The sequence below is a fragment of the Streptomyces sp. NPDC037288 genome, assembly GCF_055603265.1.
Genome location: NZ_JBVJVY010000002.1, coordinates 341785 through 385682 on the forward strand (window position 1 = coordinate 341785; position 43898 = coordinate 385682).

The following is a 43898-nucleotide window of genomic DNA, read 5'->3' on the forward strand; positions in this document are numbered from 1 at the left end:
CGGCTCCGTCGACACCAGCACCGGCTCGTGCCCGGCATCCGAGGCCGCCTTCCACGGCTCGGTCAGCTCCACCTGCTCGACGCCTTCGGGCGCCACCAGAAACGCGATACGCATGATGCTCAGTTCCCTTTCAGTCTCCTCAGCGCCGCCCGGTGGGCGCGGGCACGCCGCCTGCCCGCCCGGGCCGCCCGTCGGCAGCGCCACAGCTCCTCGCCGTACGGCAGCAGCACGCAAGCGCCGACCGCCACGCCGATACCCGCCAGATAGCCGGGCGACAGCGGGCGCCGGCGCGGCATGAGACGCCAGGCGTCCGGGTCCCCGCGCCCGCCCCGCAGCAGCGACCGCACCTGGTCGGCATGCAGGCACATCAGCGAGGCCAGCGCACCGAACGGCAGCGACTCCAGGAAGCTGTGGAGGTGCTGCTCGACCGGCCTGACCTCCCGGTCGCTGTCGACGGCCGTGCGCACGTCCCACAGCGCGGTCGCCTCGTGTACCGCCGCCGCCCCCAACTGCACGCTCAGCAGCAGCGGGTTGACCCGATAGCGCAACGTCAGCGCGATCGGCAGACCCACCTGCGCCATCATCAGCGCGTGGATCACCGACTCCTTGGTACCCGCGGTCTCCTCGATCCGGGTGCGCCGGTGCATCGCCCAGTCGGCGAGCCCCGGCACGAACCAGCCGGGCAGCAGCCCGTACAGCAGGAACCGGGTGGTCGCCACCTCGACGTCGACGCCGGCCCCGCTCGCGATCTCGGCCGCCTGGCCCCGGCTCATCCGCGGCCCACCAGCGCCTCGGCCAGTTGCTGTACGTTGCCGTAACGGGCCGAGTGCGGCAGGGCGGCCACCGCGTCGGCCAGCGCGCCCGGCGCGTTACGCCGGCGCAGCATCCGCGCCAGGTCCCGCGCGGTCGCCGGGAAGCAACTGCGGCTCAGGGTCCGGGCCAGCTCCGTCCGCATCCGCTCCAGCGACGCCGGCGAACCCAGTCCACCCACAGGTCCGCTCCACACCTCCGGATCGTCGTCCGCGGCCGGCTCCGGATCGTGCCACTCCTCCACCCGTGTCGGATGCCCGGACCTCAGCAGGCCCTTCAGCTCGTGCTTCATCTCGTCGTCCCGGTGCACGCTCAGCCGGTCACTGCCTCGCTGCATGTCTCCCTCCAGGGGGTCGAACGTCCGCACCGCGTACCCGGTGCCGTACCGCCGACACGGGATCCGCTCCCTACGTGTCGGACGAGGCCGAAAGAATTCAGTGGCCGAGCCGGTGACCTGGGAACCGAACTCCTTCTGCGCATCCGCGATGGCTGATCCGCGCACCGGACAGTTCCGTGCGCACACGCGTACCCGCACAGGCCCCCGCGTAACAGCCCACGGTCGACCAGCGCGGTGCCCAGGGAAGGCCACACCGCCGGGGAATCCCGCGTCGACCGCTCGGATGCCCGCAGCTTCGGGGGCCTCGACAGACTCGGCGACCACGTGCTGTGCGAGGTGCCCGGCGAGGGCGGCATAGGGCAGGCGTACCGGCCGTCCACGGCATCGACCACGACGGCGGCGGCCGGTACGACGACGCCCTCGGAACCAGCGAGGACGACTCCTGAAGTGCCCCGAACGCTGAATCCCCGGCCTCCCCGTGGCTACTGCCTGCCCCGGCCCGGCAGGAACTCCTGCACCTTCGCCTTGAACCCCTGCCGGACCATCGAGCCGCGGTCGGCATCGCCCTTCAGGATCGACGCGGCCGTCGCCTCCATCTGCTCCCAGGTGGCATGCGGCGGGATCGGCGGCACGGCCGGGTCCGTGAGGAACTCGACCACCGCGGGCCCGTCGGCCTCCAGAGCCGCCCGCCAGGCCGCCTCCACCCCTTCCGGCTTCTCCACCCGGATGCCGGTCAGACCCAGCGAACGGGCGAACGCCGCGTACTGCACGTCCGGGATCTCCTGCGACGGCAGGAACGACGGGGCGCCCTCCATGGCCCGCATCTCCCAGGTCACCTGGTTCAGGTCCCGGTTGTTCCACACCCCCACCACCAGCCGCGGATCCGACCAGCGGTCCCGGTACTTCGCCGCCGTAATCATCTCCGCCAGGCCGTTCATCTGCATCGCACCATCACCGACCAGCGCGAACACCGGACGGTCCGGATGCGCGAACTTCGCACCGATCGCATACGGCACCCCCGGCCCCATCGTCGCCAGCGTCCCGGACAGCGAACCGCGCATCCCCGGCCGCATCGTGATGTGCCGCGCGTACCAGTTGGCGACCGAACCCGAGTCCGAGGTCAGGATCGCGTTGTCCGGCAGCAGCGGATCCAGCGCCCGCGCCACGTACTCCGGATTGATCGGGTCCGCCGACAGGTGGGCCCGCCGGTCCATCGTCTCGTGCCAGCGCTTCACGTTCGCACACACCGTGTCGTGCCACTCGCGCCCGCCCCGGTCGCTCTCCAGCAACGGGATCAGCCGCCGCAGCGTCGCCTTCGCGTCACCGACGAGATTCACCTCGTACGGGAAACGCATACCGATCATGTGCGGATCGATGTCGATCTGCACCCCGCGCGCCTTGCCGAAATCCGGCATGAACTGCGTGTACGGGAACGACGACCCGATCGTCAGCAGCGTGTCGCAGTCCCGCATCAGCTCGTACGACGGCCGGCTGCCCAGCAGCCCGATCGGCCCGGTGACGTACGGCAGCTCGTCACTGAGCACGTCCTTGCCGAGCAGCGCCTTCGCGACCCCCGCGCCAAGCAGCTCGGCGATCTCCTGCACCTCCGCGACCGCACCCGCCGCACCCTGCCCGACCAGGACGGCGACCTTGTCGCCCGCGTTCAGCACACCGGCCGCGCGGCGCAGCGCCTCGTCCGTCGGGGTCGCCGTGTAGTCGCTCATGCCCAGACTGGAGGGCACCATCTTGAACTCGTGCGTCGGCGGCGAGTAGTCCAGCTCCTGCACGTCGGCCGGGATGATCAGAGCCGTCGGGCAGCGCCGCGCGTACGCGGTGCGGATCGCCCGGTCCAGCACGTTCGGCAGCTGCTCGGGCACCGTCACCGTCTCCACGAAGTCCGAGGCGACGTCCTTGTACAGCGTGTGCAGGTCGACTTCCTGCTGGTAGGAACCGCCCATCGCGGTCCGGTTGGTCTGGCCGACGATCGCCAGCACCGGCACATGGTCCAGCTTGGCGTCGTACAGCCCGTTGAGCAGATGGATCGCACCCGGCCCCGACGTCGCCGCGCACACCCCGATACGGCCGCTGAACTTCGCGAACCCGACCGCCTCGAACGCGGACATCTCCTCGTGCCGGGACTGGATGAACCGCGGCCGGTCCTCGGCCCGGCCCCACGCGGCGAGCAGCCCGTTGATGCCGTCGCCCGGATAGCCGAAGACCTGTTCCACGCCCCAAGCGCGCAGGCGCTCGAGGATGTGGTCGGAGACCTTGGTGCTCATGGAGGAACCTCCCGGTGCGGTGCGAAGCGGACGATCCGGTCAGCAGATACCGAGTCACCTGAGCACGGCCCGGAAAACCTCGGAAACCCGCCAGGGGGCGGGCGCGAAACCCGCGGCCGGTGCGTGTCACCCGGCCGGCCGCCCTTGTCCCGCGAATGGGGGCCGGCCGCGCGCGCCACAGCGCCGCCGGGGCTGTGATGGCAGCGGGGCACGCCCCGTGCCCCGTACCCGCGACACCGCCGGACCGTGCCACCGGCACCGCCGGTACCCGTGCCCGGGACACCGTCTCACCGGTGTCCGGCACCGGCACCGGACGTACCGCCGCACCGGCGCCGGAAGCACCGCCGTACCGGTGTCCGGCGTACCACCACCGACGCCGACCGCCCGCCGTGCCCGCCGAGGAGCCCGCCCCATGCGCCGCACCGCCCGTGCCCTGCCCATCGCCTTCATAGCCGGAGCCGCGTTCGCCCTGGCCGGGCCCGCCGCAGCGGCCGCCGAGGCCCACCCCGGCCCCGGCAGCGTGTCCCCGACCCACGCCGCCGGTCCTGTGTCCCCGGCCCACGCCGCCGGTCCTGTGTCCCCGGCCCATGCCGCCGGTCCTGTGTCCCCGACCCATGCCGCCGGTCCTGTGTCCCCGACCCGCACGGCTGGCCCCCTGCCCCCGGCCCTGCTCCCGCCCCGCACCGCTGCCGGCGACGCCGCCACCAGCCCGTGTGCCGCGCCGCAGCAGTGCGGCGCGTCCCACGCCTGCGCGGACGACGCCGCACCCTGCGACGACGGCGCCACGCCGTGCCGGGAGAGCGAGCCCTGCGAGGAGGACGACGGCGGCTGCCGCAGCCCACAGTCCTGCCCGGGTTCGGACGCTACGGAGTGCAGGGCGGGGGAGGACTGCCAGGGCGGCGGCGGTACGGAGTGCAGGGCGGGCGAGGACTGCCAGGGCGGCGGCGGTACGGAGTGCAAGGCGGGGAAGGACTGCCAGCACAGCGGGGGCGGTGCGGGGTGCAGGGCGGGGGAGGACTGCGGGGCCGGTGCCGGGTGCAAGGCGGGCGACGACTGCCAGGGCGGTGCGGGCTGCAGGTCCGGGGACGCGTGCTCCGGCGGGAACGCGTGTCGTGAGAGCGGCCAGTGTCACGACGACAGTGGCGAGTGCACCGGCGGCGAAGACTGCCCCGACGACGGCCACAACTGCGGCAGCCCCGACGACCGGCAGGGCCACCCCGCCGACGGATGCGACCCGGCCACCGTGCAGCACGGAGCCGACGCCGGCCGGGGAGGCAGCTTCACCGACTCGGTCCCGGCCCTCGCCGGCGGCGCCGCCTTCATCGCCGCGGCCTGCGGCGGAGCCGGCTACCGGCTCCACGGCCGCCGGCGCGCCCCCGCAGACCGGCCCACGGACGTGTGACCGGGACAACGCCCCCCACTCCCATGGACGGCCGCCCCGCGGGTACACACCCTCACGAGAACACCGGCAAACGGCCACCACCCCAACCGACACCACGGGCCGCGGACACACACCACCCCACGGACACACACCACCCCACGGACACACACCACACAGCAGCCCACGACGACACAGCCCGCCCCGGCACACGACACCCACCCGGGCGGCACACGGCACCCGGACTGCGCGGAGGCGGACATGCGGCGGACGGACCCCGAAGGGCACGGCCCCGTCCGCTACGGCCCGCCCCCGCCCGGCGACGGACTGCCCGTCCTCCCCGAACTCACCGCCGTACTCGCCGCCGCGGCGAGCCGCACCGACGCCCAGCCCGTCGGCGGCGCCCCCGCCCTCCTCGAAGCGGCCTGCGGCTACTGGACCCGGCGCGGCCTGCCCACCGTCCCCGACCAGGTGGCCGCCGGCCCCGGCGCCCCCGCGCTGCTGCTCGCCCTCACCGCCGCACTCGCTTCAGACGGCGGCGACGTCCTCGTCCCCCGCCCCTGCGCCGCCTGGTGGGCCCCGTACGCCCGCGTCCTCGGCCGGCCCGCCTACCACGTGCCCACCCCCGCCGAGAGCGGCGGCGTCCCCGACCCCTACGCCCTGCTGGAGACCGTCCGCCGGGTCCGCGACGAGGGCGGCGACCCACGGCTGCTCGTGCTGTCCGTCGCCGACGACCCCACCGCCACCGTCGCCCCGCCCGAACTCCTCCACGAGACCGTCGAGGCCGCCACCGGCGAAGGACTGCACCTGGTCAGCGACGAGACCTGGCGCGACACCCTCCACGACCCCCACGGCACCGTCCTGCTCAGCCCCGCCGAGATGTGCCCCGACCTGGTCACCGTCGTCACCGACCTCGCCGGATCCCTGCTGCCGCCCGGCTGGCCCGCCGCCGTCGCCCGCTTCCCGGCCACCGAACCGGGACGGCACCTCCACGCGCGCGTGCTCGACATCCTCACCGCCCTCGGCGCCCACATCGCCGCACCGGTCGCCGCGGCCGCCGGCTACGCCCTCGACGAACCCCCACCCGTCACCGAGCGCCGCGAGGCCGCCGTACGCCTGCACGCGCGCCTGGCCGCCGCCGCGCACGCCGCCGTCGTCGCCGCCGGCGCACTCGCCCGCCCCCCGCAGGCCGGCCGCCACCTGTACGCCGACCTCGGCCCGCTGCGCGAACCCCTCGCCGCACAAGGCGTCGGCGACGCACAGGAGCTGGAGGACCTCCTCACCACCCGCCTCGGCATGCCCGCCCCCGGCGGCCACCGCTTCGGCGACGACCTCGGGGCGCTGCGCGTACGACTCGCCACGGGCCCCCTGCTGGGCGGCACGGACGAGGAACGCACGGAATGCCTCACCTCACCCGTGCCGTTGGAACTGCCACACGTGCAACGCGCGTTGGCCTCCTTGACGTCGGTCCTCGACGATCTCCGCGACGACGCTCAGCGATGGGAGCCTCCTCGATGACGCAGCAGACGCATGAGACCGAGACGCACGAGCCCGGGACGACCGAGTGCGAGACGACCGAGCCCGCGACGTATGAGCCGGAGACGACCGAGCCCGGATCGGCCGCGACGACCACGACGATCACGACGGACGCGAGGACGGCGACGGACGCGAGGACGGCGACGGAGGCAAGGACGGCGACGGACGCGAGGACGGCGACGGAGGCAAGGACGGCGACGGAGGCAAGGACGGTGACGGACGCGAGGACGGTGACGGAGGCAAGGACGGTGACGGAGGCAAGGACGGTGACGGAGGCAAGGACGGCGACGAATCCGATGGCGGTGATGAATCCGATGGCGGTGACGAACGCGACGCCCGCACGGCCCCGCGACACCGCCGAAACCGTCACGCCGGCCCCCCCGGCACCCCCGTTTCCCCCGCTGGCCGAACCCCGCCCCCTCGCCGAACACCGCGTATGGCCCCGCACCTTCCACGACCGGCTCACCGCCCCCCTGCCCGGCCTCAAGGCCCTCGCCCGCTTCGCCCGCGAAGGCGCCGTACGCCCCGGCCCCGAAGGCCTCGCCGACATCGCCCGGCTGCCCTGCGAACCCGCCCCGCTGCCCCGCGTCGACACCCGCACCCTCGCCGTCACCTGGGCCGGACACGCCAGCTGGATCGTCCGGATCGGCGGCCTGACCGTCCTCACCGACCCCGTCTGGTCCCGCCGTATCCTCGGCACCCCCGCCCGCATCACCCCCGTCGGCGTCCCCTGGCAGACCCTGCCGCCCATCGACGCCGTCGTCATCAGCCACAACCACTACGACCACCTCGACGCCCCCACCCTGCGGCAACTCCCGCGCGCCACACCCGTGTTCGTACCGGCCGGCCTCGGCCGCTGGTTCCACCGCCGCCGCTTCACCCGCGTCACCGAACTCGACTGGTGGGAAGGCGCCGAACTGGCCGGTGTCCGCTTCGACTTCGTCCCCGCCCACCACTGGTCCAAGCGGACCCTCACCGACACCTGTCACAGCCTCTGGGGTGGCTGGATCCTCACCGACGCCGACGGACAGCGCCTGTACTTCGCCGGCGACACCGGCTACGGCCACTGGTTCTCCCGCATCGGCCGCCGCTACCCCGGCATCGACCTCGCCCTCATGCCCATCGGCGCCTACGACCCCCGCTGGTGGCTCAGAGACGTCCACTGCGACCCCGAGGAAGCCGTCCAAGCCACCCTCGACACCGGCGCCCGCCGCATGGCCCCCATGCACTGGGGCACCTTCATCCTCTCGGCCGAGCCGGTCCTGGAGCCGCTCACGAGAGTAAGGGCGGCCTGGGACAAGGCAGGGCTGGACAGGGAAAACCTGTGGGATCTCCCGGTCGGCGCTTCAAGGGTCCTGGAGCGGAACCCCCCACGGACACGGGAAACCGCGCGCACCACCACGACGCACCCGCCGTCCCCAACGAACCGGCACCCCCACGCCCCTACCGAAACCGCCGCACCACACCCGGCGCCGCACCGACCACCACGGTCAGCGCAACCGCCACCGCAACCCCCTCCCACGGCTCCCTGAACAACGAACCCCCCAAGACGCCGATCACCTGATACGTGACCGCCCACGCAAGGCAGGCAGGCAAGTTACCCCGCGCAAACCTCCGCAACGGCCAACCGGCCATCAGACAGGCCAGCATCACCGGTATCCGCCCCGCGGGGACCAGCCGAGAGAGCACCAGCACCGCAACCCGATGCTCCGCCAGCTTCCCCCGCGCCTGCACCAGCCGCTCCTCCGGCGCACGCGACCGGATCGCCTCCAGCCACCGCGACCCGTTCTTCGACCCCATCCCGCGCCGCCCCAGCCAGTACAGGGCCACGTCCCCGAGGAACGCGGCGAACGAGGCCGTCACGAACACCCACACCAACGCAAACGGCGCCGTCTGATGGAACGCCACCACCGCCGCGGAACTCACCAGCGCCCCCGTCGGCACGACCGGCACCAACGCCCCGAGAAACACCAGCACAAACAGCGTCGGATACCCGACCGCCTGCCGCGTGGACCCGGACGTCACCGTTGCCGACGCATCGGCGAGCCACGTCACCGCGCGACCTCCAGCCACACACTCTCCCCGTGCCCCAGCTTGTGCACCGCCACCCCCGGCGCCGCCACGGCCGCCAGCCGCACGAACTCGTCACCCGGCGCATGGAACTCGTGCGGCCGCACCCCGTCCATCCCGACCGGCCAGTACGTCCCGTAGTGCACCGGCACCGCGGCCCGCGGCGCCAGCCGCGCCAGCACCCGCGCCGCCCGCCCCGCGTCCAGATGCCCCGCACCGAGATACGGCCCCCAGCCACCCACCGGCAGCAGCGCCACGTCCACCGGCCCCACCCGCTCGGCCATCGCGTCGAACAGCCGGGTGTCCCCGGCGAAATACGTCCGCGCCTCACCCTCGACGACATAACCCAGCGCCGGCGAACGCTGCGGCCCCACCGGCAGCCGCCGCCCGTCGTGCAGCGCCGGCACTACCCGCACCAACAGCTCACCGATCCGCACCACGTCCCCCGGCACCACCTCCGTCACCCGCAGCTGCCGCAGCCGGCGCAAACCGGGCACCGCCCGTGGTGCGCCCCGGGGCACGACCAGGTGCGTGCCCGCGGCGAGCTCCGCCAGCGAAGGCAGATGCAGATGGTCGGCGTGCAGATGCGAGACGAGCACCACGTCCGCGCACCGGGCCCCGGCCGGCGGCAGCGCACCCCGGCGCCGCCGCAGATGCGCCAGCCGCCGGACGAACAGAGGATCGGTGAGCACCCGTATGTTCCCGTCCCGGACCGTGCAGGTGGCGTGACCCCACCAGGTGATCTCCACCGGCACCCTCTTCACCCCCTTCACGCGACTCCCCGAAGCCTACGGGCAGGAGTAGGGTCGGCGGCGAAACCGGAGGTGAGGGGGACGCCATGGGACAACCGCGGGGCACCTCCAACGCGCCCGCGCCCGCGCCGGTGCGGGTCATCGCCATCGCCAGCCTGACCCCCCTGGAAGAACTGGAAGCGGACCCCTTCCTCGTCGACTCCCGCAGCCAGCACGCCATGTGCGCCCGCTGGGCCGCCGAACGCGGATACGTCATCGCCCGCGAACTCCTCGTCGGCGGACTGCGCTTCGACCACTGCGCCCTGTGGGACGGCATCCGGCCCGGCGTGGACGTCTTCGTCACGCCCAGCCTGCGCGTGCTCCGGCGCGCCGTGTCCTCGGTCGAGGCCTTCACCGCCGAGTGCGCCCGACGCGGCGTGCGCGTGGAGACCGTCGGCCGGGCCGAGCCGTCGTACGACGCCCAGATGAAAGCCCGCGTGCACCGCCGCCTGTCCATGCCGACCGCCGGCTACGACGGCCGCTAGCCGACGGGACGCCGGTCCACCCCCGGTTGCCGCATGCACCACACCCCGTGTGACAAGGTGGAGCGAGGCCCGGGCGTCCAGCGGGCCGGGACGTGAGGGGTACGGGGCGTGCGAGACGTGGGGTGGCGAGGGATCGCCAGTCAGATCGGGCGGAGCGTCATCGTCTGGGCGGCCTCCACGCTCACCATGCTGGCCCTCGCCGCGCTCCTGCCCGACTTCCAGCTCCAGTCCGCCGACGGCGACAGCGCCACCCGGATCGCCGTCACCGCCGCCTGCGGCGCCGGCGCCTTCGGTGCGCTGTCGGCCGTGGTCTGGCCGCTCCTCGTCCGGCTCCTGCTGCTCGTCCCCGCCCTCGTCCTCGGCCTGCTGGTCTTCTTCCTCAACGGCTCCCTGCTGCTGCTCGCCCTGCGCATCAACCCCTCCGGCCGCGGCGAGGCCGCCCCCGAGACCGCCGTCATCGTGGCGGCGGTGATGTCCGCCGTCGCCTCGGCCACCGGCGCCGCCCTCGCCGTCCGCGACGACGAGACCTACCGGCGCCGCCTGCACCGCCTCGCCGCACGCCGCCGCAGATCCGACCCGCCCTGCCCCACCACGCCCGGCCTGGTCTTCGTCCAACTCGACGGCGTCGGCCACGACGTCCTCACGGACGCGGTCCGCAAAGGACTGATGCCCACGGTCGCGCACTGGCTGGCGACGGCCGACGGGATACAGCCGACAGGCGACCAACACCGGCCGGTCGACGGCACACAGCCGACGGGTGCCGTCCCACGGGCGGTCGACCGCATACAGGCGACCGGTGCCGTGCAGACGGTCGACCGCATACAGCCGACGACGGACGGCATACACCTGAAGGCCGACTGCGTGCTGTCGACCGCGGGCGGTATACAGCCGACCGACGACAGCCGACGGCCCACCCACCGCCTCACCCCCTGGCGCACCGACTGGTCCAGCCAGACCGGAGCCAGCCAGCTCGGCATCCTCCACGGCAGCACCTTCGATGTGCCGGCCTTCCGCTGGTACGAGAAGGACAGCCAGGAGGTGATGGTGTGCAACCGGCCGACGAGCGCCGCCGAACTGCAGCGCCGCGCCATGCTGTATACCGGCGACGGTGGACTGCTCACCGTGGACGGCGCCAGCCGCGGCAACCTCTTCAGCGGAGGGGCCGGCGAACAGGCCCTCGTCCTGTCCATCGCGGCCCGCCGCCGCGGCCGGGAGAACCGTTCCCGCGCCGGGTACTTCGCCTACTTCTCCGATCCCGCCAACGCCGTCCGCACCGCCCTGTCCTTCGTCGCCGAGGTGGGCCGCGAGATCGGCCAGTCCACCCGGGCCCGGATCCGGAGGCAGCGCCCCCGGGTGAGCCGCGGCGGTCTGTATCCGCTCGTCCGCGCCTTCGCCACCGTCGTCGAACGGGACGTCGTCGTCGCCGCGGTGATGGGGGACATGCTCGCCGGCCGCACCGCCGTCTACGCCGACCTCGTCGCCTATGACGAGGTCGCCCACCACTCCGGCCCGTGCAGCAGGGACGCCGAGAAGGTCCTGCAGCGCCTCGACCGGTCCCTCGCCCTGCTGCAGCGGGTCGCCGAGCACGCCCCCCGCCCCTACCACCTCGTCGTCCTCTCCGACCACGGGCAGAGCCCGGGCGAGACCTTCCGCTCCCGCTACGGCCTCACCCTCGGCGATCTCGTCCGGGCCGGCTGCGGACTGCACGTGCCGCGCCGCGCCGAACGCACCCACAGCGGTGCCGAGGCCCGCGCCGCCGTCCGTGCCGCACTGCGCCGGCCCGTGGAGGACAGGAGCGAGCAGCACCGCCCGGCCCCCGGCTCCGAGCCGGTGGTGCTGGCATCCGGCAACCTCGGCCTGGTCTCCTTCCCGGACGTCCACCACCGCATGACCAAGGAGGAGATCGACGCCCGCCACCCCGCCCTGCTGACCACCCTCGCCAACCATCCCGGCATCGGCTTCCTGCTGGTGCGCAGCCAGGAGCACGACGGTGTGGTGCTGGGTGCCCACGGCGCGGAGATCCCGCTCGACAGGCTCGACGACGAGCCCGGCCCGCTGGCCCGCTTCGGTCCGGGTGCGGCCGACGCGGTCCGCCGCACCCACTCCTTCCCGCACACCGCCGACATCATGGTGAACTCCGCCCTCGACACCGCCGACGGCGAGGTCCTCGCCTTCGAGGAGCAGATCGGCTCCCACGGCGGTCTCGGCGGCGCCCAGTCCCACCCGTTCCTGCTCTGTCCGCTTCAGCTGTCCGCACCGGTCGGCGCCGAGGAGGAACTGACCGGCGCCGAGCACGTCCACCGGGTACTGCGCCGCTGGCTGGACGAGCTGAACGGCCCCCAGATCCCCCTCGCCGACGCCACCGAGAACGAGCGGGCCGCCTGAAACCCGGCCGCACGGACCTGAGGGAGATCACCTCCCGTTCACCCCGCGTGGGCCGGTCTTCAGCGTGCGACGAGCCCGGATGTGATCGGATAGGGGTACGGAAAACCCCCGTAACGGGATCCGACGGAAAGGAATCATCGTGGCCACCACGCGCACCGCGCACACGGTCTGGGAAGGCAACCTTCTCGAGGGCGACGGCGTCGTCACCTTCGACTCCTCCGGCATCGGCGAGCAGCCGGTCACCTGGGCCTCGCGTTCCCAGGACGCGAACGGGAAGACCAGCCCCGAGGAGCTGATCGCCGGTGCTCACTCCAGCTGCTTCTCCATGGCCCTCTCGCACGCCCTGGCCGGCGCCGGCACCCCGCCCACCCGGCTGCAGACGAAGGCCGACGTGACCTTCCAGCCGGGCGAGGGCATCACCGGCATCCACCTCACCGTGCGCGGCGAGGTGCCGGGCCTGGACGCCGAGGGCTTCGCCTCGGCCGCCGAGGACGCCAAGAAGAACTGCCCGGTCAGCCAGGCCCTGACCGGTACGACCATCACCCTGACGGCCGAGCTGGCCTGAGGGCTCGTACGGCCCCGGATGCCGCGTCCCGCTCCGGGGGCGCGGCATCGCCGTTTCCCGGGGAACCCGGGCATTGACAGCGTCGCAGGCACGTCATGTGCTGGGAGAGCGGCAGGCGCCCGGGCGGAAGGGGACGGACCATGACACGTGCGGTCGGTATCGATCTCGGGACGACGAACTCGGTGGTGGCCGTCCTGGAGGGCGGCGAGCCCACCGTCGTCGCCAACGCGGAGGGTGCGCGGACCACACCGTCGGTGGTGGCGTTCGCGAAGAACGGCGAGGTGCTGGTCGGCGAGGTCGCCAAACGGCAGGCCGTGACGAACGTGGAGCGCACCGCCCGCTCGGTGAAGCGCCACATGGGCGACGCGAGCTGGCGCTTCCCGGAGCAGGGCTCGGTCGACGGCACCCGCCTGCGCGCGCAGGAACTGTCCGCGCGGGTGCTGCAGAAACTGAAGCGGGACGCGGAGGCCTACCTCGGCGAGGACGTCACGGACGCGGTGATCACCGTACCCGCGTACTTCGACGACACCCAGCGGCAGGCCACCAAGGAGGCCGGGGAGATCGCGGGCCTGAAGGTGCTGCGGATCATCAACGAGCCGACCGCCGCCGCCCTCGCCTACGGCCTGGACCGCGGCGAGGAGCAGACGGTGCTGGTCTTCGACCTCGGCGGCGGCACCTTCGACGTGTCCCTGCTGGAGATCGGCGACGGCGTCATCGAGGTGAAGGCCACCAACGGCGACACCCATCTCGGCGGCGACGACTGGGACCAGCGGATCGTCGAACACCTGGCGAAGCGGTTCAAGGGCAGTTACGGCATCGATCTGGCCGCCGACAAGATGGCGGTGCAGCGGCTGCGCGAGGCCGCCGAGAAAGCCAAGATCGAACTGTCCTCGTCCTCGGAGACGTCGGTCAACCTGCCCTACATCACCGCCTCCGCCGAGGGCCCCCTGCACCTGGACGAGAAACTGACCCGGGCCCAGTTCCAGGAGCTGACCGCCGACCTGCTCGACCGGTGCAAGAAGCCCTTCCACCAGGCCGTGAAGGACGCCGGGATCGAGCTGTCCGCGATCGACCACGTCATCCTCGTCGGCGGCTCCACCCGGATGCCCGCCGTCACCGACCTGGTCCGCGACCTCACCGGCAAGGACCCGCACAAGGGCGTCAACCCGGACGAGGTGGTCGCCGTCGGCGCCGCCCTCCAGGCCGGTGTCCTGCGCGGCGACGTCAAGGACGTACTGCTCCTCGACGTCACCCCGCTGTCCCTCGGCATCGAGACCAAGGGCGGCATCATGACGAAACTCATCGAACGCAACACCACGATCCCCACCCGCCGTTCGGAGATCTTCACCACCGCCACCGACAACCAGCCCTCGGTCGGCATCCAGGTCTACCAGGGCGAACGCGAGATCGCCGCCTACAACAAGAAGCTCGGCGTCTTCGACCTCACCGGGCTGCCGCCCGCCCCGCGCGGCGTCCCGCAGATCGAGGTGGCCTTCGACATCGACGCCAACGGGATCATGCACGTCTCCGCCAAGGACCTCGCCACGGGCCGCGAGCAGAAGATGACCGTCACCGGCGGCTCGGCCCTGCCCAAGGACGACATCGACCGCATGATGCGGGAGGCGGAACAGTACGCCGAGGAGGACCGCAAACGCCGCGAGGCCGCCGAGACCCGCAACCAGGCCGAGCAGCTCGTCTACCAGACCGAGAAGTTCCTCCGCGACAACGAGGACCGCGTCCCCGCCGACACCAGGACCGAGGTCCAGCAGGCGGCCATGGAACTGAAGGGACTCCTGGACCGCAACGCCGACACCGGCGAACTCCGCGCCGGCGTCGACAAACTCGCCGCCGTCAGCCAGAAGATGGGCCAGGCGATGTACGCCCAGACCGGCCAGACCCCGGCCGCCGACGACACCGGCCAGCAGGCCTCACCACAGGACGACGAGGGCGTGGTGGACGCCGAGATAGTGGACGAGGACAGGGACGCGAAGGGAGGCGCGGCCTGACCGGGCCGCCCGCCCGGCCCGCGCGCACGCGTCAGCGTGTGACCGCCACGCCCGCGTACACCGGCACGCCCCCCTGCCCGTGCCGATGTCGGGGAACCGGCGTACACCGGCCTCGGCGGCGGTCCGGACGGCCCGGTGCGCGAACCGGCGGCTGGCACGCGGCCCCGCGCACCGCCGTGCCGTCCGCGGCCAGGATCCGGCGGGCCGGTTCCTCGTCCACCGGGTGGTTGTCCTTGCCGCCCAGCCACCAGTCGTACCGCCCGGGCGGATGCGGACGGCCGGTGTCGATGGGCACGGACACGGCATCGGGTGCGGTCATACGGCTGTTCCCCCCGGGGTCGGTCCGGGTGGGGACGTCACAGGCTTGTGCGGAACTCCCGCAGCAGGGTCCGCGTCCGCTGCGCCGACGCCGCCCGCGCCGTCATGTGGTCCAGGACCTCCAGGTGCGCGGCGACCTCATGGCGGGAGTCCAGGTAGAGGGCGCCGGTCAGGTACTCGGTGAACACCATGTCCGGAAGCTCCGGCTCGGCGAACCGGAACAGCGTGAACGGCGCGTACGTCCCCGGATGCGGGCCCGCCGCGAACTCGGCGAGCTGCAGCGTGACCCGGTCCCGGTCGGCGTACTCCAGCAGCCGGTCCACCTGCGCGCGCATCACCTCGCCGCGCGTGCTCACGGGGCGCCTGAGCACCGTCTCGTCCATGATCACCCACAGGTGGGGCGGATCGTCCCGTTCCAGCAGCCGCTGCCGTTCCATGCGCAGGGACACATGCCGTTCCACGGTCTGCGGCGTGGTCTGCCCGATCGTCCCGGCCTCCAGCACCGCCCGCGCGTAGTCCTCGGTCTGCAGCAGCCCGGGGATGAAGTGCGGCTCGTAGGAGCGGATGATCCGGGCGGCCCCCTCCAGGCTGACGTACAGGCTGAACCAGTCCGGGAGCACGTCGTGGAACCGCTGCCACCAGCCCGGCTGGTTCGCCTCCTCGGCCAGCCGCACGAACGCGGCCGCCTCCTCGCCGGCCACCCCGTAGGTGTCCAGCAGCACCTGCACGTACGGGATCTTCAGCGCGACCTCGGCCATCTCCATCCGCCGCACGGTCGCCGGCGCCACCCGGAGCACCCGGGCGGCCTCCTCGCGGCCCAGGCCCGCCGCCTCCCGCAGCTCCTGCAGCCGCTTGCCGAGCACCACCTGGCCCACGGTGGGCGCAGCCCGCCGCTCACTCACGCCACGCCCTCCCCTCACGCGCCGGTACCCGGGCAGTCTGCCATGTGATCCCCTCTCGCACACCGGTCCGAGGAGGATCCGGACGCCGGGGGAGGGGTCAACCGGCCAGCGTGTGCAGGTACTTGGCGGTCGCCGGGTCGGCCGGCAGGAACGTCTCGATGGCGAGTTCGGCGACCGTGACGTCCATCGGCGTGTTGAACGTCGAGATCGACGACACGAACGACAGGGTCCGGCCGCCGAGTTCGATGCGCAGCGGCAGCGCGAAGTACGCGACGGGCTCGTCCGGTTCGCCGGCCGGCGCGTCGTCCTGCGGCACCGGGTAGGCCGCCACCTCCTCGTACAGGGCGCGCAGCCGCTCCGAGCGCTGCAGGGCGATCTGCCGCTCCATCTGCGCCAGCAGATGCCCGCGCCACTCGGGCAGATTGCGGATGCGCGGCGCCAGCCCCTCCGGATGCAGGGTCAGCCGCATCGCGTTCGGCGCCGGGCTCAGCAGCTTCTCCGGGACGCCGTCCAGCAGCATCGCGATGCCCCGGTTCGCGGCGACGACCGTGTAGCCGGCGTCGACCACCAGCGCCGGGTAGGGCTCGTAGCCCTGGATGAGGCGCTCCATGCCGTCGCGCAACGCGTCGAGGGCCGGGTCGTCCAGCGGGGTCTCCGGATAGCGCGGGGCGTAACCGGCCGCCAGCAGCAGGGAGTTGCGCTCGCGCACCGGCACGTCCAGATGCTCGGCGAGCCGCAGCACCATCTCCTCGCTCGGCCGCGACCGGCCGGTCTCGATGAAACTGATGTGCCGGGCCGAGGAGTCGGCGCGCAGCGCCAGCTCCAGCTGGGAGATCCGGCGCCGTTCCCGCCAGGCCCGCAGCAGCGGGCCGACGCCCTTGCCGGAAGCGGCGGAGGCGGCGGAAGGGGCGGAGGCGGCGGCGGACGCGGCGGGGCCGGAAGCGACAATGGTCATACGTCCGACCGTAGTAGAGGAGTTGCTTCAGGTGCGCGGGAACGAGCCGTGGCCGAAGCCGTGGCGGACCTCGCCTGCCCAGGCGTCCCTTCAGGCCGCCGCCGTGTAGCGGGCCGGGTCCGCGGCCGTCTCCTCGGCGGCGCGCTCGGTGACGCCCTCGGCCACCCCGTGGAGTTCGCCTCCCTGGACCGCATCCGTGCCTCGCACGGTGCGCGCGGCGTCACCGCTCTCGTGCCCGGCGCACCCGGCGCGGTCGGCCTGATCGGCGACGACAGGCAGATGACCCCGTTCACCGTCGAGGCCCTCATCCAGGCGCACGCCCGGGAACGCGAGAAGGGCATCGGCGGCGCCTGGCCGCTGCTGCTGCGCCAGGCGTACGAGCGCTGGCTCCAGACCAGTCCAAGCCGGGCCCGTCACTGCCGGACACGTCGCTGCCGGCACCGTCACTGCCGGACACGTCGCTGCCGGCACCGTCACTGCCGGACACGTCGCTGCCGGCACCGTCGCGGCCGGGCGCGCCGCAGTGGGCAAACGCCGCTGCCGGGCGCGCCGCAGTCGGCGCCGCCGCGGCCCGGCCCGGGGCAGCCGGCACCGCCGCATCCCGGCGCCCCGGCCGGCGGCCTGATCACCGAGGCCTGGCTGTACGCCCGCCGCGCCCCCGGCAACGCCTGCCCGTCCGGCGTAGCCCGCATGTACGCGCCCGATCCCGCGCTGCCGCTCGACGGCACACCGGGCGAGGTCAACCCCGACTCCAAGGGCTGCGGCACGGTCATGCGCCCGGCCCCCTTCGGCCTGGTCGCCTCTGCCGACGCGGCCTTCGCCATGGCCGTGCGCGGCGGGACGACGGCCGCCCTGCGTGCCGCCCTCGACCTCGCCGCCGACGGGGCACCGGAGGCCGAGAAGGTGGAGTCCCCCGGCGCCGGCTGGGTCGCCGAGGAGGCCCTCGCCATCGGTGTCTCCTGCGCGCTCGCCGAGCCCGACGCCGCACGCGCCCTGCTGCTGGCCGTCAACCACTCGGGCGACAGCGACTCCACCGGCTCGGCCGGCGGCAATCTGCTGGGCGCCCTGCACGGCGACACCGGCCTGCCGCACCCCTGGGTGGCACAGGTGGAGGGCCGGGCCAGGATCGCCGCACTCGCCGACGACCTCGCGGCGGAGTGCGCGCACGCCTGATGTGCGGGAGTGCGCGGGCGGCCGACGCGGGCGGAGTACGCGCGCGGCCGGCGTGGCAGGCTCATTCCGTACCCCTGCTTCCCGCCTCCTCGAAGGGAGACCCGGCCATGGCCGTCGAACCGCTGTCGCAGAAGGAGATCGAGGACCGGCTCGCCGAGCTGCCCGGCTGGTCGGTGGAGTCCGGCCGGCTCACCCGCTCCTACCGCCTCGGCTCGCATGTCGCGGCGGCGGCGCTGGTCATGCACGTCGCCGCCGTCCAGGACGAGCTGGACCACCACTCCGACCTCAGCCTCGGCTACAACACCGTCTCCCTCAGCGTGCACACCCACAGCGCGGGCGGTGCCCTCACCGCGAAGGACTTCGATCTCGCCCGCAGGGTGGAGGACATCGCCCCAGGGCACGCCGCACACTGAGGGGCGTGCTCGACTACGACGAAGAAGCGGACGCCTACGACGCGTCCCGGGGCGGCGAGGCCCGCGCCGCGGCAGCCACCGACGCGATCCTCGGCCTGATACCCGACGGCCCGGGCCGTCTCCTCGACATCGCCTGCGGCACCGGCATAGTCACCCGCCGGCTGGCCGCCGGCCGTCCCGCGCTGCAGGTGACGGCCGCGGACCTCGCCCCCGCCATGGTCCGCATGGCGGGGGCCCGGCTGCCGGGTGCGGTCGTACGGGCCGACAGCCGCCGCCTGCCCTTCCGCACCGGCACCTTCCACGCGGTCACCAGCATCTGGCTGCTGCACCTGCTGGAGGACGCCGAGGACGTCCGCGCCATCGTCGCCGAGTGCGCCCGCGTGCTGCGCCCGGGCGGGGTGTACGTCACGACGGTCGACAAGGCCGCGGCGCACGACGTCGGCAGCGACATCGACGCCGTCCTCGCCTCCCGCCCGCACCGCCCCGCCCGGGACGCCGCCGCCACCGTCACCGCGCACGCCGTCCGGTACGGGCTGCGGCCCGCCGGCGACACCGTGTTCCCCGGCATCGGCCAGGGCCGCAGCCCCCGCACCACCGTCGCCGACCTGCGCCGCGGCTGGTTCACCCTGCTGCCGCCCGGCGAACCCCGCACGGAGGACTTCGCCATCCGCCTGACCCGCCTGCCGGACCAGGACCGCCCCCGCCCCGACCCGGTGTTCGCGCTGCGCGCGTACCGCAAGGCGGTGGCGGGCCGAGGGGCGGAAGCGTCAGCCTCCCCCTGACCGAAGGCGACCGAAACGCGATCTGTCCCGGCGCTGGGGTCCCCTCATGGCGGGGCGGTCCCCGGCCTACTCCAGCAGCTCCGCGTACGACCGCATGGCCGGGGCGATGTCCGCCCGGGCCCGGAAGCGGGGGTGGGTGAAGACGGGTACGGCGCCGCCCTTGAGGCAGGTCTCGGTCTTCGACCGGGACGGGTCGTTCCTGCAGAAGGACCTGAGCGAGGTGAACGTGGACGAGGAGTTGATCGCGTCGCCGTTCGGCATGGTGCCGGTCCAGCCGTTCGGGACGTACACCCGCAGCCGGGAAGCGGCCGTAGTCGGTGCGGGTCTCGCGAACGGCGGTGCCCGGGCTGTCCTGGTAGTTGCTCCCCATGCCGTCCAGCAGCGCCTTCGCCGTCGACTCGGCCCTCGCGTCACCGGACTTGGCGTGGAGTAGGCCAGCGTCCCGGCGTACGCGGCCGCCACGCCGACGTCGTCGGTGCAGTCGGCGACGGTGACGTGAAGTCCGCTGCTGCCGGCGGGCCTTGACGGGTTCCAGCAGCTGATGCGGAAATCCTGCCCGCCGCTGTCCTGGCAGCGGCGCGGTGAACGTCCGCCGGGGCCCCCGACCGCTAGCGGCCGAGGCCCCGGCGGATCGCCTGCTCCACCGGTGAGTACGCCCCGTCGGGCCGGTCCAGCTCGAACGGAACCGCCGGAGACAGCGGCGGCTGCGCCATGAAGCGGGGCCGGGTGCCGCGGTGCGGCTGGGCCGCGTGCACCAGGAAGGGATGACAGAGGTAGACGTCGCCGGGGCGGCCGGTGACGTACGCGAGCGGGCGGTGCGCCGAGGCCTCCACCAGCCGCGGCGCGATCTCCAGACCCGACACCCCGGCCTCGCCGTACGGCTCCAGCAGGGGCGGCACGTCCAGGTGCGAGCCGACCCGGACCCGGGTCGGGGCGTCGGCCTCGGTGACCTCGCTGAACAGGAACAGCATCAGCAGCGCGCGGTCCCTGGAGCGAAGGTTGGTGAAATACCACTGCTCGCCCTCGGGGAGATAGCTGCCTTCGATGTGCCAGCCCGCGTCGTCCGGCTCGACCGGGTGTGGGAACCGCAGGGGAAAGGTCCCCAGCGAGTACCGCGGCTCCCACCGGCCCTCGCCGACGAGCAGGTCGAACGCCCCGTGCAGGGCGGGGGAGTTGGCGGCTGCCGCGAAGGGCCCCTGCGCCATGCCGGCCACCCGGACCACCGGCTCCTTCCAGGTGCTCGCATCGTCCGGGTCGTATCCCGTCTCCCGCCACAGCAGCCGGGCGCAGTCCGCGGCGACGCGCGCAGGGAAGGCGCCCTCGATCTTCACGAAGCCGTCGGTGAGGAAGCGGGGCACGAGGTCGTTGTCCACAGGCCTCATGCTGGCCGCCCGGCCCGCTCCCGCGCACCCCTTTTTTTTGCCGCACCGGCAAGTTTTTGCGGCACCGGCAACGAAAGTGGCACCGTCCCCGTGCGCCGTCGCAGGCTGGCCGCATCCGAGCGAGAGGCTGACCACCATGGCATCACACGACCACCGCACCCCCCACGGACAGCACACCCACGTCCACGGTCACGGCGGCGATACCGACTGGGCCGCCGTGGCGGCGCTGCTGGAGGCGGAGGCCGAGGTGTTCGGTCCGGCGTACGCGCGCGCTCTGGCCTGGCTGGGCAAGGAGGTGACCGAGCCCGGTCTGATCGTGGACGCGGGCAGCGGACCCGGGGTCATCGCCTGCCTGATCGCGGAGACGTTCCCCGGCGCGCGGGTGGTCGCCGCCGACGGCTCCGCGCCTTTGCTGGAACGCGCCCGCGCCCGCGCCGCCCGCCAGGGTGTCGCCGACCGCTTCGACGCCCTGGCCGGTGAACTGCCGGACGTCCTCGCCGAGTTGGACTATCCGGTGGACCTGCTGTGGGCCAGCCGCAGCCTGCACCACCTCGGCGACCAGAAGGCCGCGCTCGCCGCGTTCGCCGCCCGGCTCGCCCCCGGCGGCACGCTGGCCATCCTGGAGGGCGGCCTGCCCGCCCGCTATCTGCCCCGCGACCTCGGCTTCGGCCGTCCCGGACTGCAGGCCCGTATCGACGTGGCACAGGAGGACCGCTTCGCCCGGATGCGCGCCGAGCTGCCCGGCGCGGTCGCCGAGGCCGAGGACTGGCCCGCCCTGCTGGCCGCGGCGGGGCTGAAGCCCACGGGCACCCGCAGCTTCCTCCTCGACGTGCCCGCCCCCGTCCCGGACCGGGCCCGCGCCTTCGTCGTCGCCGCCCTGGCCCGGGCCCGGGAGATCCACGCCGACGTCCTGGACGCGGGCGACCTCGCCACCCTCGACCGTCTCCTGGATCCCGCCGATCCGGGCAGTGCCCACCGGCGTCCCGACGTGTTCGTGCTGGCGGCCCACACGGTGCACCGGGCGGTACGGCCCGTCTGACGACGGCACCCGGCTCCGGGCGCTCTGCACCTGACGGACCCCCGGGCCTCACCGGCACACGGCGTGACCGGCCATCCGGTCGCACCCGTCCCCGGCGGCGCCTGCGCGGAGCTCAGTTGTTGGCGAGGAACTGCTTGGCCAGCTGGTCCCCGAGCGAGACCGCGGCGCTGTGGCTCTCGATGGGGGAGGCCTTGGAGTTCTTGAAGAGGATGTAGGTCACGCCCGAGTCGACGCCGCCGTTGGCCGGGTCGGGGTCGATGCCGAGTGCCTTGGCGGTGGCGTACGAGGCCTCGCCGATGATCTGCGTGGGGCCGGTGTCGCCGACGACGGCGTACTCCACCTTGTTGTTGTAGACGACCGCGACCACTCCGCCGCCCTTGATGCCGGCGCCGGCGTAGTTCCAGATGCTGCTGGAGCTGGGGACCACGACGTAGGGCAGCGACTGCGCCTTCAGCGGCTTGCCGTCGGACTGGTGGAAGGCGGTGTCGTCCTGGTACCAGGGGTCGCGGTCCTCGTTGCAGTCGGTGGTGCGCTGGCCGTCGCAGTCGATGTCCATGTCGGCCTTCCAGAAGACCGCGCCGTTCTTGCCGCACACGGGGACCGTGGCCGACGTCTCGTCGTCCGTCTTGTACTTGCCGTTCGATATCTGCGCGCAGGACGTCACCTTGGCGAGCAGGTCGGCCGCGCTGACCGAGCCCTCCTGCGCGGAGTGCGGGGCCGACCTCGCCGCGGAGCCGGCGGCGGCGTGCGCCGGAAGGACTCCGGCGGTGAGCAGTGCGGCCGAGGAGGCCGCGGCGAGGGTCAGGGTGCGAAGGCGCATGGTGGGGGGCCCTTCTGTTAGGAAAGTTTCCTGACTGGGTGTCGTACACCGTGGCCCCGTATGCATGTCCTCGTCAAGCCTGCCGTGGTGAACTGGTGAAACGCCTGCGTATTGCGGTGATTTATGAGCATGGCAAGACTGGAGAAAGCGACTCATGATGCCGGCCGTGGTCGGCCGGCACGGTCACGGCCCGGGAGGCGAGGCGCATGTTCGTACGCACGGTGTACGCGACCGGCGATCCGGCGCAGCTGGACACGGCCGTCCGGGCCCTGAACACCCGTGGGCACGACCTCCTGGAGGAGCGCCCCGGCTACCGGGGAGCGGGCGTCTTCGTCGACCGTGACCTCGGCAAACTGCTCACGGTCAGCTGGTGGGAGTCCGCCGACGCGCGTCGCGTCAGCGACGAGGTGATGAGCGCGCGGCGGCCGGAGCTGCTGCAGCCCTTCGCCGGGACCGTCGCGGTCGAGAACTACGAGGCCGCCGTCTTCCACGCCGGGCGACGGCCGCTGTCCGGCGGCGGACTGCGGCTCACCCGGCTCGCGTTCGAACCGGCGGACGCCGACCTCGCCGCCGACACCTTCCACGCCGGTGTGCTGCCCCGGCTGGAGGTGCTGCCGGGATTCGCCGGGGCGGCGCTCTTCCTCGACCGCGAACGCGGCCGTGGCATGACCGGGGTCCTCTTCGCCGACCGCGCCTCACTCGCCGCGGCCCGCGCCCGCCAGGCCGCGATCCGCCGCGAGGGCACGGCCAAGGCGCACGCCACGGTGATCGCCCTGGAGGAGTTCGAGGTCCTGCACGCCGACGTACGGGGCCACTGAACGGCGGGCACGCCGCGGACCGGGATGCCGGGCGGAGCGGCCGGACGCCGCGGAGCGGACCGCTGCCCGGGCGTTCGGCCCCGAGTACCCGCACACGCCCGGCACCGGAAACGCGGACGGCCGTTCGCCCCCTGTGCGGGTGGGGCGGACGGCCGTGGCGCGCCGGGGTCTCAGGCCATGTCGAACGTGGCCGGGTCGGGGCCCAGGCGCCGGTCCTCGTTGAGCGCGCTGATCGCCGCGAGGTCCTCGTCGTCCAGGCTGAAGTCGAAGACCGCGATGTTCTCCTTGATCCGGGACGGCGTCACGGACTTCGGGATCACGACATTGCCGAGCTGGATGTGCCAGCGCAGCACGACCTGCGCCGGCGTACGCCCGTGCTTGCGCGCGATGGCGACGATCGCCGGCACCTCCAGCAGGCCCCTGCCCTGGCCGAGCGGCGACCAGGCCTCGGTCGCGATGCCCTGCCCGGCGTGGAACTCGCGGGCGGCGTGCTGCTGCAGATGCGGATGCAGCTCGATCTGGTTGACCGCCGGGACGACCGAGGTCTCGCAGATCAGCCGCCGCAGGTACTCGGGAAGGAAGTTGGACACACCGATGGCGCGGACCCGGCCGTCCCCCAGCAGCTTCTCGAACGCCTTGTAGGTGTCGACGTAGGCACCGCGGGACGGCAGCGGCCAGTGGATCAGGTACAGGTCGACGTAGTCGAGACCCAGCTTCGCCAGCGACGCGTCGAAGGCGCGCAGCGTGGAGTCGTACCCCTGGTCGCTGTTCCAGACCTTGGTGGTGACGAAGACGTCCTCGCGGGGCAGGCCGGAGGCGGCGATGGCCTTGCCGGTGCCCTCTTCGTTGCCGTAGATCGCCGCTGTGTCGATGCTGCGGTACCCGGCCTCCAGCGCCGTGGCGACGGCCCGCTCGGCCTCGTCGTCCGGCACCTGCCAGACGCCGTAGCCCAGCTGGGACATCTCCACGCCGTTGTTGAGGATGATCGGGGGGACCTTGCTGCTCACGAGCTTCTTGATCCTTCGCTTGGCGACAGGTGGTACTCCCATCGTCAACGATCACCCGCCGCGACGCATTCCTGACCCCGCGCTCCGATGCGACCGACCGGTCAGTCGGTCACCGGGGTGCAGCTCGGCCCCACACGCGTCCGCCGATCTCGGCAGGTCGACGGCGATGCGGAGAAGGCCGGCACTCGGTCAGGTCCGGTAGAGGGCCTCGACCTCGTTGTCGTACGCCTTCTCGATCGCCTTCCGCTTCAGCTTCAGCGACGGGGTGAGCAGGCCGTGCTCCTCGGTGAACGGCTGCGCGAGGATGCGGAAGGTACGGATCGACTCGGCCTGGGAGACGAGGGTGTTCGCGGCGACCACCGCCCGCCGCACCTCCGTCTCCAGGTCCGGGTCGCGCACCAGCTCGGCCGGGGTCATCCTCGGCTTCCCGCGCATCTGCAGCCAGTGCTCCACGGCCTCCTGGTCCAAGGTGACCAGGGCGGCGATGTAGGGGCGGTCGTTGCCGACCACGATGCACTGGTTGACCAGCGGATGCTCGCGGACCCGCTCCTCCAGCACCCCGGGGGAGACGCTCTTGCCGCCGGAGGTCACCAGGATCTCCTTCTTGCGGCCGGTGATGGTCAGATAGCCGTCCTCGTCGAGCGAGCCGAGGTCGCCGGTGGCCAGCCAGCCCTCGTGCAGGGTCTCGTCGGTGGCCTTCGGGTTGTTGAGATACCCCTGGAAGACGTTGCCGCCGTGCAGCCAGATCTCCCCGTCGTCGGCGATGTGCACGGTGACGCCGGGGATCGGCTGGCCGACGGTGCCGTAGCGGGTGCGCTCGGGCGGGTTGGCGGTCGCCGCGGCCGTCGACTCGGTCAGGCCGTAGCCCTCGTAGATCTGCACGCCGGCCCCCGCGAAGAACAGTCCCAGCCGGCGGTCCATCGCCGAACCCCCGGACATCGCGTTCCGTATACGACCGCCCATCGCCGCGCGGACCTTGGCGTAGACGAGCTTGTCGAACAGCTGGTGCTGCATCCGCAGCCCCGCCGACGGGCCGGGCCCGGTGCCCCACGCCTTGGCCTCCACGGCCTCGGCGTACTTCACCGCGATGTCGACGGCCTTCTCGAACGGCCCGGACCTGCCTTCCTTCTCCGCCTTGCGGCGGGCCGCGTTGAACACCTTCTCGAAGATGTACGGCACCGCGAGGATGAAGGTGGGCCTGAAGGCCTGCAGGTCGGGCAGCAGGGCGGCGGCGTTCAGCTGCGGCTGGTGCCCGAAGCGGACCCGGCCGCGGATCGCGGCGACCTCCACCATCCGCCCGAAGACGTGCGCGAGCGGCAGGAACAGCAGGGTGGAGGCCTCGTCGTCCTTCTTGGTGTGGAACACCGGCTGCCACCGCTGGATCATCGTGTCCGCCTCGTACACGAAGTTGGCGTGCGTGAGGACACAGCCCTTGGGGCGGCCGGTGGTGCCGGAGGTGTAGATGATGGTGGCGACCGACTCCGGGGTGACCGCCTGCCGGTGCCGGTGGACCAGCTCGTCGTCCAGGTGCGCCCCGGCGTCGTACAGCTCCTGCACACAGCCCGAGTCCAGCTGCCACAGCTGACGCAGCTGCGGGAGGCGGTCGATGACGGTGGCGATGGTCATCGCGTGGTCCTCGTGCTCCACGATCGCCGCGGACACCTCGGCGTCGTAGAGCATCCAGAAGCACTGCTCCGCCGAGGACGTGGGATAGACGGGCACCACCTGGGCGCCGACCGACCACAGGGCGAAGTCGAACAGGGTCCACTCGTAGCGGGTGCGGGACATGATCGCGACGCGGTCGCCGAAGCGGACACCGCGCGCCAGCAGGCCCTTGGCGAGGGCCAGGACCTCGTCGCGGAACTCCGCGGAGGTCACCTCCCGCCACTGCCCGAAGGCGTCCTTGCGGCCCAGGGCGATGTGCGCGGGCTCCGTGCGGGCATGCTCGAAGACCACATCGGCCAGACCGCCCACCGGCGGCGCCGACGTGAGCGGCGGGTTGGTGAACTCGCGCAAACCTCGCTCCCCGATCCTCGCTGCTTGGTCACGCCCGTGATACGCGGCACAGCGCGGTGAAAGCTACCCCACACCGTCACCGGGCGGGAGGGGGTAGGAAACCGAGCAAACCTCACGTTTCTCCTCGCCGACGGCCGGAAAATGCCCCACAGGGGGAAGGGCCGGACACGATACTGACGAGTCAGTAAGTTTCGGTGCCGTAGATCTCCACCGAATCTGTACGCTGCGATTACGGCGTACACCGTACCGATCTCGGCATAACGGGTGTGGTCCGGCGCGTCGGCGAGTGCGGCCTTGGCGCACCGCCCTCGCCCTCGCACGGGGTGGCTCACCGGCGGGCCGGCACCGCCCTGTGTGTCACCTGCGTCACCGTCCCGGACTCCTTCCGCGGCACCGGCCGGCCCCGGGCGCACGAGCAGCGGCACGAGCGCACCCGCGACCGGGCCGGTCAGACCCGCCACCACCAGCGCGCCGTTCAGCCCCGCGGCGAACGCGGCGCGCAGAGTGGCCTCCGGGAACCCGCCGTGCAGCAGCGCACCGGCTCCGCCGCCGGCCAGGGCGTGGTACCTGAGCGGTCCCCCTCGGCCGCCTCGAAGGCGTCCAGCACGTGCAGACCACGCCCTTCCTGCGCGGGGTCAGGCAGCTGACCTACCCCGTGCCGCGCTGAGGGATGCGGCAACGGCGTGGATGGGTCAGCCGCCCCGGCGGCGCAGCCCTTCCCCGCCCGCGAGGATCGCCGCCGCCAGCGCGTCCGCGGCCCCCTCGGCGGCGCCCCGCCGGCGGCCGTGGACGAGCACGAAGTCGACCTTGCCCAGGCCGGGCAGTCCGCAACGCTCCGGCAGGCGGAACAGACCGGGCGGGATCAGGCGCCGGGAGTGGGCCATCACGCCGAGCCCGGCACGGGCCGCCGCGACCAGCCCGTTGAGGCTGCCGCTGGTGCACACGATCCGCCACGCGCGGCCCTCGCGCTCCAGCACCTCCAGCGCACGGGCCCGGGTGATGCCGGGCGGCGGATACACGATCAGCGGTACGGGCCGGTCGGCGTCCAGGCGCAGCCGCTCGGCGCCGATCCACACCAGGTCGTCGCGCCAGACCAGTTCGCCACGGGGATCCTCCGGGCGCCGCTTGGCCAGCACCAGATCGAGCTTCCCGGCGGCCAGCTGCTCGTGCAGGGTGCCGGACAGCTCCACCGTCAGCTCCAGGTCGACCTCCGGATGGTCGTAGCGGAAGCCCTGCAGGATCTCCGGCAGCCGGGTGAGTACGAAGTCCTCCGACGCCCCGAACCGCAGCCGGCCCCGCACCCGGGTGCCGGTGAAGAACGCCGAGGCCTGCTCGTGCACCTGCAGGATCCGCCGGGCGAAGCCCAGCATCGCCTCGCCGTCCTCGGTCAGCTCCACCGAATGGGTGTCCCGGGAGAACAACTGCCGACCGGTCGCGTCCTCCAGCCGGCGCACATGCTGGCTGACCGTGGACTGGCGCAGCCCCAGCCGGTGCGCGGCCTGCGTGAAGCTGAGCGTCTGCGCCACGGCGAGGAAAGTGCGCAGCTGCACCGGGTCGTACACACCCCCAGACTACTCGGCCATCGCATTTCATGATGACAGTCAGAGTGGTGTGCGGGATTCCCGATCGGCCAGCGGAGGAGGACGATGGAGGAGGCCCTGCGGGCCCCCGAGAGCGACACCCCTCCAGATCCCGTACAGCAATCGGAGCACTGTGAAACGCCTGCGCCGGCCGAGTCGGATGCCGATCGACCCGTACATCGTCCTGCTGCTCGGGACGGTGGGTCTCGCCGCGCTCCTGCCGGCCCGGGGCACCGCCTCCGACGTGGCCTCGGGCGCGTCGACAGCCGCGATCGCCTTCCTCTTCTTCCTCTACGGCACCCGGCTCTCCACCCGCGAGGCACTGGACGGACTGCGCCACTGGCGACTCCATGTCACCGTGCTGGCCTGCACGTTCATCCTCTTCCCGGTGTTCGGGCTGGCCGCGCGGGCCCTGGTGCCGGTGCTGCTGACCCAGCCGCTCTACCAGGGGCTGCTGTTCCTGACGCTGGTGCCGTCCACGATCCAGTCGTCCATCGCCTTCACCTCGATCGCCCGCGGAAACGTACCGGCGGCGATCTGCGCCGGGTCCTTCTCCTCGCTCATCGGCATAGTCGCCACCCCGCTGCTGGCGGCCGGACTGCTCGGCAACAGCGGGGGCGGGTTCTCCGCCGACTCGCTGATCAAGATCGTGCTGCAGCTGCTGGTGCCGTTCCTGGCCGGGCAGGTGCTGCGCCGCTGGATCGGGGGTTTCGTCGCCCGGCACAAGAAGGTGCTCGGCCTGGTCGACCGCGGCTCGATCCTGCTGGTCGTCTACACCGCCTTCAGCGAGGGCATGACCCGGGGCATCTGGCACCAGGTCAGCCCGGCACGGCTGGGCGCGCTGCTCGCCGTCGAGGCCGTCCTGCTCGCCGTGATGCTCCTGCTGACCTGGTACGGCGCCCGGGCGCTCGGCTTCGGGCGCAAGGACCGGATCGCCATCCAGTTCGCGGGTTCGAAGAAGTCCCTGGCCTCCGGGCTGCCCATGGCGAGCGTCCTGTTCGGCGCACAGGCCTCCCTCGCCGTGCTGCCGCTGATGCTGTTCCACCAGATGCAGCTGATGGTGTGCGCGGTCATCGCCAAGCGGCGCGCCCGGGACCCGCAGGAGGCCCCGGACACTGCGGGCGCGTCAGCCGCGCACGCCGTCCAGGGGCAGCCACAGGACCGTGTCCTTCGGTGACCTGAGCGCCTTCGGATCCGCGAGCTCCCCGTCGGTGAGCGCCCGGTCCCAGACGTGCACCTCGTCGATCGCGCCGGCGAAGAAGGCCCGGCTGTCCATGCGCTGACCGATGTGGACACCGAAGGGGGAGTTACGGCTGACCGACCCCGGTATGTCGGCGACGGACGACTGCATACCGTCGACGAACAACGACAGCCGACCGCCGCCCCGCCGCAACGCCAGGTGATGCCACCGGCCGTCGTTGTATGCAGTATCCGCACGAACGTAGACAGTCTGCGGCGCGATCGCCCCGTCCCGCACCGTGATCAGCCCCTGGATCCGGTGGTTCGCCGGCTCGCCGCGCACCCACACCTGCGGCTGGGTGGTGCCGACCCCGCCCATCCACAGCAGCGGCTGCTCGCCGCTCGTGGCCGTGTACCGGAACCACAGGGACGCCGTGAAGTCCTTCCTGCCCAGCGGCAGCGCGTTGCGGAACGGCAGGCGTACGGCGTCGTCGGTGCCGTCGAACTGCAGCGCCCCGCCGAAGACCCCGTCCGTCTCCTCCGCGCCGCCGAGCACCGCGGCCGGGCGGGCGCGCGGGGCCCAGTCGGCGGTGACCGGGTCGGGGCCGCGGCGCGGGGCGAGCCAGTCCTCGGTGAAGCGGGCGAAGCGGATCTCGTCACGCGCGTCCACCACCCCGCCCTCGTAGACCAGGCCCACCGTGTCCGCGTCGGCGCGGACCAGGTCCGAGTAGCCGGACCAGTCGGTGGTGACGACCGTGCCGCGGTCCACGCCGTCCCAGGTCCGGCCGCCGTCGTAGGAGGAGCGGATCGTCATCGTCCGCCGCCGGTCGGGGTCTGCGGGGCAGGCCAGCAGCAGCCGGTCGCCCAGGCGCAGCAGGGAACCCTGGACCTGCGGGGCGTACAGGCCGGGCAGGTCGTGGAAGGGCGCGGTGAAACTGCTGCCGCCGTCGCGGCTGACGGCCTGGGTGCGGTGGCCGAGGTCGGTGCCGTCCTGCTCCCGGCCGCTGACCAGGACCGAGCCGTCGCCGCGCTCGGCGAGGGCCAGTTCGGACGGCTTCTGCCGGAAGGTGCCGTCGTCGGCGATGGGCCAGGTGTCCGTGGCGCCGATCCGCCAGTGGCCGCCGTGGTCGTCGCTCACGATCAGCGCCGCGTGGTTGGCGGTGACCCGGCCGCCGTCCCAGGTCTCGGTGTTGACGCCGAAGACCAGCCGGCCCGCGTACCGGCCCCGGGTGAGCTGGATGCCGTGCACCGGCCCGGTCGCGTACCAGGAGTTCCAGTCGGCGGGCAGGATCTCCGGGCTCAGATCACGCGGCACCGACCAGCTCCGTCCGTCGTCGTCGCTGTACTGCAGATGCGGGGTGCGGTCGCAGGGGATCGGGCAACTGGCGCTGTCGGTACGGCCCGTGTTGTACGTCTCCGCGAGCCAGACCCGGCCCGTTTCGCGGTCCACGATCGGCGCCGGATTGCCGTGCGTGTCACCGGCGCCCTCGTTGACCACCTGCAGCGGGCCCCAGGTGCGGCCGCCGTCCGGGGAACGCTTGAGCACGATGTCGATGTCGGCGGCGTCACCGCAGTTGAGGACCCGGCCCTCGGCGAACGCCAGCAGGGTGCCGTCGGTCGTCCGCACGATCGCCGGGATGCGGAAACAGGCGTAGCCGGGGTCCTGGGCGGCCTTGAAGAGGACCTGCTGCTCGAACTCGGCGGACCCGGCGGCCGTTCGGGCGTGTGCCGTGGCGCCGGGGAGGAGGAACGCTGCGAGGGCCGCCGCCGCGGTGACGGCGACGGCGCGTACGGATCTGAGACGGGCGCGAAGACCTGACGGCATGGCGGGACCTGCCCTTCGTCGGCCGGGCATCTGGACATCCGGACATCCCATGTCCAACGTGCGCCCCATCGACGGTAGTTGGGGCCAGGTCGCCCCACAAGAAGCGTGCAGCACAAGGAGCGCGCGAAGGGACTACGGGCGCAGTACGACCTTGCCGAGGTTGGCCCGTCGCTCGATCACCTCGTGCGCCTCCGCCGCGTCCTCCAGCGCGAACTCGGCGTGCACGGCGGGCTTCAGGGCACCCTCGGCGAACAGCCGCCACAGCTCCTTGCGCCACTGCTCGTACAGGTCCGGCCGGCCACGTGCGATCAGGGCCATCTGGAATCCGATCACCGACTTGGCGCCCACGAGCAGGTCGTACGCCCGCAGGGTGCCGCCGCCGGAGCTGTAGGCGACGAGGCGGCCGTGCGGGGCCAGGGCGGCGAGGGCGGGGGTGAGCAGGTGACCGCCGACAGCATCCAGTACATAGTCGACGGGATCCCCCCAACTGTCGTCGCCATACTGTATGCAGTCGTCCGCGCCGAGCGAGCGGACGAAGTCCGCCTTGCCGGGGTCGGACACCGCCCCCACCACCCGCCCCGCACCCCGCGCCCGTGCCAGCTGTACGGCGAGGTGCCCGACCCCGCTCGCCGCCGCCGTGACGAGCACCGCCTCGCCCGGCACCGGGCGCGCCGCCTCCAGTGCCCCGAACGCCACCAGGCCGCTGCGCACCAGCGCGACCGCGTCCACGGAGTCCGCGCCGTCCGGTATCGGGGAGGCCATGGCCTCGTGCAGCAGGGCGAAGTCGGCGTATCCGTGTCCGAAGCACAGCCCTGTCACCCGGTCGCCCGGCCGGTACCGGGTCACGCCCTCGCCCACCGTCACCACCTCGCCGGCGATCTCTCCGCCGAGCGCGATCGGCTCGGCGGCCTCGGTGACCTTGCGCACCACGGGCAGGGTGACCCCGACGGCCGCACAGCGCACCAGCAGCTCGCCGGGCCCGGGCTCGGGGACGGGGGCCTTTTCGAGGAACAGCGGGCTGCCGGTGGACTCGTATCGGACGCGACGCATCGCACACACCTCCAGGGCCGGGAACCGGCACATCGATCATTGGGGAGACCCACGAATTCGTTGGGAGCCCCAACGATAGCGAAAGTTCGTTGGGCCGTCCAACGATTCTCGGGATACGCTGCCCGTATGGCCGAAGCACCCTTGCCCGCGATCCGCTCCCTGCCCAGCTGGCTCCTCGGCCGCGCCGCCGGCCGGGGGCGCGCCCTGGTCGCCGACGCCCTCGCGGCCGAGGGCCAGAAGATGTGGCACCACGTGGTCCTCTCCGCCGTCCGCGACCTCCAGCCGGTCGCCCAGGCCGACCTCGGCCGCAGCGTGGGCCTGGACCCCAAGGACCTGGTCGGCGTACTCAACGACCTGCAGTCCGCCGGCCACGTCGTCCGCGCCCCCGACCCCAGGGACCGGCGCAAGAACGCCGTGTCCCTCACCGACGACGGCGCCCGCCTCCTCGCCCGCTGCGAGAAGGCGGCCCGCGCGGCCAACGACGAGCTGCTCGCCCCGCTGTCGGCCGCCGAACGCGAGCAGTTCACGGGCCTGTTGATCCGGATTTCCGGCACGGACGGCTGACTGCGGCTAACGTTCCGTCATGACCGCAGCCCACCTGCTCGATCCGCAGCGCACCGCCCTGATCCTCGTCGACCTGATGGACCGCATCGTCGCGCTGCCCCTGGAACCCCGCAAAGGCACCGAAGTGCTGGCCGCCGCCGAGGAGTTGGCGCGTGCCTTCCGCGCTGCCGGGGCACCCGTCGTCCTCGTCCGGGTCGAACGCCCCTCGGTCGCCGAACAGCCGCCCGGCAGCGCCCTGGTCCCCGGCCTCGCGGCGAACGGCGACCTGGAGGTGGTCAAGCGGACCATCGGCGCCTTCCAGGGCACCGATCTCGACGAGCGGCTGCGCGAACGCGGCGTCACCACCCTGGTGTTCGGCGGCATCGCCACCAACCTCGGCCTCGAGTCCACCGCCCGCGCCGCCGCCGACCTCGGCTACGACCTCGTCTTCGCCGAGGACGCCATGGCCGCCTTCACCGCCGCCGAGCACGAGGCGTCCGTCCGGCTCGACTTCCCCCGGCTGGGCACGGTCGTGACCGCCGCCGACGTACGCCTCAGGCCCGCCTGACCGCGTGCCCCGCGGGCACGGGCATCACCCTCGTCCCGCGCTCCGTCGCCGAGCGGTACTCCCGCCCGTACATCACACACGTGCCGTGCCGGACGCCGAACCCGCCCAGGTGTTCCTCGCCTGCCATTCCGGCCACTGCTCACCCCCGACCGCGGCGTTCGGCGAAGGGGCACAGTCCCTCGGCTGAGGCGGGCCCGGCGGCGCAGGGCCCGCGGCCCCGCCCGCCGGACGGGAAGCCCGCCGCCGTGCCGCGAGGAGGTGTCTCAACCCTGGGCGGTCGCCTCCCGCAGGGCGACGCGGTCCGCGCCCGCGTACACGTTCATCGAGCTGCCCCGCAGAAAACCCACCAGGGTCAGCCCCGTCTCGGCGGCCAGGTCCACCGCCAGCGACGACGGCGCCGACACCGCCGCCAGCACGGGGATGCCCGCCATCACCGCCTTCTGCGCCAGCTCGAACGAGGCCCGCCCGGAGACGAGCAGGATCGTCCGCGACAGCGGCAGGTCGCCGTTCTGCAGCGCGCGCCCGACCAGCTTGTCCACCGCGTTGTGGCGGCCCACGTCCTCGCGTATGTCCAGCAGCTCGCCGTCCTCGGCGAACAGGGCCGCCGCGTGCAGGCCTCCGGTCCGGTCGAACACCCGCTGGGCCGCCCGCAGCCGCTCCGGAAGACTCGCCAGCAGCTCAGGGGTGACCCGCACCGGGGGAGTGTCGGCGATCGGGAAGCGCGCGGTCGTACGGACGGCGTCCAGGCTGGCCTTGCCGCACAGGCCGCACGAGGAGGACGTGTAGACGTTCCGCTCCAGCGTGAAGTCCGGCAGGGCGACGCCCGGCGCGGTCTTCACATCGACGACGTTGTAGGTGTTCGAGCCGTCTACGGTCGCCCCCGCACAGTAGACGATGTTCTGCAGATCGTATGCAGTCGCCAGTACACCCTCGCTCACCAGGAACCCCGCCGCCAGCGCGAAGTCGTCGCCCGGTGTGCGCATGGTGATCGCGAGCGGCTTGCCGTTCAGCCGGATCTCCAGGGGTTCCTCGGCGACGAGCGTGTCCGGCCGGGTGGAGACCGCTCCGTCCCGGATGCGGAGGACCTTGCGCCGTTCCGTGACTCGTCCCATGTCCTGATCAGCCCCGGTTCTGTACGTGCTGGCAGCCGAAACGGCCCTTGATGCAGAGATCGCCGTGGGTCACCAGGTTGTCGTGCGGCGAGGCGACCCTCACGATCTCATTGTCCTTCACATGGACCGCCATCACGTCCCCGCCCCGAGGGAGGCCGCGGATGCCCAGCGACAGCAGCCCGCCTAGCCGGCGGGGACTGATCACCCTCGCCTGACTGTGGGTCGGAGCGCCCTTCGCCTACGGGGTCTACGAACTCGTACACACGGCGACCCAGCTGTTCACGGGATGAGTACACGGGCGTCCGAGGTGCTGCGCGAAGCCGACAACCCGGCCGCCCGATTCCTGTGGCTTCACCTGCCGTCGTACTCGCGAGTCACTGTTAAGACTGGTGCATCCCGCTACGACGGAAACGAGGGACCTCCGCCATGAACGGCTCGCGCATCGCCGCCATCGGTCACTACCAGCCCGCCCGGGTGCTCACCAACGAGGACCTGGCGGGCCTGGTCGACACGAGCGACGAGTGGATCCGCAGCCGGGTCGGCATCAGGACCCGCCACATCGCCGGTCCGGACGAGCCGGTGGACGAACTGGCCGCGCACGCCGCGGCCAAGGCCCTCGCCGCCGCCGGTCTCACCCCCGGTGACATCGACCTGGTCCTGGTCGCCACGTCCACGGCGATCGACCGTTCCCCGAACACCGCCGCCCGGGTCGCGGCCCGGCTCGGCATCCCGCAGCCGGCCGCGATGGACGTCAACGTGGTGTGCGCCGGGTTCACGCACGCGCTGGCCACGGCGGACCACACCGTCCGGGCCGGCGCGGCCGGCCGGGCGCTGGTCATCGGCGCCGACAAGATGTCCGACGTCACCGACTGGAGCGACCGCAGCACCTGTGTCCTCGTCGGCGACGGCGCCGGGGCCGCCGTGGTGGAGGCCTGCGCGCCGGGGCAGCAGCCGGGGATCGGGCCGGTGCTGTGGGGGTCGGTGCCGGAGATGGGGCACGCGGTACGGATCGAGGGCACGCCGCCGCGGTTCGCTCAGGAGGGGCAGAGCGTCTACCGCTGGGCCACCACCCAGCTGCCGGCCATCGCCCACCGTGCCTGCGAGAAGGCCGGCGTGGCCCCGGAGGACCTCGCGGGCGTCGTGCTGCACCAGGCGAACCTGCGCATCATCGAACCGCTGGCGGAGAAGCTCGGTGCCGTCAACGCGGTGGTCGCCCGCGATGTCACCGAATCCGGCAACACCTCGGCGGCCAGTGTTCCGCTCGCCTTCTCCAAGTTGATCGAGCAGGGAGCCCTGAGCACCGGCGACCCGGTGCTGCTCTTCGGCTTCGGCGGCAATCTGTCGTATGCCGGGCAGGTCGTACGCTGCCCCTGAGCGGGCGAAGCCGGTACACCAGGGGCCGGATTTCTGTACGCGGTGGCCTGCATTTGTACACCGAAGACTGTAGACAAAAGACAATCGATTCGTAGCTCACCCAACCGAGCTCATCGATACCGAGCGTCCAGGGCTCACGCGCCGGAGCAGCCCAGGAGGGGGACCGCGATGTTGCCGACCGGACTGCCGCAGGGGGCGGTGCCGAAGCTGGAACGTCCCGGACCGCTGCGCGAGCGGGTCTACGAGGCGCTGCTGGAACTCATCACCACCCGCGCTCTGCAACCCGGCCAGCACCTGGTCGAGAGCGAACTCGCAGAGTACCTCGGCGTCTCCCGGCAGCCGGTGCGCGAGGCGCTGCAGCGGCTCAACACCGAGGGCTGGGTGGATCTGCGGCCCGCGCAGGGCGCGTTCGTGCACGAGCCGACCCAGGAGGAGGCCGACCAACTGCTCACGGTCCGCACCCTGCTGGAGGCGGAGGCAGCCCGGCTGGCGGCTCTCAACGCCGGCCCGGAGGGGGTGGAGGCACTCTTCGACATCGTGAAGGAGGGCCGGACGGCGGTCGCCGCCGACGACGTGACCCGTGCCCTGGCGCTCAACGCGGCCTTCCACGCCAAGGTCATGGAGCTGGCCGGCAACGCGGTGCTCGCCGAGCTGGCCGCCCAGGTCGACCGGCGGGTCCGCTGGTACTACACTCCCGTGGCCCGGCTGCGCGGCGGCACCTCCTGGAGTGAACACTCGGACCTGGTCTTCGCGATCAGGGACGGGGACGCGGAGCGGGCCGGCCGGCTGATGCGCGAGCACACCGAGCACACCCGGCACTCGTACCACCATCGCAACGAGTCCTGATCCGCCGCCGTCATGTCCCGGCCGGCCCGACGTCCGGTGTCGCCGGGACGCAGGACCGAGCCTCCACCGCCAGCATCGCCACCAATACGCCGACCAGCAGCAGGAGTTCACCGTAGGCCGGCATACGGACGCCGAACGTGGCGGTGGCCAGGGCGAGCACGGCACCGGCCGCCCGGTGGCGGACCGGCCGCAGCCGCAGAGCCGTACGGAAGGCCGCGTCGCCCGCGAGGAACAGCGCCACCCCGCCCGCGAGCGCCAACGCGCCTCCCGGCTGCGGGTGTTCGGCCAGGTGGCCGAGGGTCTTCTTGATGCCGGCCGCGAGGTACGCGATGCCGAGCAGCATCGGCAGGAAGGCGTAGTAGTAGGCGTTCATCGCCAGCCGCCAGCCGCCAGCCGCCAGCCGCCAGCCGCCAGCCGCCAGCCGCCAGCCGCCAGCCGCCAGCCGCCAGCCGCCAGCCGCCAGCGGGCCGGCGGCGGTGTCACCCGGAACGCGGCCTCGGCCGCCTCCTCGTCCCGTACGAAGTACGTCCACCACAGCGCGACCGACAGGGCCAGCGCGAGGAACGCGCCGCAGAACAGCCCCGGTGTGAGCGGCAGATCACCGATGCCGACCCCGATGGAGATCACGGACTCGCCGAAGGCGATGATCAGCAGCAGCCCGTGCCGCTCCACGAAATGCGCCGGGTCGAGCGCGCCCAGCTGCACCCGCAGCGTCGCCGCACTGCGCCCGTCCCTGCGGCCCGGCCCGTGCTCGGCCACCAGCGGAGTCGCGAACTGCAGGACGATCGCGAGCAGCCACAGGCGTCCGCGGCAAGGCCGTCGACGAGCCCGGCGGCGGTCAGAACCGGACTTCGTCCCGCTCATCAACGCGGCCATGCGCAAGGACCTCATCGACCAGGTCGCCGAGGCGGTCGACCGGGGCACCGTACCGCTGTAGCGCCGCCGTCCCGTCGACACGTTTTTCCCGCCGGGCCAGGACACCTCCGCCTGGGTCCACTCGGTCACCCTGCTCAACTCGGCGCCGTCCTCCCTGCTGCACCACGCGGAACACTGCGGCCCCGTCGACATGATCGTCCTTGTCTGCGGTGTCTGCGGTGTCTGCGGTGTCTGCGGTGTCTGCGGTGTCTGCGGTGTCTGCGGGTGTCTGCGGTGTCCGCGGTGCCTTTGCCGGCGGCGATCTCTCGGTGCGCGCCGTGACCGGACCGGCGGGGGAGCGGCTGCCCGGGAAGTTCCCGAAGTGCCAGCTCAAGCCCCTGAACCTCACTATGTGTAGGCAGGTTCTTGCATCCTGTATACCGTCGCCAATCGCGCGGCCCGGTTCGGTCCTGCCGTCACTCACGGGGCGGATACGCAGGTGAAACGCACTCCGAAACCTTGGTATTGTTGTCCATGTCGCCGCCGGGAACACCCCCCGTAAGGCGGCAGACACCTAGTCCGGGTGGCGGAATGGCAGACGCGCTAGCTTGAGGTGCTAGTGCCCTTTATCGGGCGTGGGGGTTCAAGTCCCCCCTCGGACACCAGCTGAGACCCCTGTTCATCAGGGGTTTTCTGCTTTCCAGGACTGTGGCGTGACCAACAGCCTGGAGACTTCCCAGGTCAGACCAGGGATGACAGGCCGAGTCGGCCCGCACCGGAGGCGGCGAGCTTCTGCTCAGCCCGCGACGCCACTGGGTGAAGCTGCTACGGAGCCTCGCCCGGGATCGACGGGTACGTTGCGCGGAGCTGGTTCAACGCGGGGTGCTCGGCGGGCAGCTCCCCTATGTTCGTGTGCTGCTGAGCAGTGTCATGGTGACGCCGGGCAGCGCCGGGGCCTGTGGCCACACCACGGTGCCGTCATGGGCGCCCGCTGGTCAGCTCCGCTGGAAGAACCCCACCTCGGCGAGCGCGACATGCCGCCCACCGGAGAGCCCCATGACCGCCCCAGTACCAGCCGCACCTTCACCACGTTGTCGGTCCCGGTTGCGATGGTCTGGTCTCCCGCCTTGTCGCTGAGGTCGATTTCCTTGTGGTGCGGAATGGCTTGCAGAAGGTGAACGTGATCGAGGCTCCGGCCCCCGGCGCCCCCCAGTAGCGGTTGCTGAGCCCGTCCGTGGTGGCCTTCGCCGGATGCCCGGGCACCTCGGCGCCGGCGTGAACGGCCAGCGGGGTGATCGCCTTGGCGCCGCTGAGCTTGTCCCGGGTGCCTCGATCAGGGCGCGCCAGGCGGGCAGCAGGAAGAAGCCGCCCACGCACAGCGCCAGGATCACCGCCAGTGTCACCAGTACCCGGATCCACCGCCCAGACCCCGCCCGCACCCGGCGCCGGAACGGCCAGATCGTCCGCGACCAGGGCAGCTGCTCATGGGCCGCCGCCGGGGTCAGCGGGCTGGCACAGCGACGGCAGAACCGGCGCTCCGGCGGATTGGGCGTGCCGCACACCGGGCACGGCACCCCGGCCACCTCCTCCGGCGCGGCCACGGGCCGTACGACGGGCCGCGGCGCGACCGGCTTCGCCGGCTGCAGGCACCCGGTCCTCGTGGAACACCGCCTGCCGGATCTTCCCGGTCAGCTCGGGCGCGGAGGACCGGGCCTGGTCCAGGCAGTCGGCGACGGTCGTGGGGACATAGGCCGTGTACGTGCCGGCGGGCAGCCCGGGAACGTTCACCGGAATGAAGTGCCCGGTACCTGCGAACCGGTCGGGCACGGCCTTCAGGAGAGTGGCGCCCAGGATCGGGGCCGCCGGGTTCGCGGTGGGGAACTCGGACAGCGTCCCCGAAGGGTCCTGCAAGGAACCCGGGAGCTCCGCGGGCAGCGGTGTGGCTTCCTCGTCCAGTTCCCAGTGCATGATGTCGTCGCTCTACAGGAGCGCGCCCTTGAAGGAGTCGTGATGGCGCGGCACGACGCGGAACACGTCCGTCGGAGTGGTCGCCTGCCGAGTCATAGCTGTCAGAACCCCATCGGGCGGGGGTGCGGTGTGGCGTTGCGATCGGTGGACCAAACGAGCCGGAGTTCGACGTTTTCCGAGCCGGTGAGGGACTGGATCAGTCGTGCTGCCCAGCCGTTCCAGTAGACATACGTCCTGTTGTCCGTCAGGCGGAAGCACGGGGCGTCGAGAGGCAGCTTCTCCGGCACGAATTCGGCGTGCTCGATCTCGCCGACCTCGCTCGGCGGTGACGACGCATTTCTGTCGAGACAGTCAGCGACGACACTCGGGAGGTACGCGCGGTAATCGCCGCCCTGGGCGCCGGGCACGTGCACGGGGATGTAGTGGCCGAACGCATGGAAGTGCTCGTACGTCTCCTCGGTCAGTCTCCGGCTGAGCACCGGTACCACGGCGTGCCCGCTGGGATAGTCCGACACCGTTCCCTTGGGATTCCCGTGCCACTCGGCCTGGATCTCGTCGGGGAGCGGGTGGGTGCTGCTGTCCATTTCCCAGCGAATGAGGGGTAGGGCGTCCACGAGGAGACCCTTGTAATGGTCGCCGAAGGATGGTGTGATGCGAAAGACGTCGACTGTCTGTCCGGTTCCGGGGTTCATGGTGCGGTCCAATGTGCGGTGGGGCCGGGAGATCCGTTCTTCAATTCCTTGAGAATGTCCGCTCCGATCCTACTGAGTTCGGATTTCATGGACTTCGCGATTGCGTCTGGCTTTGCACCGTTCGCCACCAGCAGTTGCACGTGGGTCTGCAGATGAAGGTCGAGACGCTGCAGGAATTTACCTCGGTGAGTGTAGTTGTGCGGTGTGGGGTGGTCGAGTGGGACGCCGTTGGAGGCGTCGTTGATGTCCACCCCGTACTGCTGGAGCAGCTGGCGTGCGCGGGCGCCCGGGGCCCAGTGGCCCTTCGCGCCGCCGGACGGGACGATGTGCGCGGCGGCCTGGCCGGGCTTGAATGTGACCCCGTTCGCCTCCATGTTGGCCCGCAGCCGCGCCGCGTTCTGCTTGCAGGTGAGCAGTCCCAGCAGGTCGAGCCAGGTCGCCGGATTCAGGACGTACGCGCAGGGGTTGGGGGCCGGCTCCAGGCCGAGGGGGTCGGGGGAGACGTAGCGGGCGGTCTCGGGGTCGTAGTGGCGGAAGTAGTTGTAGTGCAGGCCGCCGGTCTCGGCGTCGACGTACTGGCCGGGGAAGCGCAGCGGGGTGTCGGCGAGGGCGTCGGCGTTCGGGGCGGTGGTGCCCCACGTGGTGGTGCGGGTGTGCCAGGCGATCTCGCCGTCCTCGGTGACGAGTTCGGTCGGTGTGCCGATGAGGTCGGTGACGATGGCGAAGAAGCGGGAGTCGACCTCGGTGTCCGACAGCGGCTTGCGCTCGTACTGGGCGATGGGGCGGTGGCCGTCGTACTCCCAGGTGACGGTGACATCGGTCGCGGTGTGGGTCTGCTCGGCGAGGCGCGTGCCGTCCCAGGTGAAGCGGGTCTCGTCGAGCCGCGTGACTCCGTCGTCTGCCAGCCGGTACTTGGCGGTGCGCCGGCCGAGGGGGTCGTAGCGGTAGTGCCAGGTCTCGCCGTCGGGGGTGGTGCAGGAGGTCAGCCGGTTCTCGGCGTTCCACGTGTAGCGCCAGGTCTCGGGCTTGCGGGACAGGCGCTTCTTGGTGCGCGACACGAGGCGGCCGGCCTCGTCGTAGCAGTACGTGGTGTTGCCCGCGCGCAGGAGACGAGTGCCGGAGTAGGTGCGCTGCCCGCGCGCGTCGGGGTCGGCCGGGCGGTCGGGCCAGTGGGCGCTGGTCTGGTTGCCCGCGCCGTCGTAGGCGTACTGCTCGTGCCAGCCGCCGCGATCGGCGGTCGTGGCGAGCGGACGGCCGACCGGGTCCAGGGTGTGGGCGAGGGTACGGCCGGTGACCTGTTCGGCGAGTCCGGTCAGGTGGCCGTCCGGGCGGTAGGTGTAGTGGCGGTCACGCAGGAGCCGACCGGTGCCGGTGCCGGCCTGAGCACTGAGCGTCTGCCGGGTGAGCCGGCCGAGACCGTCCCGGACGGACGAGAGCAACGCCCGCTCGCTGAGAGTGCGTTCGGTCTCCTGGCCGAGAATGTCGTACGTGAAGGCGAGGGTGTGCCGGGCGTCCAGCGACAGGTGGGTGCGGTTGCCGAACGCGTCCCAGCCGGCGGTGGTGCGCGCGCCGGTCGGTGTGGTGCGGCCGGTGCGCTGCCCTGTGTCGTCGTAGCGGTAGTGCGTGGTGCGCCCGTCGACGGTCTCGGCGAGCAGCCGGCCGAGCGGGTCGTAGGAGCGGGTGAGGACCGAGTCGGGTGAGGCCACACCGGTGATCCGGCCCGCGGCGTCGTACGTGTAGTCGGTGCGATCCCCCGAGACCTCCTTGGCCGTGAGGCGGCCGACCGCGTCCCAAGCGAAGGTGAACACGTCACCGGCCGGGGTGGTGCTGGAGACGAGGAAGCCGGTGGGGTCGTGGGCGAAGGTGGTGCGACGCCCGTCGAAGTCGGTCTCGGCCACCACCTCCCCTCGCGCGTTGAAGGAGTACGTCCAGGTGCTGCCCTGGGGGTCGGTCACGCCGGTGAGGCGGCGCTCGGTGTCGTGGGTGAAGGTGTAGGTGGCGCCGTCGGGGGTGGCGCGGGCGGCGAGCAGGTCGAAGGGGCCGTAGCTGAGGGTGGTTACGCCGCCCAGCTGATCGGTGTGATGGATGCAGTTGCCCTCGCCGTCGTAACACCATGACTCGCTGCTGCCGTCCGGCGCGGTGAGCCCGACCAGGCGGCCCTCCGCGTCCCAGGCCATGGCCGTCACGCCACCGAGGGGATCGGTGAGGGTGAGCGGACGGCCGAAGGTGTCACGGGCGCAGGTGGTGGTCCCGCCGCGGGCGTCGGTGACCGAGACCGGCAGACCGGCCGCGTCCGCGTCGACGGACAGCGTCGTGCCGCGGGGATCGGTGACACCAGCGGTGGCGCCGGTGGCGTGGTGGGTGAACGTAGTCGTGGTGCCGTCGGGCGTGTGGACGGCGACGCGGTTGCCGCGCCGGTCGAAGTCCTGGCGGGTGACGGTGCCGTCCGGGCCCGTCACCTCCACCGGCAGGTGCCGGTCGTTGTAGGAGAAACGGGTGACGGAGCCGTCGGCGGCGACCACGGCGGTGAGGTCGCCCGCGTCACTCCACTCCCAGCGGGTGGTGTGTCCCGAGGGATCCGTCCGGCTGAGCAGTCGGTCGCGCGCGTCCCATTGCTGGCGGGTGGTGTACCCGAGCGGGTCGGTGATCGCGACGATCTGACCGTGTCGGTTCGCACGGTAGGTACTGGAGTGGCCGAGGGAGTCGGTGTAGGTGGCGGTGGTGGTGCCGTCCTCGTCCGGACCGTCATACGTGATGCGGGAGTTGAGAATCCCGTCGGTGCCTTGTGTCTCGACGACCCTGCCCGACGCGTCATAGACGTATCGGAACGTCGTGTCGTTGGAGTCGCGCCAGCCGGTGATGCGGTGCTCGTCGTCGTAGGTGAAGAGGGTGAGCGCGTCGACCGCGTTGATCACATCGGTGAGGTTGCCGCTCTCGTCGTACCCGTAGCCGCGCAGCCGCAGCGGCTCGTCCTCGGTGAGGGCGTGCAGCCCGGTGACGCGGTGACTGTCCGGGTCCGTGGTGATCGTGAGGCGGTAGCCGCCGGAGTGTGCGACTTGCAGCAGGTTGTCGTCCTCAGCGCGTTCGAGGGTGATGTGGTTGTGGTTGCGGTCTTCGACCTGCGCCAGCCACCACACGCCCGCACGGGCCGCGGAGGGTTCGAAGTGCCGGGTCAGACCGGTGTACGGGTCCTGCACCACCAGCACGTACGAGGCGCCCTGGGACACGTAGGTCAACGGCAGGCGCTCGCCCGCGACCGGGTCGACGCGGTCGCCGACGATGTCCGGGGTGCGCGGGTAGTAGAGGCTGGAGCCGTCCTCGCGGCGCCACCACACGCCGTCCGCCTCCGGGTCGCGTTCCAGGCGCTCGTCCAGGGTGGAGGCCCAGGACGGACCGAAGCCGATGCCGTGGGTGTAGCCGGTCAGGTGGGTGCGGCGGAGGGTCAGCGGCAGGATGCCGGGCAGGTCGACGTCGGTCTGGGCCAGGATCATCTGGCCGGTGGCCATGTCGATCGGGTCGCCGCAGGTCTCCTTGTCCGCCAGGGCGCGGGCGTCCCTGGAGCGCTGCAGCAGGTCCGGATCGTGCTTGTCATGGGCGTCGATCTTGAGCCGGGAACCGGCGCCGGGCGGACCGTCACCCCCGTCCCTGCCGTGGCCGTGCCTGCCCAGGCCGATCCCGTCGATCTTGCTTCGGATGTCGAGGTCGTTGTGCTTGTGCAGCCGGGAGGCGGCCCTCACCCGGTCCGGCACCGTCTCCGTGAGGTGCTTGGCGACCTTGCCGAGCGCCTTCTCCGAGCCGTGCAGCGCGCCTTCCAGGACCGAGTCGAAGGCCCGGGTGAAGGGGTCCTTGCCCTTGGTGCGGCCGAACAGCCCCTTGGCCCGGCCGAGCGGGGCCGAGCTGTTCAGGTGCAGTTCGCTGCCGTGGAAGGAGACCTTGCCGGCACCGCTCTCGAACTCCTCGTGGTCGATGTGGAGATCGGAGCCGCCACCGCCGCCACCGCCGCCCGCGGAGGCGAGCACGAAGCCGCCACCCGCACCGC

The 43898-nt window shown here is 72.3% G+C and carries 39 protein-coding genes, 1 tRNA gene and 5 pseudogenes (1 of these 45 running past the window's edge); 20 read left to right on the forward strand and 25 right to left on the reverse strand.

The genetic code is table 11. The features are described from left to right. From ACZ7GZ_RS03890 to ACZ7GZ_RS03905, 4 genes are all read right to left on the reverse strand, one after another. On the reverse strand, positions 1–114 hold the 5' portion of the coding sequence (locus tag ACZ7GZ_RS03890; RefSeq protein ID WP_471020713.1) for a type 1 glutamine amidotransferase domain-containing protein. The gene continues 426 nt to the left of window position 1, outside the view; the window shows 114 of its 540 coding nt (coding positions 1–114); its start codon is at positions 112–114; its stop codon lies beyond the left edge, outside the window. A gap of 5 nt (positions 115–119) precedes the next feature. Continuing rightward, positions 120–773 (reverse strand): diguanylate cyclase, encoded by a 654-nt coding sequence (locus tag ACZ7GZ_RS03895; protein WP_471020714.1) that lies wholly within the window; start codon positions 771–773, stop codon positions 120–122. Further along, positions 770–1147 (reverse strand): DUF2795 domain-containing protein, encoded by a 378-nt coding sequence (locus ACZ7GZ_RS03900; protein ID WP_471020715.1) that lies wholly within the window; start codon positions 1145–1147, stop codon positions 770–772. Before ACZ7GZ_RS03900 ends, ACZ7GZ_RS03895 begins: the two co-directional genes overlap by 4 nt. A 482-nt stretch (positions 1148–1629) precedes the next feature. Next, the gene (locus ACZ7GZ_RS03905; RefSeq protein ID WP_471020716.1) at positions 1630–3426 is read right to left on the reverse strand and encodes a thiamine pyrophosphate-requiring protein; all 1797 of its coding nucleotides are present in this window, start codon (positions 3424–3426) and stop codon (positions 1630–1632) included. A 412-nt stretch (positions 3427–3838) separates the two neighbouring features. Here ACZ7GZ_RS03905 and ACZ7GZ_RS03910 point away from each other — a divergent pair, with 412 nt between their 5' ends. The 3 genes and pseudogenes from ACZ7GZ_RS03910 to ACZ7GZ_RS03920 form a co-directional block, all read left to right on the forward strand. After that, entirely contained in the window at positions 3839–4828 is a 990-nt protein-coding gene (locus ACZ7GZ_RS03910; protein WP_471020719.1) for a hypothetical protein, read from the forward strand. Between the two features lie 237 nt (positions 4829–5065). After that, the gene (locus tag ACZ7GZ_RS03915) at positions 5066–6322 is read left to right on the forward strand and encodes an aminotransferase class I/II-fold pyridoxal phosphate-dependent enzyme (protein ID WP_471020720.1); all 1257 of its coding nucleotides are present in this window, start codon (positions 5066–5068) and stop codon (positions 6320–6322) included. A 332-nt stretch (positions 6323–6654) separates the two neighbouring features. Then, positions 6655–7701 (forward strand): annotated as a pseudogene (locus ACZ7GZ_RS03920) (MBL fold metallo-hydrolase); the annotation flags it as partial. Between the two features lie 82 nt (positions 7702–7783). Here the strand turns inward: ACZ7GZ_RS03920 and ACZ7GZ_RS03925 are convergent. Together ACZ7GZ_RS03925 and ACZ7GZ_RS03930 are read right to left on the reverse strand one after the other, a co-directional pair. After that, a complete protein-coding gene (locus ACZ7GZ_RS03925; RefSeq protein ID WP_471020721.1) occupies positions 7784–8395 on the reverse strand; it encodes a DedA family protein in 612 nt (203 codons plus the stop codon). After that, positions 8392–9165 carry an MBL fold metallo-hydrolase gene (locus ACZ7GZ_RS03930; RefSeq protein WP_471020785.1) on the reverse strand — a complete coding sequence of 258 codons (774 nt, stop codon included), beginning with the start codon at positions 9163–9165 and terminating at the stop codon, positions 8392–8394. Before ACZ7GZ_RS03930 ends, ACZ7GZ_RS03925 begins: the two co-directional genes overlap by 4 nt. A gap of 83 nt (positions 9166–9248) precedes the next feature. On the opposite strand from ACZ7GZ_RS03930, the gene ACZ7GZ_RS03935 reads away from it, so the two are divergent. The 4 genes from ACZ7GZ_RS03935 (at position 9249) to dnaK (ending at position 14642) form a co-directional block, all read left to right on the forward strand. Next, a complete protein-coding gene (locus ACZ7GZ_RS03935) occupies positions 9249–9686 on the forward strand; it encodes a hypothetical protein (RefSeq protein ID WP_471020723.1) in 438 nt (145 codons plus the stop codon). A gap of 108 nt (positions 9687–9794) precedes the next feature. Further along, positions 9795–12071 (forward strand): phage holin family protein, encoded by a 2277-nt coding sequence (locus tag ACZ7GZ_RS03940; protein ID WP_471020724.1) that lies wholly within the window; start codon positions 9795–9797, stop codon positions 12069–12071. Between the two features lie 139 nt (positions 12072–12210). Next, entirely contained in the window at positions 12211–12636 is a 426-nt protein-coding gene (locus ACZ7GZ_RS03945; protein WP_471020726.1) for an OsmC family protein, read from the forward strand. A gap of 140 nt (positions 12637–12776) precedes the next feature. Continuing rightward, complete coding sequence (gene dnaK, locus ACZ7GZ_RS03950) at positions 12777–14642, forward strand: molecular chaperone DnaK (protein WP_471020728.1); 1866 nt, start codon at positions 12777–12779, stop codon at positions 14640–14642. Positions 14643–14717: 75 nt separating this feature from the next. On the opposite strand, the pseudogene ACZ7GZ_RS03955 reads toward dnaK, so the two are convergent. From ACZ7GZ_RS03955 to ACZ7GZ_RS03965, 3 genes and pseudogenes are all read right to left on the reverse strand, one after another. Beyond that, positions 14718–14961, reverse strand: a pseudogene (locus ACZ7GZ_RS03955) (SAM-dependent methyltransferase); the annotation flags it as partial. Between the two features lie 37 nt (positions 14962–14998). After that, the gene (locus ACZ7GZ_RS03960) at positions 14999–15862 is read right to left on the reverse strand and encodes a helix-turn-helix domain-containing protein (protein ID WP_471020730.1); all 864 of its coding nucleotides are present in this window, start codon (positions 15860–15862) and stop codon (positions 14999–15001) included. Positions 15863–15959: 97 nt separating this feature from the next. Beyond that, positions 15960–16817, reverse strand: coding sequence for a helix-turn-helix domain-containing protein (locus ACZ7GZ_RS03965; RefSeq protein WP_471020731.1), 858 nt, complete (start codon positions 16815–16817; stop codon positions 15960–15962). A gap of 60 nt (positions 16818–16877) precedes the next feature. Between ACZ7GZ_RS03965 and ACZ7GZ_RS03970 the strand changes: the two genes are divergently transcribed. From ACZ7GZ_RS03970 to ACZ7GZ_RS03980, 3 genes are all read left to right on the forward strand, one after another. After that, on the forward strand, positions 16878–17990 hold the full coding sequence (locus ACZ7GZ_RS03970; RefSeq protein WP_471020788.1) for an ADP-ribosylglycohydrolase family protein: 1113 nt from the start codon (positions 16878–16880) through the stop codon (positions 17988–17990). Between the two features lie 107 nt (positions 17991–18097). Next, positions 18098–18403: a 4a-hydroxytetrahydrobiopterin dehydratase gene (locus ACZ7GZ_RS03975; protein ID WP_471020733.1), complete on the forward strand. Its 306-nt coding sequence runs from the start codon at positions 18098–18100 to the stop codon at positions 18401–18403. Between the two features lie 5 nt (positions 18404–18408). Next, complete coding sequence (locus tag ACZ7GZ_RS03980) at positions 18409–19185, forward strand: class I SAM-dependent methyltransferase (RefSeq protein WP_471020734.1); 777 nt, start codon at positions 18409–18411, stop codon at positions 19183–19185. Between the two features lie 66 nt (positions 19186–19251). On the opposite strand, the gene ACZ7GZ_RS03985 is transcribed toward ACZ7GZ_RS03980, so the two are convergent. Continuing rightward, on the reverse strand, positions 19252–19728 hold the full coding sequence (locus ACZ7GZ_RS03985) for a glycoside hydrolase family 48 protein (protein WP_471020789.1): 477 nt from the start codon (positions 19726–19728) through the stop codon (positions 19252–19254). A gap of 65 nt (positions 19729–19793) precedes the next feature. Further along, a complete protein-coding gene (locus ACZ7GZ_RS03990) occupies positions 19794–20567 on the reverse strand; it encodes a phytanoyl-CoA dioxygenase family protein (RefSeq protein ID WP_471020735.1) in 774 nt (257 codons plus the stop codon). 136 nt (positions 20568–20703) lie between these two features. On the opposite strand from ACZ7GZ_RS03990, the gene ACZ7GZ_RS03995 reads away from it, so the two are divergent. Continuing rightward, positions 20704–21606, forward strand: a complete 903-nt coding sequence (locus tag ACZ7GZ_RS03995) for a class I SAM-dependent methyltransferase (RefSeq protein ID WP_471020736.1) — start codon at positions 20704–20706, stop codon at positions 21604–21606. Positions 21607–21718: 112 nt separating this feature from the next. Here the strand turns inward: ACZ7GZ_RS03995 and ACZ7GZ_RS04000 are convergent, their stop codons facing one another. Continuing rightward, positions 21719–22426, reverse strand: coding sequence for a glycoside hydrolase family 75 protein (locus ACZ7GZ_RS04000; protein ID WP_471020737.1), 708 nt, complete (start codon positions 22424–22426; stop codon positions 21719–21721). A 206-nt stretch (positions 22427–22632) separates the two neighbouring features. Here ACZ7GZ_RS04000 and ACZ7GZ_RS04005 point away from each other — a divergent pair, with 206 nt between their 5' ends. Beyond that, on the forward strand, positions 22633–23244 hold the full coding sequence (locus ACZ7GZ_RS04005; RefSeq protein ID WP_471020740.1) for a hypothetical protein: 612 nt from the start codon (positions 22633–22635) through the stop codon (positions 23242–23244). 170 nt (positions 23245–23414) lie between these two features. Here ACZ7GZ_RS04005 and ACZ7GZ_RS04010 read toward each other — a convergent pair whose 3' ends face one another. The 3 genes from ACZ7GZ_RS04010 to ACZ7GZ_RS04020 all read right to left on the reverse strand — a co-directional run bounded on the left by ACZ7GZ_RS04010 (position 23415) and on the right by ACZ7GZ_RS04020 (position 27829). Next, a complete protein-coding gene (locus ACZ7GZ_RS04010) occupies positions 23415–24251 on the reverse strand; it encodes an aldo/keto reductase (protein ID WP_471020741.1) in 837 nt (278 codons plus the stop codon). 189 nt (positions 24252–24440) lie between these two features. Continuing rightward, complete coding sequence (locus ACZ7GZ_RS04015) at positions 24441–26267, reverse strand: AMP-dependent synthetase/ligase (RefSeq protein ID WP_471020743.1); 1827 nt, start codon at positions 26265–26267, stop codon at positions 24441–24443. 692 nt (positions 26268–26959) lie between these two features. Then, a complete protein-coding gene (locus ACZ7GZ_RS04020) occupies positions 26960–27829 on the reverse strand; it encodes a LysR substrate-binding domain-containing protein (protein WP_471020745.1) in 870 nt (289 codons plus the stop codon). A 178-nt stretch (positions 27830–28007) separates the two neighbouring features. Here ACZ7GZ_RS04020 and ACZ7GZ_RS04025 point away from each other — a divergent pair, with 178 nt between their 5' ends. Beyond that, positions 28008–29024, forward strand: a complete 1017-nt coding sequence (locus tag ACZ7GZ_RS04025; RefSeq protein ID WP_471020746.1) for a bile acid:sodium symporter family protein — start codon at positions 28008–28010, stop codon at positions 29022–29024. Here ACZ7GZ_RS04025 and ACZ7GZ_RS04030 read toward each other — a convergent pair. Next, the gene (locus ACZ7GZ_RS04030) at positions 28974–30851 is read right to left on the reverse strand and encodes an exo-alpha-sialidase (RefSeq protein ID WP_471020747.1); all 1878 of its coding nucleotides are present in this window, start codon (positions 30849–30851) and stop codon (positions 28974–28976) included. The two genes, ACZ7GZ_RS04025 and ACZ7GZ_RS04030, sit on opposite strands and share 51 nt — an antisense overlap. Positions 30852–30983: 132 nt before the next feature. Beyond that, positions 30984–31901, reverse strand: a complete 918-nt coding sequence (locus ACZ7GZ_RS04035) for a quinone oxidoreductase family protein (RefSeq protein WP_471020749.1) — start codon at positions 31899–31901, stop codon at positions 30984–30986. Between the two features lie 126 nt (positions 31902–32027). Between ACZ7GZ_RS04035 and ACZ7GZ_RS04040 the strand changes: the two genes are divergently transcribed. Together ACZ7GZ_RS04040 and ACZ7GZ_RS04045 are read left to right on the forward strand one after the other, a co-directional pair. Further along, positions 32028–32465 (forward strand): MarR family winged helix-turn-helix transcriptional regulator, encoded by a 438-nt coding sequence (locus ACZ7GZ_RS04040; RefSeq protein WP_471020751.1) that lies wholly within the window; start codon positions 32028–32030, stop codon positions 32463–32465. Between the two features lie 19 nt (positions 32466–32484). Next, complete coding sequence (locus tag ACZ7GZ_RS04045) at positions 32485–33012, forward strand: isochorismatase family protein (protein WP_471020752.1); 528 nt, start codon at positions 32485–32487, stop codon at positions 33010–33012. 263 nt (positions 33013–33275) lie between these two features. Here the strand turns inward: ACZ7GZ_RS04045 and fdhD are convergent, their stop codons facing one another. Together fdhD and ACZ7GZ_RS04055 are read right to left on the reverse strand one after the other, a co-directional pair. Further along, complete coding sequence (gene fdhD, locus ACZ7GZ_RS04050; protein WP_471020754.1) at positions 33276–34124, reverse strand: formate dehydrogenase accessory sulfurtransferase FdhD; 849 nt, start codon at positions 34122–34124, stop codon at positions 33276–33278. Positions 34125–34131: 7 nt separating this feature from the next. Beyond that, a pseudogene (locus ACZ7GZ_RS04055) lies at positions 34132–34257 on the reverse strand (2Fe-2S iron-sulfur cluster-binding protein); the annotation flags it as partial. Between the two features lie 28 nt (positions 34258–34285). Between ACZ7GZ_RS04055 and ACZ7GZ_RS04060 the strand changes: the two are divergent. The 3 genes and pseudogenes from ACZ7GZ_RS04060 (at position 34286) to ACZ7GZ_RS04070 (ending at position 36344) form a co-directional block, all read left to right on the forward strand. Continuing rightward, positions 34286–34414 (forward strand): annotated as a pseudogene (locus ACZ7GZ_RS04060) (MFS transporter small subunit). A gap of 136 nt (positions 34415–34550) precedes the next feature. After that, positions 34551–35498 (forward strand): beta-ketoacyl-ACP synthase III, encoded by a 948-nt coding sequence (locus ACZ7GZ_RS04065; protein ID WP_471020755.1) that lies wholly within the window; start codon positions 34551–34553, stop codon positions 35496–35498. Positions 35499–35666: 168 nt separating this feature from the next. After that, positions 35667–36344, forward strand: coding sequence for a GntR family transcriptional regulator (locus tag ACZ7GZ_RS04070; RefSeq protein ID WP_471020756.1), 678 nt, complete (start codon positions 35667–35669; stop codon positions 36342–36344). 10 nt (positions 36345–36354) lie between these two features. On the opposite strand, the gene ACZ7GZ_RS04075 is transcribed toward ACZ7GZ_RS04070, so the two are convergent. After that, positions 36355–36717, reverse strand: coding sequence for a low temperature requirement protein A (locus tag ACZ7GZ_RS04075; protein ID WP_471020757.1), 363 nt, complete (start codon positions 36715–36717; stop codon positions 36355–36357). Further along, on the reverse strand, positions 36714–37235 hold the full coding sequence (locus ACZ7GZ_RS04080) for a low temperature requirement protein A (protein ID WP_471020790.1): 522 nt from the start codon (positions 37233–37235) through the stop codon (positions 36714–36716). The genes ACZ7GZ_RS04075 and ACZ7GZ_RS04080 overlap by 4 nt, the downstream gene beginning before the upstream one ends. Here ACZ7GZ_RS04080 and ACZ7GZ_RS04085 point away from each other — a divergent pair. Beyond that, positions 37192–37702 (forward strand): annotated as a pseudogene (locus ACZ7GZ_RS04085) (hypothetical protein); the annotation flags it as partial. The gene ACZ7GZ_RS04080 and the pseudogene ACZ7GZ_RS04085 sit on opposite strands and share 44 nt — an antisense overlap. Before the next feature lie 74 nt (positions 37703–37776). Next, positions 37777–37864, forward strand: a tRNA-Leu gene (locus tag ACZ7GZ_RS04090). 330 nt (positions 37865–38194) lie between these two features. On the opposite strand, the gene ACZ7GZ_RS04095 is transcribed toward ACZ7GZ_RS04090, so the two are convergent. The 4 genes from ACZ7GZ_RS04095 to ACZ7GZ_RS04110 form a co-directional block, all read right to left on the reverse strand. After that, positions 38195–38800, reverse strand: coding sequence for a DUF7577 domain-containing protein (locus ACZ7GZ_RS04095; protein ID WP_471020759.1), 606 nt, complete (start codon positions 38798–38800; stop codon positions 38195–38197). Then, a complete protein-coding gene (locus ACZ7GZ_RS04100) occupies positions 38682–39167 on the reverse strand; it encodes a hypothetical protein (protein ID WP_471020760.1) in 486 nt (161 codons plus the stop codon). The genes ACZ7GZ_RS04095 and ACZ7GZ_RS04100 overlap by 119 nt, the downstream gene beginning before the upstream one ends. Positions 39168–39268: 101 nt before the next feature. After that, on the reverse strand, positions 39269–39859 hold the full coding sequence (locus ACZ7GZ_RS04105) for a hypothetical protein (protein WP_471020762.1): 591 nt from the start codon (positions 39857–39859) through the stop codon (positions 39269–39271). Beyond that, the coding region (locus ACZ7GZ_RS04110; protein ID WP_471020763.1) for a DUF6531 domain-containing protein at positions 39856–43898 on the reverse strand (4043 nt) is incomplete at its 5' end. The genes ACZ7GZ_RS04110 and ACZ7GZ_RS04105, both read right to left, overlap by 4 nt.

Coding starts and splice junctions, on each gene's coding strand:
- ACZ7GZ_RS03895 (WP_471020714.1), bottom strand. CDS start 773: ATGAGCCGGGGCCAGGCGGCCGAGATCGCGAGCGGGGCCGGCGTCGAC.
- ACZ7GZ_RS03900 (WP_471020715.1), bottom strand. CDS start 1,147: ATGCAGCGAGGCAGTGACCGGCTGAGCGTGCACCGGGACGACGAGATG.
- ACZ7GZ_RS03905 (WP_471020716.1), bottom strand. CDS start 3,426: ATGAGCACCAAGGTCTCCGACCACATCCTCGAGCGCCTGCGCGCTTGG.
- ACZ7GZ_RS03910 (WP_471020719.1), top strand. CDS start 3,839: ATGCGCCGCACCGCCCGTGCCCTGCCCATCGCCTTCATAGCCGGAGCC.
- ACZ7GZ_RS03915 (WP_471020720.1), top strand. CDS start 5,066: ATGCGGCGGACGGACCCCGAAGGGCACGGCCCCGTCCGCTACGGCCCG.
- ACZ7GZ_RS03935 (WP_471020723.1), top strand. CDS start 9,249: ATGGGACAACCGCGGGGCACCTCCAACGCGCCCGCGCCCGCGCCGGTG.
- dnaK (WP_471020728.1), top strand. CDS start 12,777: ATGACACGTGCGGTCGGTATCGATCTCGGGACGACGAACTCGGTGGTG.
- ACZ7GZ_RS03965 (WP_471020731.1), bottom strand. CDS start 16,817: ATGACCATTGTCGCTTCCGGCCCCGCCGCGTCCGCCGCCGCCTCCGCC.
- ACZ7GZ_RS03975 (WP_471020733.1), top strand. CDS start 18,098: ATGGCCGTCGAACCGCTGTCGCAGAAGGAGATCGAGGACCGGCTCGCC.
- ACZ7GZ_RS03990 (WP_471020735.1), bottom strand. CDS start 20,567: ATGAGGCCTGTGGACAACGACCTCGTGCCCCGCTTCCTCACCGACGGC.
- ACZ7GZ_RS03995 (WP_471020736.1), top strand. CDS start 20,704: ATGGCATCACACGACCACCGCACCCCCCACGGACAGCACACCCACGTC.
- ACZ7GZ_RS04000 (WP_471020737.1), bottom strand. CDS start 22,426: ATGCGCCTTCGCACCCTGACCCTCGCCGCGGCCTCCTCGGCCGCACTG.
- ACZ7GZ_RS04005 (WP_471020740.1), top strand. CDS start 22,633: ATGTTCGTACGCACGGTGTACGCGACCGGCGATCCGGCGCAGCTGGAC.
- ACZ7GZ_RS04025 (WP_471020746.1), top strand. CDS start 28,008: ATGCCGATCGACCCGTACATCGTCCTGCTGCTCGGGACGGTGGGTCTC.
- ACZ7GZ_RS04030 (WP_471020747.1), bottom strand. CDS start 30,851: ATGCCGTCAGGTCTTCGCGCCCGTCTCAGATCCGTACGCGCCGTCGCC.
- ACZ7GZ_RS04035 (WP_471020749.1), bottom strand. CDS start 31,901: ATGCGTCGCGTCCGATACGAGTCCACCGGCAGCCCGCTGTTCCTCGAA.
- ACZ7GZ_RS04040 (WP_471020751.1), top strand. CDS start 32,028: ATGGCCGAAGCACCCTTGCCCGCGATCCGCTCCCTGCCCAGCTGGCTC.
- ACZ7GZ_RS04045 (WP_471020752.1), top strand. CDS start 32,485: ATGACCGCAGCCCACCTGCTCGATCCGCAGCGCACCGCCCTGATCCTC.
- fdhD (WP_471020754.1), bottom strand. CDS start 34,124: ATGGGACGAGTCACGGAACGGCGCAAGGTCCTCCGCATCCGGGACGGA.
- ACZ7GZ_RS04065 (WP_471020755.1), top strand. CDS start 34,551: ATGAACGGCTCGCGCATCGCCGCCATCGGTCACTACCAGCCCGCCCGG.
- ACZ7GZ_RS04070 (WP_471020756.1), top strand. CDS start 35,667: ATGTTGCCGACCGGACTGCCGCAGGGGGCGGTGCCGAAGCTGGAACGT.
- ACZ7GZ_RS04075 (WP_471020757.1), bottom strand. CDS start 36,717: ATGAACGCCTACTACTACGCCTTCCTGCCGATGCTGCTCGGCATCGCG.
- ACZ7GZ_RS04080 (WP_471020790.1), bottom strand. CDS start 37,235: ATGAGGTCCTTGCGCATGGCCGCGTTGATGAGCGGGACGAAGTCCGGT.
- ACZ7GZ_RS04100 (WP_471020760.1), bottom strand. CDS start 39,167: ATGCACTGGGAACTGGACGAGGAAGCCACACCGCTGCCCGCGGAGCTC.
- ACZ7GZ_RS04105 (WP_471020762.1), bottom strand. CDS start 39,859: ATGAACCCCGGAACCGGACAGACAGTCGACGTCTTTCGCATCACACCA.